The sequence below is a fragment of the Streptomyces sp. NPDC049970 genome (genome assembly GCF_040660235.1).
Classification (GTDB): Bacteria; Actinomycetota; Actinomycetes; order Streptomycetales; family Streptomycetaceae; genus Streptomyces.
Genome location: NZ_JBFALP010000015.1, coordinates 88,677 through 145,866 on the forward strand (window position 1 = coordinate 88,677; position 57,190 = coordinate 145,866).

Here is a 57,190-nt window from a genome sequence, read left to right on the forward strand (position 1 = left end):
CAGTAGCAGGGTCTTATAGCCGCGTCCGGCCACGATGGCTACTCCCCTCTCAGTTTCCGTCTCATTCAGCTCTGTACGTCGATGTATGAATCGCTGACCGGAGCTGCCCTGTAGATGCTGCGTCTCAGTCGAAGAGAGTTGGATTCTGGTCGTTATCAGGCTCTTCTTCGGAATCATCCCCCGCGCTACTGTCAGGATCGTCTCCTGTGCTTGCGTAATCTGCGGAGATCTCACTTTCGAAGCGGAGTGACCTTTCGGCAGAATCCAGCAAGTCGGCCCAGGTCAATACATCAATGCGATTGATGAGTGAGTCGTAGGTGCGAATTGTCTGGTCAATCATTGACCTTGTAACGGCGCCGAGCTGCCGTACGGGATCCTCTGGGATGTCCACAAAGTCTTGATTTCCGATGATGACCGTTGCTCGGCTGCGCCGGAGATCATAGTTGAGGCCACTATTCCTGTATAGGGTTTCCAGGGCTGCGCCGCCCTCGTCAAGCTGTCGGATATAGTTTGCGGCCTGCATGGTGGCCTTGTGTACTTCTTTTCCGGGGATCAGATGCTGCCTATGGCGCTCTACCAGGTCTGGAATATAAGACCCTTTGAGTTCAATGATGTGTAGCGAACCGTCGGCGCAGAACAAGGGGATATCGTACCTGTCCATCGGAACGATCGACCCGCGAGCCACTCCTGTATATCGTCCGCCAAAAATCCAGTAATTTCCTCTGATTTTGCGGTGAAGGTCAGTTTCGGTCGTGGCTGGATCGGCAATCATGCGCTTCAGTTCGGAAATCAGTGTGCGCCGTTGAGCGATTACCGCAGTTTCTGCTGCCGACAGACCAGCCGCACTTGAAGCGGCCGCAAATTGGACAATGCTGGAGATGTCTTGCCGTTGAGAAAGGGCAGCCCCGACCCCCGCGCCACTCAGTCCGACCCTGTCAAAAAAGTCAAGTACGCCGGAAACTGCCTCATCTGGGCTAACGTTGATCGGCTCAAATGGAATGGGGCCAAAGCTGTTAACGAGGTTGTCCACGATGCTTTGAGACTTGAGGTCGGCAGACATGAAATAGCCGCCCATGATGTTCCACTGCAGGCTATCCGGGGAGGCACGCTGCAGCAGCAGTAGGGTTTTACCGGTCCTTAGTGCAAGCTTGCGGGCCGCCCGATGTGTGGCTGCGTCTTCGTCTTCGCCCCTTAGCTTAATTAGAGCAACGACCACAGATGCCTGTACTGCGGCATCAGACTGCACTGCACGCACACTAAAGTTGGCAGCTTTGCTGATGTATGTGAAGTAAACGCGAGAAGATGGCAGTTTGAGTAGTTTGGCCGTAAAGTCGCGCGCGGCATGGTACTTATTGTTGACAGGCTTCTCGTGCTCCCTGACCAGCAGTTCGGACAGGTGTGCCAGGGTCTCCACAGGTGTCATGTGGTGATCCTATAGCTGCAGCCCGTAGGCGGTGCGTGAGTTTATTGAAGCGCTCGGATACGGGCCGGGTTAGGTTCCGTATCCGAGCGCTTGCATCACGGCTGACTTCGTCTGCCGGTAAGGCATGACTCCGCGTGTTCCCGAGGTGCGGCGTCTACAGAATTCAGCTAGGCGGCCGAAATTCTGCCAGCCATGTACTCGGAATGCTCCTTGAGGGCTTGCGAGAATTCTTCCCGGTAGCGGAGCCGACTCTTGAGGAGGCGGGTGTGGAACCCTGTGGTGGCGCGCAGGCTCAACGGGGCAGCATTACTAGCGTCCACGACGTCGAGCAAATTGCGATAGGGGTGCTTCTCGGGCCAGAGGCTAGCCGAGACCGACCATCGTTCGTCTGAATTGCCCCAGGCGGCTGTCGGCCACTTCATCCCCTTCGGAAGGATGAGTTGACCGGTCTCATCGACGTGTCCGGGGTTTTGAAGACGATTCCCTAGCCATGTCGATACACCTACTGTTACGGCGTTTCCAACGAGCTTCCATCGAACCCCGGGGCGGGCAACCTCAAGCGCTGCTTGGGTCCAGTCGCGGGGAAATCCTTGGAGTTCTTCTGCATCCTCGATGCGTGGTGTCACAATGGCGCGGCCCGGCTCTGCGTTGCACACCCACATGGCCGGTGAGGATGGGATACCGAGCCCGGATCCTCCCTTAAGGGTGGGAAGCGCGTCCTGCGCCCACCCCAATCCGGTATTGCCTTCAGTCCAGTAGAAGCCGAAAGCGTCTTCCCTGTAATCTGATTCGGGACGTTCTTGGGCTTCGTCGGCAAATAGAACCGAGCGAGGATCCTCAGTGCGCGATGCGACGAGGATTACCCGGTGCCGTCGTTGAGGAACGCCGGTGAAACGAGAGTCGACCAAGCGATAGGCCCATGTGTAGCCAAGTCGTTCAAATTCGCTGACCAGGTACTCCATGGCTGTGCCGCGGTCGAGGGCAAGCATGTTGCGTACGTTCTCGATGACTACCCATCGGGGAGAAGCGTCCTCCAAGAGCTCAAGCAGATGCTTGACCATCCCGGATGCTTTTCCGTGGATGCCTGCAGTCCGGCCGGCCTGGGACAGGTCGGTGCACGGAAAGCCTGCAGTTACCACGTCAACGTCAGGAAGGGCCTGCAAGGTCTGGATGTCGTCGTGGAGAGCGACATCCGGAAAGCGGTGATTGAGAACGGCTTGCGCAGGTTCCCACCACTCGCAGAGCAGCTTGGTCTGCATGCCTGCTGCCTGAAGCCCGAGCTCAACACCGCCGATGCCAGCAAACAGCCCGGCAACGGTCAGCGGTCGAGGGGTGACGTCAAGGTTCGGCATGGTCAAGATGATCCCACGTCCCTTTGGTTGTCTGATGCATGCGTTTGTTCTGCGCAGCTCGTACGCGATTGCTGTATGTAGTCAGATCTTTGCCACGTGTGAGCGACATGGCCCTGAGCATGTTGTCGTCGCCAACCCCCAGGTGCAGAGGCTGGGTCGGGTCCGATCACTCGGCCCCGCCTAGAAAGACGGGCCGCGGAGCGCCCAGCGCGCAGAATCGGGCTCCCTGTGGGCCACACTCGCGGACTGAACGCGGCGGTGAAGCCTCTGCGCAGGTCGCGGGGTGCGCCTGGTCCGACTCCCCGGCGGTCTTGAAAGCCGTTCCTGTCACTGTCAGAGCGACGGCCTACGCTGCGCTGCGTGGATGATCTCTTGGGCAGTGTGCTCGATCTGCAAGGTGCATGGACGGCCTCCAACACGGATGAGATGCGGAAGCGAGGCGTCCATATTCGGCAGGGCCTACCTGCGCTTCTCAGGGAGCATTCGGCTGCATTGGCGAACGTGCTTGGCGTGGCCGTGGACGAGCTTGGGGTCGAAGGGCGGGATGGCACCGGTCTGAAGACCGAGATCCCCTGGGTCCGCGTCTGCGCGCGCGAACAGTCCCCGAGCGCCACAACCGGCTGGTACGTCGTCTACCTGTTCAGCGCTGCCGGCGACCGGGTCTATCTGTCCCTGAATCAGGGAACGACCGTGTGGACCGGGGGCGACTTCAAAGCGCGCAAGGTCGAGGACCTCAGAGCCCGGGTCGGGTGGGCTCTTCCCCTGCTCGCTGAGCGGATGGCTACACGGAGCGACCTCCATCAGGCGATCTCGCTGGGTGCTCGCACCCAGCTCGGTCGTGGCTATGAGCCTGGCAATGTCGTCGCCGTCGAGTATTTTCGCGAGGCCCTGCCTTCGCAGGACGTTCTCATCATGGATCTGCTGTACATGCTGAGCCTGCTGCGGATCGTCTACGCAGCAGAGCTTTTGGCGCCACACATCCCGGGTGATCCGACCCCTGAAGTTCTGGAGGCAGAGCAAAGCGCGGCTGTGGTGGCAGGGCGCCGTAGCAGCCGCCGCGCCACGCGCCCGACACGATCCGGGCAGGGCTTCCGCCTCACGGCTGCGGAGCGACGTGCGATCGAACGACGAAGCGTTCACGTGGCCACCCACTTCTTCGAGGCACAGGGATGGTCGGTCAAAGACGTTGGTGATCGGGAGTCGTTTGACCTCCTGCTAAGGCGCGGCGAAGAGCGCCTGCACGCGGAGATCAAGGGGACCACCTCGGCCGGTAACGACGTCATTCTGACTCGGGCTGAAGTCGAGAAGCAGAGGAGGTACTACCCGGCCAACGCCTTGGTCGTTGTGCACTCCATCGTTCTGGACCGCACAGAAGAGGAACCCGTTGCCTCCGGCGGAGTGCTTCACTGCCTGTCGCCCTGGCTCATCGCTGATGAAGACCTCACAGTGATCTCTTACGCCTATCGAACCCAGGTCAGCGGAGGGACAACCGGTCAAACCGAAGAAACACCGTTGCCGGCTGTCGTCCCTCCGCAACGGCAGGTGGGTCGACTTCCGCGCGCATGATGGCCGGGGCGTGGTACACACTGAAGTGGGACCCCCGGAGCTCAATTCCGGGGGTCCCACTTCAGTAGCTAGGGCCAGCGGGCCAGCCCGCTGGCGTCAGTTCTGCCGCATTGCGGCAGCCAGCTTCTTCGCAGCTCCCTCCCAGGCGTCGCGGCCGGTCATGGCCTTCTCCTTGGCCTCCTGGTTGCCGTCCTCGTCGTACTTGGCCGGCTCGACGAGGGTGCCGTGGAAGGTGCTCCCGGCCCGGGTGAAGTCGATGGCGGCGGCCGCCTTCATGGCCTGCGCGATGGTCACGTCGGTGCCGTGGGTGACCTCACGCACTGCTGCAGCCAGCGCGTACAGGACATTCGCACTGGTCAGCCAGGTGGCTTCTCGCAGCTTGACCATCCCGCTGGGGACCGACAGAGCGGTGGCCACCTCGGGCAGAGCGCCGAATCCGGCCCAGAAGTCGACCATCCTCTGGAGCGCGTCGTCGTGTCCCGTGGTGGCAATCTCGACCGCGACGGCCTCGTCCCAGGCCCGGGACGAGCGGGGGCCGGTCCCGACCAGGAGCGTGCCCGTGGCGTATCGGAGCGTCTTGAAACCCGTCAGCTTCGGCGAGAGTTTACCGGGCGAGTCGGTGAGGAACTCGATCCGCTTCCCTCCCTCGAAAAGCGGTACCCGCCCACCCTTGAGCACCTCCTCCAGCAGCATCATGTTGATCGCCTGACGGCGGTCCATCGACTGTGCGATAGAGGCATTAAGCGGCTTGGCGTTCTGCTGCAGGTCGGTAAAGTCCTGCGCCCGACGCGCCTGGTCGTCGTCCAGCACCACGATCACGGGCTGGCCGTTGGCCTGCAGCCTATGCAGCACGTCATCGCCGTGCCGGTGGGCCTCGATGACATCACCGTAGGCGGAGGTACGGTGACCGCCATCGCCCACCTTGGCCTTCGCACCCGGCCGCACGTAGAGCGTGCCCATGCTGATCGGAGCTTCGGGGTCATCCGCCACGAACTCGGCGTCCTCGAGGCTGTAGTACACCAGAACCGAGTTGAGGACGTAGTCGTCGGTCTCCTCGATGTACTTGGCGATGGCCTGCCGGTGGTTCTTGTCCTCCTTGCGGTTGGTTCCGGTTCCCTGCAGCGGGTCCCAGTTCTCGCGGTCGCCGACCGTCCCGACGTAGGTGACCGGGCTCATCACAGTGGTCACCATCTGCCGGCTGCCCATCTTGTAGCCGATGGCCGGGTAGGCGACGCGTCCGTACGGGATCTTCGGCCGCGACGGCGTGACAGCGGGGCCGCTGTTGTCCGTGATCTCTTCCACTTGTCTTCCCTTGTTCGCGGACGCTCAGTACGTCCGACAGGAAGGATGCTACTCGGGATTTCTCACGTAGGCCAATATGAATGCTACGTACAGCTGGGTGCTACGCAACAACAGAAGTGCTTTGAGTGACCGAAAGGCTGTAGAGGCTCCCGTGACCTGCGCAATGGGAGCCCAGGGGCAGGGGGCTCACGCCACAGTTGGGGGTGCCGCCAGAGGACGCAGGGGACACATGCGCCTGCAGACTGCGCTGCGCATCCGCTGGGTCCGGCGACCGCGGAACCGATAGCCCTTCGTTCGGAGTCGCATCCTCTATCGCCTGGCAAGATCCGCCAGCACTTTCGAGCACGCCCGGAAGGAGGTTCTCGGTGTCGCCGGAGCACTTGAGGTCACGCCGGCGGACTTCGCCCCTCTTCCTCTGAGGGCTCGTTGTCCTGATCGTTGTCCAGTTCGCTAGCGGACACCATCGTTCGTACGCGTACGCGCACCCTGTCTGTACTGCCGCAAGGACACCTACGGACGATGGCGAACAGCCACTCGCACAGTTGGAAAGCGTGTTGGGGGCAACCCCTCACGAGTTCGAATCTCGTATCCTCCGCCATTGCTCTCACCGGGCAATACGTCGAAGGCCCCCGCAGCTTGCTGCGGGGGCCTTCGACGTAGATGGTTGCAGTTTTGGTTGCAGTTCCCGGCTACCGCCCGTTGAGGCCCGACAGACGTTGCAGTAAATGGCCGCGTTCTGCCCGTACCGCCGCATCATCTGGCTGCAGCCGGTGCACAGCCCGGGCTCCCACGGTGGGCAGCCCAGCGCTGCGGAGGCTGCTGCCCGCTCAACGGGAGTGATCCACGTCGGGTCGCTGGAGCGTTGGGCCGGCAGGCGGGGGAGGGTGAAGTCGCCCGCCGGTTGATCGAGATCGCGAAGAGGCCGGGCGTCACTGATGAACCAGCTGTCTTCGCCCGCCCGGCAGGTGCGGTCAACCTCAGCCGGGCGTCCGCCCCATCGCCGCCGCCCATCGTTCCTGGCACACCAGTCAGGGGAGCCCCCGAGCGGCACCGATCCACTGCGCGGCTCACAGAGTCCAGATCACCGGGACTGTCACTGCGGACGGCGAGCCCTCTCCACCGAGCGGGAAACTCACACCGAGATGACCTCGACGCCCTGATCCAGCCCCTTGAAGTCATCGGCGTTCCGCGTGAAGAGCGGGAGGCCCTGGGCGGCAGCGGTAGCGGCGATCATCAGATCCATGCGCCGGGGGCGAGGGTTGCGATTCTCCTTGACCGTGAGGGCGACCAGCGTCCCGAACCGGCGGGCAGCCTCCCGGTCGAAGGGAACGGCTGCGAATTCCGCTTCCACGTCGGCCAGGCGTTGCGCTCGCGCCATCATCTCCGCCGGGTCCTTCGTCATTGCCACGCCCTGCGCCAACTCCGCCAGGACGACCGAGGAGACAGCCGCCTCCACGGGCAGGAGGCTCGAGTCGATCAGGGGCAGATCGATGACGACGCACGTGTCCAAGAGTCCGCGCTGCACTCTGTCTGTCATGCGCGGTCCCACGGATTGCCGTCGCCATCGATATCGATGCGGTCCTCGGAGCCAAAAAATTCGTCCGCTTCCGTACGCATCCGGGCGGCGTCGCTCCGGGGCGCGTGGCGCCACTTCCGCTGGAGCTCCTCCACCGGGACGAAGCGACGCCTACTGCTGAGCGGGCGCACCTCCGCGATCTCGGCGCCGTTTCGGGTGATGTGGTACGTCTCACCCGCCTCCACGTCGTCGAGCACAGCCTTGGAGCGCGCGGCGAGCTCCCGCTGAGTGATGGTCTTCATGGAACCAGCGTATCGCGGCGTAATACATTGTGCTACAGGGTGGGCTCGCAGCGCTCTTGGCCATGCTCGTGGGAAGCGGTCCTTCGGTAATGCTTTGACCGGGTCGGGTAGTGAGCTGTCGGCTCCCTCGTCCGTACGGGGCATCCCCTCACGAGTTCGAATCTCGTATCCCCCGCCATTGCTCTCACCGGGCAATACGTCGAAGGGCCCCGCAGCTCGCTGTGGGGCCCTTCGACGTTCGTAGACTCATCTGCGGCCTCAACGAGACTCTTCGGAGCCCTCCGCACCGTTGTCGTCAGGATCGTTGGCAACTTCATCGCTCGGTGCAGCCGCCCTGCTCCTGCTCGTAGGCGCAGGCGGAGAGGAGCGCGGGTTCGGCGAGGATGTCCCGGCTTGACTCGCCCCTGCAGATCTCGTCGATGCTGCCGAACCGGGCTGGTGCGTAGTCAAGTTCGAGCAGATCTGGCGCCTGTCGGGCCGATGCCTCGCCGGGTGCTCCGATCTCGACAAGGATGGGGGAGGCGTCGATAGCAGATGGGGTGGGCAGGCGTGGGAGACGGAGACGGCGTGAGGGTCGCGAATCTTGTGGGCCTCGCCGCACAGGAACGTGCTGAAGACTGCCCCCGGCGCACGCTCGCCCAGCGCGTCACGCGGTACGCCCGCCCACGACGACAAGGAGTACCCGTGCAGAGCGACCGGGCCTCCGCATCCCACGCGCCCCTCTCGCGCCGACGGCTCTTCGGCCTTTCCGCCGGGGCCCTTCTGGCTGCCGGGTGCACCGGCAACGCGGACCGCGACGATCAAGGGAACGACACCTCGGGCGCACCGGAGAGCGCGGAGTCCCCGAAGCCTCGCGCCTCTGCCCCGGACGGCGCCCTCGGCGCGAACTTCAACGAGGACCCCACCTACGTGGACAAGGCGGCCCTGGACGGCCTGGGTACCAGCTGGGTGCGTGGCTTCACCGTGCTGGACCGCGTCAAGGAGGGCATGGCCGCAGAGCGCCTGCGGGCGATCGAAAGGCTTCTGGACCTGCACGAGCAGGGCTTCGGCACCATCCTGGCGCTGAAGTTCCAGTTCTGGAAGGAGGGCCGGACGGTACCGGCCCCGGGGAGCAGGGAGATGCGGGCCGAACTGGCGGCCGTGGACAAGGTGCTTGAGGCTGTCCTGGGCAAGGTGGAGATCCTCACCCTGGGCAACGAGCCCTTCCTGGAAACACGTCCGCAGGAGAGGCGGACCAAGCTCAACCCCTTCTACCAGGCCGTCGCGAAGCACGTCATCGACTACCGGGACGAGCGCTTCCCCGACGGGTGCCGTACCCGGCTGCACATGGGCGCCCTCAACCACCTGGACGACCCCGCGATGCTCTCGGACGCCACCGAGGAGTGGATCGACTTCGTCAACCGGACCTCGCAGCTCGACGGTCTGGACATGCACCCGCACGTCGCCTCGGCCGGGGCCGCCCAGAAGTACCTGGACTACGTCCTGCCCCGGCTCGACGGCGGCAAGAAGTTCCTCGTCACCGAGTTCTCCCTGGTCAATCACTACCAGCGGCAGATGCCGAAGCCCCTGTCCGCCCGATTCGTCACCGCCCACGGCAAGGAACTCGGCCACGGCCGCGACACCCGGGTGTGGCAGTTCCTCAAGGCCGCCGTCGAACGCCCGCTCACCGATGAGCAGTGGCGGGACTTCCTGCGGATGAGCCCCTGGTTCCAGGACCACAAGCACTTCATGCGGGACCAGGTGACCGCGTACCGGGAGTCGGGCCGCCTGGCTGTGGCCACCTATGGGGTGGTGCAGGGCAAGGCATCCGTGCGGGAGATCACCGAGGAGACGAAGCCCTGGATGCTCAACAGCCTCTACGTCCCCCGCACCGTCCGCCACGCACGAGACGCCCCGCTCCCGCGCACCTACACCGTCTCCGACGACTTCGCAGCCCTGCAACGCGAACAGGACCGCCTCCCGAAGAGCTGATCTGGCTTCTGTACGGCCTGTTGAGCGATGTCCCGCGTGAGCTTGCGCTTCTCGGCCGCCCCGACGGAGAGCTGACCAACGTGATCGCGGCCATCAAGCGCTCCGGATCCGACACCCGCGGTCTGCTCGCCTATCTCTACCGCCCCGGCCGGCACGACGAACACCTCGACCCGCGCCTGGTGACCGCCTACGCCATGCTCGGCACGCCGGAGACCCGGGCCGCGACGAGAGCGCCACTACGACGGCAGAACCACCGAGCAGCGCTGGGACGGGGTACACGAACCGAGGGCCCCTGAAGACAGCCGCCGCACGGGCACCCTCGCCCGCGGTCGGACAAGTAGCGCGCCCTGGTCGGGTCCGTCCCCCGCCGCACCCGGGCGCCGAAGATCCACGCGCGGTCAGAGTCTGCTCATGGAAGCCATCGCGTAGAGCAACTCGGTCAGCGCGACCCGGTCGCCCTGCTGGCCGACGACGACGTCCTGGGGCCTGAGGCGGCCTGCGGAGAGACGGCAGAACTCGACCTCTTCCAGGACCACTTCGCCGACGCAGTTGTCAGGACCCGCGGCCGACTCGGGGTCGTCGACCTGGAGGTACCACTCACCGCCGCTCTCCCCCTCGATGGTCAGGTGCAGCGAGCGCGGGCCCGCCGTGGGGTCCAGGGTGGGAAGCGGCGGGGAGGCCAGACCCGCCTGGCGCCGCGCGGCGAGGATCGACGGGAGCATCTGGACGGCGACGCCCACCAGGGTGCGCAGGTGCTCGGGCACCGGCGGCGGGTACGGGTAGGCGACGGCGTCCGCGATGTCCGTGGCATGGATCCACGTCTCGAAAGCCCGGTCGAGGAGGGCCAGGCGCAGCGGCAGCACGATGCCCTCGCCGTAGGGAACGGCGATGTCGGCGACGCCGTTCCCGCTGAACGAGCAGGTGCGGATCAGCTCGTAGGCGTGGTCGCGCCAGGTGTCGCGCAGCGTGTCCGGGCCGGACTCGGCGAAGGGCATCGCCTGCTTCCAGAGCGCCTCGGTCCGGTCCTTCGGATCGGTCGAGGCGGTGGTGCCCGGTTCGACCGGGTCCGGCAGGCCGAGCGACGCGGCGACCGCGCCGTCCACCGCCAGGAGGTGGCCGAGCACACCGGCGACCGAGGTCTTGCGGCTCGTGGAGTCCGCGCCGTCGAACCACTCCAGCTCGACCTGCGCCGCCCACTCCGAGGCGTCCAGGTCCGAGAGCAGGGCGTCCAGGCGCGCGGCCTCGGCGTCGTAGGGCTGCACGTAGTCCGGGACGGCGACCTGCGGCGGTCGCGCGCTCAGGCAGGCCCCGATGACCTCGGCACGCAGCGTGGAGGGCAGGTCGAGGTCCATGTGCGGGTGCAACAGGACGGTCGCCGAACGTAGTTGCCCGGCCTCACGGGAGCAGTCGACGCATCCGGCGAGATGCGCGTCCACCTCCGCCGCCTCTTCGGTCGAGCATGCGCCGAGGGCCCAGGCGCCGAGCAGGCTCTGCAGCCGGGCGTGCGCGTCGGAGTCGCTGTTCATCGCCGGTCCTCCCTGACCGCCTCGGTCCGGGCGGCGATCGCTTGAAGCCCCATACGCAGCCGGCTCAGGGTCTCCTCCTCGGAAACGCCCAGCATGTCCGCGGCCTGACGGTAGTTCAGCCGGGCGGAGTGGACGAGGTGCAGGGACCTGCGCACTCCGAGCCCCAGTTCTGTGATCGCCTCGTCCGCACGGGTGTGCTCCTCGATGCGGTCGGGGTCCCCATGTCCGTTCATCCGTACCCGCGGTACGCGCTCCGCGGCCATCTCGCAGGTCCTCATGGCCAGCCAGGTCGCGAGGCGACAGCGCGCCTGGTCGAAGGCGCCGGGGTTGAGCCAGAGGTCGGAGAAGACCCGTAGGACCAGTTCACGCGTGGCCTTCTCCTCGCCGGCCAGGCGGGCGGCGAGGCCGTGCACCAGGCGTCCGTGCCGGTCGTAGACCTCGCCCAGAGCCGCGGCTTCGCCACGAGTCAGCCGAATCTGCACCTGACGTTCCCACCGCGCCGTTTCCTCCGGCGTGTTGGCCATGACTCGGCACCTCCCGGCTCGAAAGTCCTCTCACACCCTCTCGCATGCGGCCCGGAGTACGCCAACTCGCTTGACAGGAGACAGAAATGGAGGTTTCGCACCTGCCTCCGCCCGGTGACTGCCGACGGAGATCCGAAAGCCCCGTACCGGTTCTGATTGATCCGATCCGCCGCCCCCTCACCGTTCCGACCGTCCCGGCCGGAACCCTTCCGGACGACAGTCCGAGCAGGTTGCGACCGGTCGGCCGGGCAGACCGCCGGGGCCGTCGAACCGGGCGGAGATCCAGTGGGCCCTACGCCTCGGACAGCAGCGGATCGTAGGGGGTCGAGCGCTGACGTCCGGACATGAAGGAGAGGAAGTCCCGCACGAACGCTCCCCGGGAGTAGCGTCCTTCGGCGTCCACGACGGTTCGTCCGAACCCCCTGCCGAACAGGAGCCGGTACTCCTCCGCGTCGATGAACTGGTCGCCGTCCGCGTCGGTGGCGGCGAAGAGGGCCTCGGCGACCCTGATCAACGCGGGTCCTGCCAGCGACGGAGCCGCGGCCGCGTACTCCTCCACGCTCACCCGGCCGTCCCCGTCGGTGTCGAGGGCCGTCTGGAGTTCCCTCCACCACGCGGCGAAGGCGTCGTACAGCCGGGTCTCCTCCGGCTCGTCCAGGTCCAGGCGGGAGCAGAGTTCCCGTGCCATGGCGGCGAGGTCGGGCCAGTCCAGGTGACCGTCCCCGGTCTGGTCCAGCACCTCGGTGAAGAACTCGCGGGCGCTGCGCCGGGTGTCGGTCCCAGCCGTACCGTCCTGTTGTGCGGGCACCGGCGCCTGGACCGGTGTGATCAGCCGGAGCAGTGCGCCGGCCCGTTTCGTCCGGGCGCGCAGTGCCGTGAGTGTCTCCGTGAAGGGGCCGTCGCCGTCCGGCGACTGCTGGAGCAGGCTGACGAGGTTCTCGGCCCGGAGCCAGCTGTCGGGCAGGGCGCGGGCCAGACGGGCGGCCATGTAGGCACTCTGCATCAGGGTCTGGGCGCCGGGTACCTCCGGCAGCCCCGCCCGACGGCGGAAGACCTCGGGCAGGGAGGCGACCGTGACGGTGCCGATGACCGGCCCGGCCAGCGCCCGGCCGGTCGCCCAGACCGTGGGAAGACCGGCGAACAACGGCGGCGCGGGGAGATGTTCGAAGAGCTTGAACAGGATGATGTTCAGCGCCTCCGTGTTCCGCAGTTCCTCCGCGACCATGCGGTCGTAGTACTGCCAGAACTCGGCCAGGGTGGGCGGGAGGTGGCCCGCCTGGTCCCCCAGGGCCGCGAGGAAGGCCTGGAACTCGGCGTAGAGCAGTTCCATGGTGACCTGGTCGAGGGGCTCCCCGCTCAGCCGGTACATGGTCACGGAGCTCTCGAAGAGCGTCGCGACCACCCACGCACGGACCTCGGGGTCCATCGCGTCGTAGGGCTGGTTCCGCACGTCCGTGCCGCTGAGCCGCTCGTGCAGGCGGTTGAGCCGTGCCGCCTCCCGCTGCCGTGTGTGCTCGTCGGCTCCGAACATGCGCTGGAGACTCACGAGGGTGTTGCGCAGCCGTCGCCACGGGTGCACGACGAAGGAGGAGTTGTCGGCCAGTGCCGCGCCGATCTGCGGGTGCGCGGCTTCCAGCACCGTGGCCCTGACGACGGCCAGGGCCCAGCGGGGGTCGTTGAAGAAGCGGTGGAACTGCGATCCCGGGCCGAACAGGGATTCGCCCGGTGCTTCGGGTGCCTCCCGGCCGGGGGCGTCGTACGGGCCCGTGCCGCCGGAGCCGGTCCATGTGGAGTGGCTGCTGTCCGTGTCCTTCACCTTCGAGGTTCTCCGTTCGCTTGCGACGTCACGCCGCCGAACCGGCGGTCGCGGTTGCGGTAGTCGTGCAGGCACTTCAGGAAGTCCGGCGCACGGAAATCGGGCCACAGCACCGGCGGGAAGATCCACTCGGCGTAGGCCACCTGCCAGAGCATGAAGTTGGAGATGCGCTGTTCGCCGGAGGTACGGATGACGAGGTCCACGTCCGGCATGTCCGGGACGGGCAGATGCGCGGCGAAGCTCGCCTGGTCGACGGCGTCGGCGGACACCCCGGCCCGGATGAGGGAGCGTGCCGCGGAGACGATGTCCTGCCGCCCGCCGTGGTCGAAGGCCACGGTCAGCGTCATACCGCGATTGGCCCCGGTCAGAGTCGTCAGATCGGCGAAGTCCTGGGCGAGGGGTGCGGGGATCCTCGGGTCCTCGGCGCCCAGGAACCGGCAGCGGATGCCGCGTGCGTGCAGCAGCGGCGCGTGTTTGCGCACCACGCGCCTCACCAGTCGCATCAGGAAGTCGATCTCCTCACCCGGGCGCCGCCAGTTCTCGGTGGAGAAGGCGTACAGGCTGAGCCACTCGACCCCCGCCGAGCGCGCCGCCTCGATGACGTCGATCACCGTCGTCTCCGCCGCCGTGTGCCCCGACGTACGCGGCAGGGAGCGCTGCTGCGCCCACCGGCCGTTCCCGTCCATCACGCACGCGACGTGGCGGGGCACCGCGCGCCGCCGGTCCTCGTCCGGCGGGCGGCGTGGTCGTACCGCGAGCGCCGGCAGGACGGAGACGGGAGCCTCCGGCGGCAGGTCGACGCCGCCGGCCGGCTCACTCGTCGCTTGCGCCCGACCGGATGCCCCTGTTCCAGCGGATGTCATGGAAACGCCCCCTCCGACTCGCGTCCACAGGCTCGGCCGGGACCGTGGTCCCGGTGGCGGAGGAGGCGGCGGGCCACCGGCCGGCGCATCCCCCGCTGTGCTCCCGACCTTCAGCAGAGTGCCGGTGCGGGGCCGTCGGCGTATCGCGATGCCCGGATACTTCACCCGTAGCACGTCTGTCGGAGGGCGCCGGTGCCCAGGCGGACAACCGTCGGTGGCGCCCGTCGGTGGCGCCCGGCCCGGACACCTCCGGCAGCCCGCCAGGGCCTGCCGGACAGCTCTCAGGTCCGGCCCCCTGGTGAGCGCTTCCCGGTTCCTGACCGGCCCTGCCGTTCGGCCGAAGGGTCGGGCACTCCGCCCGTGAGCTCGTCTCCCGCCCTTGCCATAGTCAAGAAATTGACTATTCTCCTTTATGACTACATCACTGTCTGCTGACGCACACACGCGAGGAGGTCCGGTGGCACTGCGGCACGCCGTTCTGGCGGCGCTCCTGGACGGCGAGTCCAGCGGGTACCAGTTGGCGAAGGCGTTCGACATCGGGGTCGCGAACTTCTGGCACGCCGTGCCCCAGCAGCTCTACGCCGAGCTGGCCGAACTGGAGCGGAAGGGACTGGTCGCCGGCCGCCAGGTGATCCAGGAGTCCCGCCCCAACAAGCGGCTCTTCCACGTCACCGAGGCCGGTGTCGCGGAGTTGGAGAGCTTCGCCGCCGGGGTCTCGAAGCCCTCCTCCATCCGGGACGACCTGCTCGTCAAGGTGCAGGCCGCCGACCACGTCGACACCGCGCCGGTCATCGAGCAGCTCCAGGAGCGCGCCACGGCCGCCGGGGCCAAGATCGAACTGCTCGGCAAGGTGCTCCACCGGCTGCGCGGCGGCGCCACCGAGGAGGAGTACCTGCGTACCGGTGACCGCGTCGGGCCGTACCTCACGTGTCTGCGCGGGCTGACCTTCGAACAGAGCCACCGGGACTGGTGCCTGCACACCGTGGGCGTACTCGAGGAAAGGCGGACGACCCGTGCCGAGCGGTGAGTACCTGCGTTACGTCGCACTGGGCGACAGCCAGACCGAGGGCGTCGGCGACGGGGACGACACGACCGGTCTGCGCGGCTGGGCGGACCGCCTCGCCGAGCGGATCGGTGCCGTCGAGCCAGGCCTGCGGTACGCCAACCTGGCGGTACGCGGACGGGTCGCCCGGCAGGTGCGCGCCGAGCAGCTGGCGCCCGCGCTGGCCCTGCGCCCCGGTCTGGCCACCGTCGTCGCGGGCGTCAACGACCTGCTCCGGCCCGGGTTCGACGCCGAGGAGGTGGCCGGACAGCTGGAGGAGATGTTCGCCGCGCTCACCGCCTCCGGGGCCCGTGTGCTGACCCTGACCTTCCCCGACGTCGCGAAGATCGCACCCATCGCCCGCCCGGTACGAGCCCGGGTGTTCGACATGAACGACCGCATCCGCGAGGCGGCGGCCCGGCACGGTGTCGTGGTCGCCGACGTCGCGCTGCTGCCCGTGGCCACCGATCCCCGGCTGTGGAGCGAGGACCGCCTGCACGCGAGCCCTCTCGGCCACGCGAGGATCGCCGCGGCGGCCGCCTCCGCCCTGGACCTGCCCGGCAGCGACGACAGCTGGGCGCGCCCGCTGCCGCCGCAGGAGCTCCCCTCCCGTCTGCACGCCGCCGGGGCCGAGCTCCGCTGGGCGGCCGGTTTCCTGGGCCCGTGGCTCGGCCGGCGGCTGCGCGGCAGGTCCTCGGGCGACGGCCGCGGCGCGAAGCGGCCCGAACTGCTGCCGCTGGACGGCCCGTCGACCGCACCGACGTCCTCCTGACGCCACTGCGGGACGCGGGAGCCCCGCCTCCTCACCGCCGCCGGATCGGAGCTTCCGCCACCCGGGCGAGCGGTGACGCGCCCCTGCCGGTCGGCCAGTTGCCGATGCCGACCACGGCCTGGGGTCCGTGGTCGGACCCGACGTCACGGGCGAGGTCCGCGATGGCGACCGCGGCCGGCGCCGCCCGCCAGGCGCCCTCCGCGGCCCCGCCGTGCGGGCGATGACGCCGTGCGTAGAGTGGTCATGAATGGACAGTTCTCTCATATCCCCCCTTTCACGCGCGGGAAGGTACGACATGAAGATCGCAGTGCTCGGCGGAACCGGGCTCATCGGTTCGCAGGTGGTACAGGACCTCGCGGCGGCCGGGCACGATGCGGTGCCGCATTCGCAGTCCACCGGTGTCGACCTGGTCACCGGGGAGGGCCTGTCGGCCGCCCTGGCAGGATGCGGCGCCGTCGTCAACGTGACCAACTCGCCCACCTTCGACGAGGCTTCGCTCGACTTCTTCCGAACGACGATGGACAACCTCCTCACCGCCGCCGGAGAACAAGGTGTCGGACACGTGGTGGTCCTGTCCATCGTCGGCGTGGAGCAGGTGCCCCGGCTCGACTACTACCGCGCCAAGGCGCTCCAGGAGGACCTGCTCAAGGCCGGGCCCGTCCCCTACTCGATCGTCCGCGCCACGCAGTTCTTCGAGTTCGTCGACGCGGTGCTGGCCTGGACCGCCGACGAGGAGACCGTGCGGCTGCCCGCCACCCCGATCCAGCCGATCGCCGCCGCGGACGTGGCGGCGACGGTGGCGGAGGTCGCCGCGGGCCGCCCGCTCCAGGGCACCCTCGACATCGCCGGCGCCGACGTCTTCACGCTCGACGAACTCGGCCGTGTCACCCTCGCCGCACACGACGACGAGCGCACCGTGGTCACCGACGACACCGCCGGCATGTTCGCGGCCGTCCGCGGCGACGCGATCATCGCCGGACCCGACGCCCGCATCGCCCCTACGCGCTACCGCGACTGGCTGACCGCCTGAAGGCACGGACCCGCGCCTCGACGCCCGACTCCACCCCGAGCCCGTACGTGCGGCGCGGGCGCACCCGATCGTGGCGCTCCGAGGGCGGTGGAACCGGACGGGGCCGCACCTGGGCGGCGGACAGCGGACGGTCAGGCGCCCGGGGTGTGGAAGTAGTGGCCCTTGTCGAGGTCATCGACGAGGCCGGGGTGGGCGGGCCGCCAGTCCAGCAGCTCGCTGGTGAGCGCGTGCGACGCCGGGGAGTCGAGGCCGAGGAAGCCCCCCAGCCAGGCGAAGTGGTCCGCCGCCGCCTCGGGGGCCACCGACGCGACCGGCACGTCGAGGTGACGGCCGATCACCTCGGCGATGTCCCGGATCGGCACGCCCTCCTCCGCCACACCGTGCAGCACCGACCCGGCAGGGGCCTGCTCGACCGCCAGCCTGAACAGCCTCGCCGCGTCGAGGCGGTGGACGGCCGGCCAGCGGTTGGTGCCGTCGCCGACGTAGCCGGAGACGCCCTTGGCGCGGGCGATCCCGACCAGGGCAGCCATGAAGCCGTTGTCCCCCTCACCGTGACAGGTGGGGGAGAGCCGCACCACGGACGAGCGGATGCCCCGCGGGGCGAGTGCGAGCGTCGCGAGGGCCGTGGCCGCCCGCACCGAGGTCGGCGAACCGTCGATGGCGGGCATGTCCCGCTCGGTCGCCGTCCGTCCCGGCGCGAGGCCGACCGCTCCGGAGGCCAGGACGAAGGGGCGGTCGGTGCCGGCCAGCGCGTCGCCGAAGGCGTCGACGGCCCGGCGGTCCGCCTCGGCCGCGCCACGGAAGTCACCGGTGAAGGCGGTGTCGTGCTTGAAGGCGAGGTGGATCACCCCGTCGGACGCGGCCGCCGCGGCGCGCAGCACGTCCAGGTCGTCCAAGGTGCCGCGGACCACCTCGGCCCCGGCCCCGGTGAGCGCGGCGGCGGAGGCGTCGGAGCGGGCGAGCCCGACCACCCCGTGCCCCGCGCCGATGAGCTCGGGTACGACGGCGGATCCGATCCAGCCGGATGCCCCGGTCACGAAGATGCGCATGGGAGAACCTCGAGACTCTTGATGTCAGTGTCTGACATCAAGGCTAGCATCTGATGTCAGACACTGTCATCACGTAGGATCGGCGCATGGGTAGATGGGAGCCGAACGCGCGCGGGCGCCTGGCACAGGCGGCGTTGGAGCTCTACAGCGAGCGCGGATTCGAGCAGACCACCGTTGCGGAGATCGCCAAGCGGGCCGGCCTCACGGAGCGGACCTTCTTCCGGCACTACGCGGACAAGCGGGAGGTGCTGTTCGACGGCGCCGGTCTGCAGGACCTGCTCGTGGGGGCGGTCGCCGGCGTACCGGGGACGGTGGCGCCGATCGACGCGCTGGCGGCGGGCCTGGACTCGGTCTCCGAGGCGTTCGCCGACCGCCGCGCGTACGCCCGCAAGCGACAGGCGGTGATCGTCGCGAACGCGGAACTCCAGGAGCGGGAGCTGATGAAACTCGCCTCACTGTCCGCCGCCCTCGCCGACACCCTGCGCCTACGGGGCGTCCCGGAGCCCGCAGCGAGCCTGACGGCCGAAACCGGTATCGCCGTCTTCAAGGTCGGCTTCGAACGCTGGATCGCGGTGTCCGAGGAACGCGACATGTCGCAGGTGATGCGCGAACTGCTGGACGAACTCAGGGACCTGACCGCGGGTGGACGCGGGGCGTAGGCGGGCGGACGCCGGGCGTAGGCGGCCCTGGCAGCTTCCCGCCCGCGCGACACCTGCCGCCCGCAGTACCGGCCGGGGCGCCTCGCCCGCGGTCGCGTTCGGCCGGGACCGCCGGCCGCCCGCCGCCGCTCTCGGACGCACAGCCGTTCCCGCATAGCGGACGGCAGGCCCGCTCAGCCATCCCCGGACGCCCGGAGGCTCAGGGGCTCAGGGGCTCAGACACCGAACGACAGGCCCCTGCTCACCCGTTCCGCCGAAGCAAGCAGGCTCTCCCTGACCTGTTTGGTCCGGTACATCCGGTCCGCCCGGAAGGAGATGCCGAGCGATCCGATCCTGGTACCGCTGTACACCGGCACCGCGATGCACACCGTGCCGAGGTCGTACTCCTCGCGGTCCATGATCATCGGCGCCGACCTCGACGACTCGAGCTGCCGGAGCAGTTCCTCCCGATGGGTGATCGTGCGGGGCGTGAGGTCGGCGAGGGCGTGCCGCGCGAGGTAGTCGCCGCGCGCTTCCGCGTCCAGTTCGCGCAGGACGCACTTGCCGAGGGCCGTGGCGTGGCCGGCGTCCTCGAAGCCCACCCAGAGGTCGACCTTGGGCGTCTGCGGGCCGTCCACGATCTCGGCGATCCGGATCTCGCCCTCCTCGTAGAAGGTGAGGTACGACGCGGCCGACAGCTCGTCCCGCAGGGAGGCCAGGGCGGGCCGGATCGGATCGGTCCGGCCCTGCCCCGCCCTGCCGCCGTGCGGTTGGTCGCTCAGGATCAGGCCCCCGTCGCCGAGGACACGGATGTAGCCGTCGTCGGTGAGTGCCCGCAGCGCCGCCGCCGCGACGTCGAGGGGCAGCCCCGCCTCGCGCGCGAGCTGCTTCGCGGGCGCGCCGCCCTCGTGTGCCGCCACGGCCTCCAGCAGGCGGAAGGCGTGCTGCACAGCGGTCATGGGCGTGTGGTCCGCAGGATCACCCATGCCCCAAGACTGAACCCTGGACCGGGAGGCGGCAAGGCAGGACCGCCGGGCCCGGGAGAGAGCGCCGGGGCAGGGCATCGGGGTCACCGGGAGGCCCCGGGGACGGGGGATCGGGGCCACCGGGAGAGGCCGCACGGCCGAGCCGCCGCGGATCCGACACCCGCAGGTCCGGCCCCGGCGCACCGGCCGGGAGCCCCCGGCCGGTGTCTCCCGTCAGTCCTCGCCCTCCAGGTCGCCTTCCGTCTCCAGGAAGACCTTCCGCAGCCCGTCGAGCACCGCCGGGTCGGGCTTCTCCCACATGCCACGGGACTCCGCCTCCAGGAGGCGCTCCGCGATGCCGTGGAGCGCCCAGGGGTTGGCCTGCTGGAGGAATTCGCGGTTCGTCGGGTCCAGGACGTACGTCTCGGTGAGCTTGTCGTACATCCAGTCGGCGACCACGCCGGTCGTCGCGTCGTACCCGAACAGGTAGTCGACCGTCGCGGCGAGCTCGAAGGCGCCCTTGTAGCCGTGGCGGCGCATCGCCTCGATCCACTTCGGGTTGACCACCCGGGCGCGGAAGACCCGGGAGGTCTCCTCGACGAGCGTGCGGGTGCGGACCGTCTCCGGGCGGGTCGAGTCCCCGATGTACGCCGCGGGGGCCGTGCCCTTGAGCGCGCGTACGGTCGCGACCATGCCGCCGTGGTACTGGAAGTAGTCGTCCGAGTCCGCGATGTCGTGCTCACGGGTGTCGGTGTTCTTGGCCGCCACCGCGATGCGCTTGTACGCGGTCTCCATCTCGTCCCGGGCCGGACGCCCGTCGAGCTCACGGCCGTAGGCGTAGCCGCCCCACACCGTGTACACCTCGGCGAGGTCGGCGTCCGTGCGCCAGTCACGCGAGTCGATCAGCTGGAGCAGTCCCGCGCCGTACGTACCGGGCCTGGAGCCGAAAATCCGGGTGGTGGCCCGTCGCTCGTCACCGTGTTCGGCCAGGTCGGCCTGGGTGTGGGCGCGTACGAAGTTCCGCTCGTCCGGCTCGTCGAGCGAGGCGGCCAGGCGTACGGCGTCGTCGAGGAGGCCGACGGTGTGCGGGAAGGCGTCCCGGAAGAAGCCGGAGATGCGCAGCGTGACGTCGATACGGGGGCGTCCCAGCTCCTCGTACGGGATCGCCTCCAGGCCGGTGACCCGGCGCGAGGCGTCGTCCCAGACGGGGCGCACCCCGAGCAGGGCGAACGCCTCGGCGATGTCGTCACCGGAGGTGCGCATCGCGCTGGTGCCCCAGAGGGACAGGCCGACCGAGGTGGGCCACTCGCCGTTGTCGGCGCGGTAGCGCTCCAGGAGCGAGTCCGCGAGGGCCTGGCCGGTCTCCCAGGCGAGGCGGGACGGGACGGCCTTCGGGTCCACGGAGTAGAAGTTGCGTCCGGTCGGGAGGACGTTGACCAGGCCGCGGAGCGGGGAGCCGGACGGTCCGGCGGGTACGAAGCCGCCGTTCAGCGCGTGCACCGCGTGGTCGAGCTCGTCCGTCGTCGCGGCCAGGCGCGGCACGACCTCGCGGGCGGCGAAGTCGAGGATGTCGGCGACGGCCCGCGGGTGTCCCTCGGCCACCTCGGCGACGGCCGCGGGCTTCCACTCCGCGTCGTCCATCGCCTGCACCAGCGCGCGGGCCCGCTCCTCGGTCTCGTCGGCGGCGGTCCGGGTGGCCGCCGACTCGTCCAGGCCGAGCGCCTCGCGCAGCCCGGGCAGGGATGCCGTACCGCCCCAGATCTGGCGGGCGCGCAGGACGGCGAGCACCAGGTTGACGCGGTCCTTGCCGGCCGGGGCGGTGCCCAGGACGTGCAGCCCGTCGCGGATCTGGACGTCCTTGATCTCACAGAGCCAGCCGTCGAGATGCATGATGAACTCGTCGAAGCCCTCGTCCTCGGGCCGGTCCTGGAGCCCCAGGTCGTGGTCGAGCTTGGCGGCCTGGATGAGGGTCCAGATCTGGGCGCGGACGGCCGGCAGCTTGGCCGGGTCCATCGCGGCGATCTGCGCGTGCTCGTCCAGGAGCTGTTCGAGCCGGGCGATGTCGCCGTAGCTGTCGGCGCGTGCCATCGGCGGCACGAGGTGGTCGACGAGCGTGGCGTGCACCCGGCGCTTGGCCTGGGTGCCCTCGCCCGGGTCGTTGACCAGGAACGGGTAGACCAGCGGCAGGTCGCCGAGCGCCGCGTCGGGCCCGCAGGCGGCGGACAGTCCGGCGTTCTTGCCGGGCAGCCACTCCAGGTTGCCGTGCTTGCCGAGGTGGATCATCGCGTCGGCGCCGAAGCCGTTGTCGTCGGCGGAGGCGGCGATCCAGCGGTACGCGGCCAGGTAGTGGTGCGAGGGCGGCAGATCGGGGTCGTGGTAGATCGCGATCGGGTTCTCGCCGAAGCCGCGCGGCGGCTGGATCAGTATCAGCAGGTTGCCGCGGCGCAGGGCGGCGAGCACGATGTCGCCCTCGGGGTTCCGGGACCGGTCGAGGAACATCTCACCGGGGGCGGGGCCCCAGTGCTCCTCGACGGAGGTGCGCAGCTCGGCGGGCAGCGTGGCGAACCAGCGGCGGTAGTCCGCGGCGGGGATGCGGACCGGGTTGCGGGCGAGCTGCTCCTCGGTGAGCCATTCCTGGTCGTGGCCGCCGGCCTCGATGAGCGCGTAGATCAGCTCGTCGCCGTCGCCGGAGACCAGCCCCGGGATCTCCTCCTCGGGACCGAAGTCGTAGCCCTCGGCCCGGAGCCTGCGCAGCAGCGCGACGGCGCTGGCGGGGGTGTCGAGGCCGACCGCGTTCCCGATGCGGGAGTGCTTGGTCGGGTACGCGGACAGGACGAGCGCGATCCGCTTCTCGGCGGCCGGGATGTGGCGGAGCCTGGCGTGCCGTACGGCGATGCCCGCGACCCGTGCCGCGCGCTCCGTGTCGGCGACGTACGCGGGCAGGCCGTCCTCGTCGATCTCCTTGAAGGAGAACGGCACCGTGATCAGGCGCCCGTCGAACTCCGGCACCGCGATCTGGGTGGCCGCGTCCAGCGGGGAGACGCCCTCGTCGTTCTCCTCCCAGGCGGCGCGCGCGCTGGTGAGGCAGAGCGCCTGGAGGATGGGGACGTCGAGGCCGGTGAGGGCGCCCGCGTCCCACGACTCGTCGTCGCCGCCGGCCGACGCGGTGGCGGGCTTGGTGCCGCCCGCCGCCAGGACCGTCGTCACGATGGCGTCGGCGGCGCGGAGTTCGTCGATGAGCTCGGGTTCGGGTGTTCGGAGCGAAGCGACGTACAGCGGGAGGGGGCGGGCGCCGGCGTCCTCGACCGCCGTGCAGAGCGCGTCGACGAACGCGGTGTTCCCGCTCATGTGGTGGGCGCGGTAGTAGAGCACCGCGACGGTCGGGCCGGCGACGTCCCGGGCGGTCCGCTCCAGCCGGCCCCACGCGGGGGCGGGCTCCGGCGGCTCGAAGCCGTGGCCGGTGAGCAGCACGGTGTCGGAGAGGAAGCGGGCCAGCTGCTCCAGGTTGGCGGGGCCGCCGTGCGCGAGGTAGGCGTGCGCCTCGGCGGCGATGCCGATGGGCACGGTCGACGCCGCCATCAGCTGGGCGTCCGGGGCCTGTTCACCGGTCAGGACCACGACGGGCCGTCCGGTCGCCAGCACCTGGTCGAGCCCGTCCTGCCAGGCACGCACCCCACCGAGGAGGCGTACGACGACGAGGTCCGTGCCGTCCAGGAGCGCCGGCAGTTCCTCGACGGAGAGCCGGGAGGGGTTGGCGTAGCGGAAGCCGACCGGGCCGCCGGATGCACGGGCGCTGAGCAGGTCGGTGTCGGACGTCGACAGGAGCAGGATCATGCGGCGTCAGGCCTTCCTCGGGGTGTCCACGCCCCGGGCAGTGTCGGTTGGGTCTCCGCTGCCCGGGCGAGGCCGGGCGTTCGGGGAAGGGAGTTCCTGACTCGCACGGCCGGTGGGCCGCGCTCACAGTGGCGGGACCGCGCCGGAATCTCACCGGGCTTCCTCCCCTGTCGCCGTATGGCGATGGCGGACCCAACGGACCGCCGCTAGGCATAGTAGGCGGCAGGTGGGGGGTCCTGACCAGACGGCCCCGCTCCCGGCCAGGACAGCGGCGGTGTCCCGTCGGTCACATCGGCCGCGGGGGTGCACCCCGGCCGCGCGCGTGTCCCGTAGGTCACAGTGACCGCAGGGGTCCGCCCCGGTCACGGTCGGTATGCTCGCCGCCATGTCCGCCTCCCCCCTGACGCCCCGGTCTCCGGGCGACGCGTGTGCCCGCAGCAGCGGTGACGCCTGCCCCGGGGCACTGCGTCTGCACCGCGCGGACGACGGCGCGCTGGCGCGGATCCGCATACCCGGCGGCATTCTGACGCCCCATCAGGCAGCAGCTCTGGGACGGGCGGCCGAGCACTTCGGCGACGGTGAGCTGCATCTCACCTCACGCGGGAACGTGCAGCTGCGGGGGCTCACCGAGGACTGCGGGGCGGAGCTTGCCGGGCTCCTGGACGAGGCCGGGCTGCTGCCCTCGGAACGCCATGAACGGGTACGCAACGTGGTCGCCTCCCCGCTCTCCGGGCTCGACGGCCTCGGGGCCGCGGACGTCGGGGAGTGGCTGGCCGGGCTGGACCGCCTCGTCTGCGGCAGCAACCGGGCGGCGGAACTCTCCGGACGCTTCCTGTTCGCTCTCGACGACGGCCGCGGCGACGTGGACGCGCTCGGCGCCGACCTCGCCCTCCTCGCCCGGGGCGACGGCGGCGCGCTGCTGCGGATCGGGGGCACGGACTCGGCTCTCCGCGTCCCGGCCGCCGACGGGCCCCGCGCCCTGCTCCTCGCCGCCGAGACCTTCCTGGACGCGGCGCGCGGCACCGGCGCCTGGCGGGTGAAGGACCTGCCGGACGAGGCGGCGGCCACCCTGCCCGACGACGTCCTACGGCGGCTTGGGCAGGCCGGCGTGACGGCCGCACCGGACCGTCACCCCCGGCCGGCCGAAGCCCGGCCCCCCGCCCCGGGCCAGGTGCCGGGCACCCGGCACGAGACGGCGCTGGCCGTCGGCGTACCGCTGGGGCGGCTGGATCCCGCGCAGTGGCGGCTGCTGTCGAGCGCCGGGGGGCTGCGCCTCACCCCGTGGCGCGGAGCCGTGGTCACCGGAGTCGCCCGCCACCGGGCGGACGCCCTGCTGAGCGCCTTTGCCGGGGCCGGTCTGATCACCGGGCCCGGGTCGCCGTGGGCGGGGGTGGGCGCCTGTATCGGGCAGCCCGGCTGCGCGAAGTCGCTGGCCGACGTACGCGCCCAGGCGGGGGCCGCCGTCGGACCACCCGGACGGCTCCCTGTGTACTGGTCCGGCTGCGAACGCCGGTGCGGCCATCCCCACGGGGAGTGGGTCGACGTGGTCGCCACCCCGGACGGACACCGGATCTCCCATGTCCGGGGGGACCGGACCGGCGTGACGGCGACGGTCCGGGACGGCCCCGTCGCGCTCGCCGCCGCCGTGGCCGCGGCCCGGGGCTCCGGCTCCTGACGACGTACCACCCCTTGTTCGGCCCCTGTCCGGCGTAGAAGACGAAGAAAGCGACAGCACTGTGCACCAGTACGAGAAGGACGGACCGGCGATCTACCGCCAGTCCTTCGCCACCATCCGCGCGGAGGCGGATCTGGCAGGGCTGCCCGCCGACGTGAGCCAGGTCGCCGTCCGCATGATCCACGCCTGCGGCATGGTCGACCTCGTACGCGATCTCGCCTTCTCGCCGAACGCCGTGGCCGACGCCCGCGCGGCCCTGCGCTCGGGCGCGCCCGTCCTGTGCGACGTGGCCATGGTCGCCAGCGGCGTCACCCGCAAGCGGCTGCCCGCGGACAACGACGTGGTCTGCACCCTGTCCGACCCGGCCGTCCCCGCGCTGGCCGCGAAGCTCGGCACCACGCGCAGCGCCGCCGCCCTGGAGCTGTGGCGGGACCGCATGGAAGGCGCGGTCGTCGTCGTCGGCAACGCCCCCACCGCGCTCTTCCGCCTGCTGGAGATGATCGAGGAGGGCGCCCCGCGCCCCGCCGCCGTCATCGGAGTGCCGGTGGGGTTCATCGGGGCCGCCGAGTCCAAGGAAGCCCTGGCCGCCCACCCGTCCGGGCTCGAACACATCGTCGTACGCGGCAGGCGCGGTGGCAGCGCCATCGCCGCCGCGGCCGTCAACGCGATCGCCAGCGAGGAGGAGTGAGCGTGCCCGAGCAGCAGCACACGGGGGCCAGGGGAAGGCTGTACGGGGTCGGGCTCGGCCCGGGCGACCCGGCGCTGATGACCGTGCGCGCGGTGCAGGTCATCGGCGAGGCAGACGTCGTGGCCTACCACTCGGCCCGGCACGGCCGCTCCATCGCCCGCTCCATCGCGGCGGGGCACATCCGTGCCGACCACATCGAGGAGGCCCTGGTCTACCCCGTCACGACGGAGACCACGGACCACCCGGGCGGCTACCGGGGCGCGCTGGACGATTTCTACACGGAGGCCGCGGCCCGCCTGGCCGTCCACCTCGACGCCGGACGCACCGTCGCCGTGCTCGCGGAGGGCGACCCGCTCTTCTACGGCTCGTACCAGCACATGCACAAGCGGCTCGCGGACCGCTACGACACCGAGGTCATCCCCGGCGTCACCTCGGTCAGCGCCGCCGCCGCCCGGCTCGGCACCCCGCTCGTCGAGGCCGAGGAGGTGCTGACGATCCTGCCCGGCACCCTGCCGGAGGAGGAGCTGACGGCACGTCTGGCGGCGACGGACTCGGCCGTGGTGATGAAGCTGGGCCGCACCTTCCCCGCCGTACGGCGCGCGTTCGAGGCGTCCGGGCGGCTGCCCGAGGCCCGTTACGTCGAGCGCGCCACGATGGCCGGCGAGCGCACCGGGGACCTGGCGGACACCGACCCGGACTCCGTGCCGTACTTCGCGGTCGCGGTGCTGCCCAGCCGGATCGACGCGCCCCGCCCCGAGCGGGAGCCGGGATCCGGCGAGGTCGTCGTGGTCGGCACCGGACCGGCGGGACCGCTGTGGCTGACACCCGAGACACGGGGGGCGCTCGCCGCCGCCGACGACGTCGTCGGCTACACGACGTACCTGGACAGGGTGCCGGTCCGTGCGGGCCAGCGGCGCCACGGTTCCGACAACAAGGTCGAGGCCGAGCGCGCGGAGTTCGCACTCGACCTGGCACGCCGCGGACACCGCGTGGCCGTGGTGTCCGGCGGCGACCCCGGGGTCTTCGCGATGGCCACGGCGGTCCTGGAGGCGGCCGCGCAGGACACCGGCTCGGACGTGCCGGTGCGGGTCCTGCCCGGAGTGACCGCGGCCAACGCCGCCGCGGCCCGGGCGGGCGCACCGCTCGGCCACGACTACGCCACCATCTCGCTCTCGGACCGGCTGAAGCCGTGGGAGGTCATCGCCGGCCGCCTGCGCGCGGCGGCCACGGCCGATCTGGTGATGGCGCTCTACAACCCCGGCTCCCGGAGCCGGACATGGCAGGTGGGCAAGGCCCGCGACCTGCTCCTGGAACACCGCTCCCCGGACACGCCGGTGGTGCTCGGCCGCGACGTCGGAGGGCCGTCGGAGAGCGTGCGCACGGTACGGCTCGCCGATCTGGACCCGATGGACGTGGACATGCGGACGATCCTGATCGTGGGTTCCTCGCAGACCCGTTGGGTACGCCGCGGCGACGGCAGCCAGATCGTCTGGACACCCCGCCGGTACCCGGAGGAGGAGACACCGCAGGGCCCGGTGGGCTGAGCAGTCCGCGCGGTCCGGACCCGAGCGGTCCCGGCGGACGGCGGCGTCGGGACCGGTGGGCCCATGGTCAGCGGTGGGCGGTGGGCCCACGGTCAGCGGTCGCCCGGCCGGTCGCGCTCCGCAGGGTCGGCCGTCCGGTCGCGCTACGTGAGGTGGTCCGTGGCGGCGACCGCTCGCAGCCAGGTCACAGCCTCCTCCGGAGTCCCTGCCACCGGTACGTCGCCCGGGACGGGCGGTCGCCGGACCACGACCACCGGGATTCCGGCCTCCCGGGCGGCCGTCAGCTTGGGGGCCGTCGCGTCGCCGCCGCTGTCCTTCGTGACGAGTACGTCGATGCGATGGCGGCGGATCAGTTCACGCTCGCCCTCCAGGGAGAACGGTCCCCGGTCCAGCAGGAGCTCCGTCCGAGGAGGGCAGGGGGCCTCGGGAGCGTCCACCGAACGCATCAGGAACCACAGCGAGTCCAGCTCCGCGAACGCGGCCAGACCCATGCGGCCCGTCGTGAGGAAGACCCGCCGCCCCAGCCCCGGCAACAGCTGAGCCGCTCCCGCGAGGGAGTCCGTGAGGTGCCACCGGTCGCCCGCCATGGGCACCCAGCCGGGCCGGCGCACGGCAAGCAGGGGAACATGTACAGCAGCGGCCGCCGCAGCCGCGTTGAAACTGATCGTTCCGGCGAAGGGATGGGTGGCGTCGATGACAGCAGCGACACGGTGTTCGCGGAGCCAGTCGGCCATGCCACCGGCCCCCCCGAAGCCGCCGACGCGGACCTCACCGGGCGGAAGGCTCGGCCGGGCCACCCGGCCGGCCAGTGAGCTGGTGACCCTGACCCGGTCCATGGCAACCAGCGACTCCGCGATCCGACGGGCCTCCGTCGTACCGCCGAGGACGAGCACGTGCAAAGGCATCGGATCGGTCCATCCATGAGCAGTGAGGCGCAGGGCGGGCGCGCGGCCCAACTCAAGCACACCGGTCTGCGGCCCGGATGGACGACCGGCGCCTGCGCGACGGCGGCGACCACGGCCGCGTACACGGCGCTGCTGACCGGCGAGTTCCCCGATCCGGTGACCATCACGCTACCCAAGGGCCATACCCCCGCCTTCGCCCTCGCGGTGGAGGAGCTCGCCGACGGGCGGGCCACTGCCGGGGTGGTGAAGGACGCGGGCGACGACCCGGACGTCACACACGGCGCACTGGTCCGCTCCACCGTACGACTGCTTCCGGCAGGCTCCGGCGTGGTCTTCCGAGCCGGCTCCGGCGTGGGGACCGTGACGCTCCCCGGACTCCCCCTCGAAGTCGGCGAACCCGCGATCAACCCCGTGCCCCGCCAGATGATGCGGGACCACATCGCCCGGGTGGCACAGGAGCACGGCGGCACCGGCGACGTCGAGATCACCATCTCGGTGGACGACGGCGAGGAGATCGCACGTTTCACGTGGAACATCCGCCTGGGCATCCTGGGCGGCATCTCGATCCTGGGGACGACGGGCATCGTGGTGCCCTACTCCTGCTCCGCCTGGATCGACTCGATCCGCCGAGGGGTGGACGTGGCGCTGGCCGCCGGGCGCCGCCACGTCGCCGGATGCACGGGCTCGACCTCGGAGAAGACGGTGGTGGCCGAGTACGGCCTGCCGGAGATCGCCCTGCTGGACATGGGTGACTTCGCGGGCGCGGTACTGAAGTACGTACGCCGCCATCCGGTCGAGCGGCTGACCGTCTGCGGCGGGTTCGCCAAGCTGTCCAAACTCGCAGCCGGCCACCTGGATCTGCACTCGGCCCGCTCCCAGGTCGACAAGCCGTTCCTGGCCCGGCTGGCCCGGCAGGGCGGCGCGAGTGAGGCCCTGGCGGCGGAGATCGAGGTGGCCAACACCGGTCTCGCCGCGTTGCAGCTGTGCGCCGCGGCCGGGGTGCCGCTGGGCGATCTGGTGGCGGTGGCGGCCCGGGACCAGGCGCTTTCGGTGCTGCGAGGGGCTCCGGTGGCGGTGGACGTGATCTGCATCGACCGGGCAGGTGCGGTCGTGGGCCGCAGCGACATCCGCTGAGGCGTCCGCGACCGGTCGCGCGCGGGTGACCTCAGCAGGTGTGGCGGTCCCGCGCCGGTGAGTACAGGTGGCTGTCGTGGAACTGCTCGGCGCCCAGTGTCCGGCCGACCATGATCACGGCGGTCCGGATCACCCCTGCCGACTTCACCTGGTCGGCGATGGAGTCCAGTGGGCCGCGCAGGACGATCTCGTCCGGACGCGAGGCCATGGCGACCACGGCGGCCGGGCAGTCCGCCCCGTAGTGCGGCAGCAGCTCGTCGACCACCCGGTCCACGTACCGCGCCGCGAGGTGCAGCACGATCAGCGCCCCGCTGCGGCCCAGGGTGGCCAGGTCCTCGCCCTCGGGCATGGCCGTGGCCCGCTGGGCGATCCGCGTGAGGATCACGGTCTGCCCGACCGTGGGCACCGTCAGCTCCCGCTTGAGGGCGGCCGCCGCCGCGGCGAACGCGGGCACGCCGGGCACGACCTCGTAGGGGACACCCGCCTCGTCGAGCCGGCGCATCTGCTCGTTCACCGCGCTGAACACCGAAGGGTCGCCGGAGTGCAGCCGGGCCACGTCGAGGCCGTCCTCGTGAGCCCGCACCAGCTCGGCGGTGATCTGCTCGATGTCGAGCAGGGCCGTGTCCACGAGCCTGGCGTCCTGCGGGCATTCGGCGAGCAGCTCGCGCGGCACCAGGCTGCCCGCGTACAGGCAGACCGGGCTCGCGGCGAGGACGCGGGCGCCGCGCACCGTGATCAGGTCGGCGGCGCCGGGGCCCGCGCCGATGAAGTACACGGTCATCTGTCGTCTCCTGAGGCGTACGAAGGGTCGGGAGCAGGCCGAGCGGCCGGGTCGGGCCGAAGCCGGGGAGCGGGCCCAGGATCCGGACCGGGCACGGGTTTCTGTACGGACCACTGGGTGACGGGCATCGCCTGGCGCCATCCCGTGAACCCGCCGACGGGCACCGCGTGGGCTACCGCGAGGCGGACCAGGTCCCCACCGTGCCGCCCGTACCACTCGGTGAGCAGCGCCTCGGACTCCAGGGTGACCGTGTTGGCGACCAGCCGTCCGCCCGGGGGCAGCGCGTCCCAGCAGGCGTCGAGCAGACCGGGCGCGGTGAGTCCGCCGCCGATGAACACGGCATCGGGCACCGGCAGTCCGGCCAGGGCGTCCGGCGCACGGCCGGTGACCACCCGCAGCCCCGGCACACCGAGCCGGTCGGCGTTACGGGTGATGCGGCCCGCCCGCACGGGGTCCCGTTCCACGGTGACGGCACGGCAGGACGGGTGGGTCCGCATCCACTCGGCCGCGACCGATCCGGAGCCCCCGCCGACGTCCCACAGGAGCTCACCGGGCGCGGGTGCGAGCACGCCGAGCGTGGCGGCCCGCACATGGCGCTTGGTGAGCTGCCCGTCGTGCTCGTACGCCTCGTCGGGGAGCCCGGGCACGGCTCCGAGGCGCAGGGCCTCCGGTGTGCGTGCGCAGTCGACCGCGACGACGTTGAGCGGGTCCCCCGGCGGGTGCTCCCAGGTGCCCGCGGTGCCGTCCAGGCAGTCCTCGGCCGTGCCGCCGAGCTGTTCGAGCACCCGCATCCGGCTGGGCCCGTAACCGTGCTCGCGCAGCAGGGCGGCCACCGCCGCGGGCGTGGCCGCGTCGGCGGACAGGACGAGCAGCCGGCGCCCGTCGTGCAGCGCGGCGGCCAGCCGGGCGGCCGGGCGGCCCACCAGGGTGACGGTCTCGGTGTCCTCCACCGGCCAGCCGAGCCGGGCACAGGCGTACGACACCGACGAGGGATGCGGCAGCACATGGAGCGCCCCGGCACCGAGCTCCTCGGTGAGGGCCCGGCCGATGCCGTAGAACATCGGGTCGCCGCTGGCCAGCACGGCGGTCGCGCCACCGGTGTGCTCCGCGAGCAGACCGCGTACTGCGGGTCGCAGGGGCGACGGCCAGGGCACCCGTCGGCCCGAGCACTCCGGCGGGAGCAGTCCCAGCTGGCGCTCCCCGCCGATCAGCACCTCGGCGTCCAGGAGCACCGCGCGGGCCGGCTCAGGCAGACCCGCCCAGCCGTCGGCACCGATGCCCACCACACTCACGGCAGACGCGTGCGCCGGGACGGGGGGCAGGGGGGATGCGGGGGACACGGCCGGCACCTCGGGGTTCGTCGGACAACGCAGCCGAACTCTACGGGGGCCGCTCACCGCCCCGCGCGGCGGAGTGACGTCGAGGAGCGGGGGCCGTCGGGAGAGGGCACCGACTCGCCGATCCCGGTCACTCTCGCGATCATCGAATACATGACGTGGAGCGACAGCGGCGAGGCCCGCACCGTGTGTATCGCCCAGCAGCCGGACGCGGACGCGCTGCTGGGCCGCAGTCCGCTGGCCGACCTCGTCGGCATGCTGCTGGACCAGCAGGTCCCGATGGAGTGGGCCTTCACCGGCCCGCTCACGCTCGCCCGGCGCATGGGCTCGGACGACCTGGACGCCCGCGCGATCGCCGGACACGACCCGGAGGCCTTCGTCGGGCTGTTCACCGAGAAGCCCGCCCTGCACCGCTATCCGGGCTCCATGGCGAAGAGGGTGCAGCAGCTCTGCCAGTACCTGGTGGCCGAGTACGACGGGCGGGCCGAAGCGGTGTGGGAGGACGCCGCCACCGGGGCCGAGCTGCTGGAACGGCTCAAGGCGCTGCCTGGTTTCGGCACCCAGAAGGCGCAGATCTTCCTGGCCCTGCTGGGCAAGCGGTTCGACGTGCGCCCGACGGGCTGGCGGGAGGCGGCGGGGGCGTACGGCGAGGAGGGCTCGCACCGGTCGGTGGCCGACATCACCGGGCCCGGCTCGCTCGCCGAGGTACGCGCGTACAAGCAGCGGGCGAAGGCGGCGGCCAAAGCGGCGAGGCGGTCCGCGTGACCGGCGGCGGACGAGGCGGACGAGGCGGACGACCAGGAAAGGCCCCCGTCCGATCCGTGACGGGCCAGGCGGACGATCAGGAACGGTCCCAGCTGTTCACAGACGGCGGTCGGCTCGCTAGCTTTCCTGCACATCCGTTCACACCGGAAGGACTCCTGTGCACGCAACACGTCGCAGAGCCATGGCTGTCGTGGCCGCCACCGCCCTGGCCACACCGCTCCTCCTCGCCGCGGCCCCCCACCACGGGCACGGACACTCGCCGCACGACCCGGCGAAGGATGCCGCCAAGCTCTCACGGAAGCTCGTCGAGCGCTCGTCCGCCAAGGACGCCTTCCGGCACCTCGAGCGCTTCCAGGCGATAGCCGACTCGGCGGACGGCCACCGCGCGGCCGGCTCCCTCGGCCACGACGCCTCCGCCGCCTACGTCTACCGGCTGCTCCAGAAGGCCGGTTACCGGGTCGGCTACCAGTCCTTCGACTTCGTCTACACCGAGACGCTCGCCGAGAAACTCGCCGTGGTCTCCCCCACGCCCCGTGACGTGGACATCAAGGCGATGACGTACACCCCGTCCACTGCGGAGGGCGGCATCAGGGCGGCACTCGTCGCCGTCCCCGCAGACGACACCACGGGCTGCGAGGCCGCCGACTACGCCTCGGCCGACTTCACCGGCAGGATCGCCCTCATCAAGCGGGGCGGCTGCTCCTTCGCCGAGAAGCAGGCGGCGGCCGCGGTGGCGGGAGCGGCCGGCGCGGTGGTCTACAACAACACCGAGGGGGTCCTCTCCGGCACCCTCGGCGACGCCGCGTCGGGAAAGATACCCACCGGCGGACTCACCCGGGCCGAGGGCGAGAAGCTCGTCGCGGACCTGGCCGGGGGCGAGGTCGAGGTGGCCTTCGAGATCCGCGAGCTCCAGGAGGAGCGCACGACCCGCAACGTCGTCGCCGAGACGCGCGGTGGGAACGCCGCGAAGACGGTGATGCTCGGCGCACACCTCGACTCGGTCACCGACGGCCCCGGCATCAACGACAACGGCTCCGGTTCCGCCGGCCTCCTCGAAGTCGCCCTGGAACTGGCCAAGTCGCACCGGGATCCCGCCAACAAGGTGCGTTTCGCCTGGTGGTCGGCCGAGGAGAACGGCCTGCTCGGCTCGGAGGCGTACGTCGCGAAGCTCTCCGAGGCACAGCGCGCGAAGGTCGCGCTCTACCTCAACTTCGACATGATCGCCTCCCCGAACGGCGCGCAGTTCGTCTTCGACGGCGACGACTCCGACGGCGTGGGCGAGGGACCGGGGCCCGAGGGCTCCGCCCAACTGGAGCGCGACATCAACGACTTCCTGGACCGGAAGGACAAGCCGCACACGGGCACGGACTTCACCGGGCGCTCCGACTACGGGCCCTTCATCGAGGCCGGCATCCCGTCCGGCGGCACGGACACGGGCGCCGAGGGCATCAAGACGGCAGCCCAGGCCGAGACGTTCGGAGGGACCGCGGGAGTCGCGTACGACCCCTGCTACCACGCGGCCTGCGACGACCTCGGCAACATCGACATGGGGCACTTCGACACCAACATCGACGTGATCGCGAACGCCGTGGGCACCTACGCCCACGACCTGCGCTCCCTGACCCGGCCCGTCCCGGCCGCCCCCACGACGGGCGAACCCGGCAGCGGCGGCGGACTGCGCGAGGGCCACGCGCACGGCGTCACCGAGTAGCGGCACCCGGACGCGCGCCGGGGGCGGCGAGCCACGCTCACCGCCCCCGGCGTGACACACCGGAGCGGCACCCGGGAACACGACCCGCCCACGGGCCGGGAACGCGGCGGACCACACTCCGCTATCACCGCAATGATCCACTTATGCCCGGCATCACAGTCCCGTCCTGCGGCTGCGCCCGGAGCCCCTTGCCCGGTAGGCTTTCCGTGTGATCTTCAAGCGCATCGGAAATGGGCGGCCATATCCCGACCACGGCCGGGAAAGCACCCGGCAGTGGGCGGATGTCGCGCCGCGCCCGGTCCGCCTGGACCAACTGGTGACCACCAAGGGCCAGCTGGACCTCGAAACCCTGCTCGCCGAGGACTCCACGTTCTACGGCGACCTGTTCGCCCACGTCGTGAAGTGGCAGGGCGACCTCTACCTCGAGGACGGACTGCACCGCGCCGTGCGCGCCGCGCTGCAGCAGCGCCAGGTGCTGCACGCCCGCGTCCTCGAAATGGGCTGACCACGCCACTCCCACCCGTGGAGCATTTCGGGCCTTTCGGGTGCTTTTATGCTCGTACGGGTGCCATAGGCTGATCGTTTAGTAGGCATCATCACCGGGTCGCACTACGCTGCGCCCATGAGCATGCTGACCCCTCCGGGCATGGGCGGAAAGTACCGCATCACGGGCAACACCTACCCGCGCATGCGCCGTCCCCGTCATCGCCGCAAGCTGGTCCTCTCCTCCGGCGCGGCCGTGGTGGCCCTCGGCCTGGCCGGTTGGGGGACTCTCCAGCTCATCGACGTCTTCACCGGCGGCGACGGGAAGGCGAACGCGGCTGCCGGTCCGAAGACCTGCCCCTCACCCAAGGCGTCCGCGCCGGCCAAGGTGCTCCCGAAGCCGGCCGCCGTCAAGGTCAACATCTACAACGCGACGCCCCGCAGCGGACTGGCCAAGGCCGCGGCCGACGAGCTGAAGAAGCGCGGGTTCGCCATCGGCAAGGTGGGCAACGCCCCGGCCACGTACGACAAGAAGGTGCCAGGCACCGGAATGCTGCTGGGCGGGCCCGCGGCCATGAACGGCTCGTTCCCGGTGCTCGGCACCCAGCTGCCCGGCGCGCTGCAGAAGACCGACACCCGCAGCACGGCGGACGTCGATCTGATCATCGGCACGAAGTTCAGGACGTTCAGCACCCCCGCGGCGGCCGCCACGGCGCTCACCGCCCTGGTGAAGCCCTCCCCGGCGCCGTCCTCCTGCGGGTAGGCCCGGGACCGGGCAGGCACTCCGCCCCGCCGTGGGCCCGGGCGGCCTGACGCATCGCGCCCGGGCACAGCCGGATCAGTCGACGGTGCCGTACATCCGGTCACCGGCGTCGCCGAGCCCCGGCACGATGTAGCCCTTGTCGTTGAGCCGCTCGTCGACCGAGGCGGTGACCACGGTGACCGGCGTGCCGGCCAGTTCGCGCTCCATCACCTCGACGCCCTCGGGCGCCGCGAGCAGCACGACCGCGGTGACGTCGTCCGCACCCCGCTTGATCAGCTCCCGGATGGCCGCGACGAGCGTCCCGCCGGTGGCCAGCATCGGGTCGAGGACGTAGACCTGACGGCCCGAGAGGTCCTCGGGCATCCGGGTGGCGTACGTCTCCGCCTGGAGCGTCTCCTCGTTACGGATCATGCCGAGGAAGCCGACCTCGGCGGTCGGGAGCAGCCGCACCATGCCGTCCAGCATGCCGAGACCGGCGCGCAGGATGGGCACGACCAGGGGCCGCGGGTAGGACAGCTTCACACCGGTCGTGGGCGTCACCGGGGTCTCGATGTCGACCTGCTCGGTCCGCACATCCCTGGTCGCCTCGTACGCGAGGAGGGTGACCAGCTCGTCGGCGAGCCGCCGGAAGGTCGGGGAGTCGGTGCGCTTGTCGCGCAGCGTGGTGAGTTTGTGTGCCACCAGCGGGTGGTCGACGACGTGGATCCGCATGCCGTCAACAGTAGCCGGGCCCCGGACCGGCTACTCGCAGGTCCGCACTGGCATCAACCACCTGTTCGGGGGGAAGGTGGGGGCATACGGACCCAGGCTTGGGGTGGTGTGTCGATTGCCCGACGGGGAGCAGTGGAACCAGCGGCAGACCGGACGCGACGCGCGCGACGTGCCCGACGCGCAGGCGAACGTGGCGGACGCGCAGGAGAGTGACGCGGCCCGCCGCAGGCGCCGGGCCCAGTTCCTGCGGGAGCTCCACGAGGCGAAGCAGTTGCGCGACCGGGTTCAGCCGCGCCGCGCCCGCGCGGCCCGTATGCGCCAACAGATGCGGATGCGTACGTTCCGCTGGTGACGCCTCCCGTCGGGGGCTCCTGGACCGCGCCGCGACCCTCCGACGGCAGGCGCCGGCCGGGACACCCTCCCGGAACTGATGGCCGACGCAACGGTCGAAGAGGTCTCGCATCGCGCTCGTTTCTGCCACGATGCCGATTGGGCGGGGTCCAGAGCAGCCGGACGTCCGGGTGCCCTCCCCGTCGGACCGATTCGCCTATGACCAATGGGAGAGTCCCGGTGTACTTCGCCGCACTGCTCGCGCGCACCGAAGACGGGTGGGAAGCGAGCGATACAGAGCTCGACGATGTGGAAACCCTGTCCGACCTGACGGATCTGGCCCGTGAGGCCTCGGTGGACGAGGACACCGTCCTCGTCTACATCGAGCAGGAGGACGCCTGGTTCGGCGTCGTCCGGGTGGACGGTGAGGAGGACCCCCGTATCTACGTCTCGGACGCGTCCGCCGCCGCCCGCTCCTCGTACGGCGAGATCCTGCTCACCGACGAACTGCTCGGCCGCGAACCGGGGGCCGAGGACGAGATCGCCGCACTCGAGGAGCTCGTGGACCTCGACGGTACGGAGGACGGCGAACCCGACGGGACCGAGGACGGCGCCGACGGCAAGGCCGGTGACGCCGCCACCGAATCCGACCTGGACCACGACCCCGACGCGGTACCCGCGGGGCCGCTCGGCGATCTCGGGGTGCTCGCCGACCTCGGGCTCTCCGAGAAGGGGCTGCTGACCCTGCGCACCGACGCGCTGGTGGAGATCGCGGACGCGCTCGGAGCGGCCGAGGTCCTGGAGGCCGTCCGTTAGGGTCCGCGGGTGAACGCACCACCACCCACCCCCTCCTCACCGCCTCCGACCGATCCCTTGCGGGACCCGTGGCAGGCACCCATGCGCGATGCCCTGGACGAGGCGGCGCAGGCGGCGTCGGCCGGCGATGTGCCGGTCGGCGCCGTCGTCCTCGGCCCGGACGGCACGCCGCTCGCCACCGGGCACAACGAGCGCGAGGCGACCGGCGACCCGACGGCGCACGCCGAGGTGCTGGCACTGCGCCGCGCCGCCGCCGCGCTCGGCTCGTGGCGGCTGACCGGCTGCACGCTGGTCGTCACCCTGGAGCCCTGCACCATGTGCGCGGGCGCGCTCGTGCAGTCCCGGATCGGCCGGGTGGTCTACGGCGCACGCGACGAGAAGGCCGGTGCCGCCGGTTCGCTCTGGGACGTCGTACGCGACCGCAGGCTCAACCACCGTCCCGAGGTGGTCCACGGCGTGCTCGAGGACGCCTGCGCGGACCTGTTGACGGAGTTCTTCCGCGAGCGCTGAGCCCGCCCCGCGGCACCTGCGGCCCGCCTCCGGACAACGGATTTCTGACCACGGCCCGGAATGGTCTAAGCTCTCTCTCGGTAGCGTGTCCGAGCGGCCGAAGGAGCTCGCCTCGAAAGCGAGTGTGGGGAAACTCACCGAGGGTTCAAATCCCTCCGCTACCGCAGATGAATGAAGGGATCGACCCGTTCGGGTCGGTCCCTTCTCTGCGTTCCGTCTCAGTTGCCGTCCCGGTCCGACCCCACACACCATCACCCACCCCCCGAACACACCGCACCGTGGGGTAAATAATTTTGCACGTTATGCATTTTTGCCTACTATGCACAACGTGCCGAGGAAGACGACGTCCGAACCCGGGCTCAGGGAACGCAAGAAGCAGGCCACACGCAACGCCATCGCCGAGGCCGCCGTGCGGCTCGCGGCCGAGCGCGGCGTGGAGAACGTCACGGTCGAGGCCATCAGCGAGGCCGCCGGCGTGTCACCCAGGACCTTCTTCAACTACTTCCCGAGCCACGACGACGCGTTCGTCCTGATCGACGACGCGATCGGTGAGCGGATCAGGGAGTACGTGCGGCGCGCCCCGGCGGACCGGGCGCCGCTCGACGTCGTACGCGAGGCCCTCGCCGCCGAACTCGACGGATTCGAGGACCGCCAGGAGCTGTGGGCCCTGCAGTCCAAGGTGCTCCAGCGGTCACCGCACCTCATCCACCGCGGCCTGAAGGCCCATGTGGCCGAGGAGCGGGCACTGGCCGTCGCCATCACCGACCGGCTCGACGGCTCGCGACCGGACGGACCGGACCTCTACGCCCGGCTGCTCGCAGCCGTCGCCCAGACCGCCCTGCGGGTCGCCCTCGAGCACTGGTGCGAGCACCCGGAGGGGACCGTGCTCACGGACTCCTTCCAGGAGGCCTTCGCCCATCTGGCGCAGGGCCTCCCACGGCCACCGGAGCAACCCGGTCCGCACCCCACCGACCCTGTTCAGCTCCCGCTTCGAAGAAGGACCCCTTGACCGCTACAGAGGCACCCGGACAGGTGCCCACCTCCATGTCCAACCGGCAGATACTGCAGGCGATGTCCGGCCTGATGGCGGGCATGTTCGTCGCCATCCTCGCGGGGACCGTCGTCGCGAACGCGCTGCCCCGGATCATCGCCGATCTGGGCGCGAGCCAGTCCTCGTACACCTGGGTGGTGACCTCCGAGCTGCTCGCCATGACGGCGACCGTGCCGCTCTGGGGCAAGCTCGCCGACCTCTTCAACCAGAAGCTGCTGCTCCAGCTCTCGCTCGGTCTGTTCGTGGTCGGATCGCTGGTGGCCGGCTTCTCCCAGGACGTCACCACGCTGATCGTCAGCCGGGTCATCCAGGGCATCGGAGCCGGTGGCCTGACCGCCCTGGCCCAGATCGTGATGGCGGCCATCATCCCGCCGCGCAGGCTCGGCAAGTACGCGGGCATCTTCGGCGCGGTCTTCGCGGTCGGCACGGTCGCGGGCCCGCTGATCGGCGGGGTCCTCGTCGACACCTCGTGGCTCGGCTGGCGCTGGTGCTTCTTCATCGGTGTGCCGTTCGCCCTGGCCGGGATCGTGCTGCTGCAGCGCACCCTGAAGCTGCCGACCGTACGCCGTGAGGTCCGGATCGACTGGCTCGGCGCCTTCCTGATCGTCGCCGGTGTGTCCGCGCTGCTGATCTGGACCTCGCTCGCGGGCAACAGCTTCGACTGGGCCTCCTGGCAGACGGCCGCCCTGGTGACCACCGGGGTGGTGCTGCTTTCGGCGGCGGTCTTCGTCGAGTCCAGGGCCACCGAGCCGGTCATCCCGCTGGACATCTTCCGCAACCGCACGGTGACGCTCACGACGCTGGCGAGCTTCTTCGTCGGTATCGCGATGTTCGCCGGGACCGTGTTCCTCTCCCAGTACTTCCAGATCTCGCTGGGCAAGTCCCCGACCGCCGCGGGGCTCATGAGCCTCCCGCTGATCGGCGGTCTGCTGGTGTCGTCGACCGTGGCCGGGCAGATCATCTCGGCGACCGGCAAGTGGAAGGTCTACCTGATCGCGGGCGCCGTGGTCATGACGGCGGGCCTCGGCCTGCTCTCGACCATCGACGCCGACACCCACTTCGGCCTGCTCAGCATGTACATGGCGTTCATGGGCATCGGCGTGGGCATGCTGATGCAGAACCTCGTGCTCGCCGCGCAGAACGACGTGCCCGCACACGAACTGGGCGCCGCGACCTCCGTGCTGTCGTTCTTCCGCAGCCTCGGCGGCACGATCGGGACCAGCGTCCTGGGTGCGATCCTCGCCAACCGGGTCGCGGACGAGATGGCCAAGGGCCTCGCGGAGAAGGGCATCCCGGTGACCGGCGGCGGCCACGGCAGCGCCGTGCCCGACATGACCAAGCTGCCGGAGCCGATGAAGGACATCGTCGAGCACGCCTACGGGGTCGCGACCGGCGACCTCTTCCTCGTCGCGACCCCCTTCGCCTTCCTCGGGCTCCTCGCGGTCCTCTTCATCAAGGAGAAGCCGCTCAAGACGACGAGCGGCATGGAACGCCTGGCGGCGGAGGACGCGGCCGCCGTCACCGTCCCGGCGCCCCGGAGCGGTGAGAACGCCGAACGCGTCGGCGGGGACCAGGGCGTACAGGACGGCACCACGGGCACGGTCGGACTCCGGAAGGACTGACCCGCACCCGGTGGGGTGGACGGCGAAGGGCCCGGCGGTCGCCGGGCCCTTCGCGCGTTCGCGTACGTGTTCGCAGGGGGAGCAGGGTCGGGGGAAGCGGCGTCGGGGGGACAAGCCGCTTCCCCCGATGAGAACGGGGACCAGGGGTCCTCGCCGCGGTCGGGGGGGGGAAGTCACGCGGTGCGGACCTCAAGGAGGTCCCGTTCCTCGGCCCGCACATTCCTGCTCATCGAGCGGGCCTGTTTCCCATACTCCCCCGAGCCGTAAACCACATCCGAGGGCAAAGGGCCCGAATCGACAGGTCCTTGGTCCTTAAAAGGCGCATCAGTGATCGGAAACAGCCAGCGGATACGGCCATACGTGCGGCTAGAATCGCCCGACTGAACTGGTGATCGACGGGGAGAGGCAGGACTGCGGTGCAAGTCAAGAAGATCGCGCTCTACTTGATTGTGGTCTTCGTGCTGTACACGATCATCACGTCCCCCGAACGCGCCGCCGACCTCGTCCAGGTGGGGTTCGAAGGCATCTCCAGTGCGGCCGAGGGCGTCGGGGACTTCATGTCCGAGCTCGTGAAGTAGGAGATCCGGCCCCACGATCCCCGCCCGGGCCGGACGGCGGCGTGGAGCGGAACCCCGTCCGGCACCGCGGCGCCGGTTCCCGGCGGACCGGCGGCGCACGTTCGCCACTCGGGTGATCACCGGCCACCCCTTCCGGGTGGGTTCCGGATTCCGGCCCGGCAGGCCCCTCCCTTCCAGGAGAGGGGCTTTTCAGCATGTTTAAACCAAAACACACCCAACACGACTCCATGCGGTGCTTGCACACAGTGGACATGTCTTGTGATGCTATGACCGCTTTTGACGGATGAGTTGACCGTAGTTGACCGCAAAGGGGTGGCGACACCGTGCCGGCCAGTACAGCGCCTCAAGTCCCGCCCCAGAACGTCCAGACGGACGACATCCAGACCGAGACCCCCGACCCCGCCGTCACGCCCGCCAGGACCCGGGGCGCGGACACCCGGGCGCTCACCCAGGTGCTGTTCGGGCGGCTCAAGGACCTCGAACCAGGTACCGCGGAGCACCACCGGGTGCGTACCGCGCTGATCGAGGCGAACCTGCCGCTCGTGCGGTACGCGGCGGCGCGGTTCCGCAGCAGGAACGAGCCGATGGAGGACGTCGTCCAGGTCGGCACCATCGGCCTGATCAACGCCATCGACCGCTTCGACCCGGAGCGGGGCGTGCAGTTCCCGACGTTCGCCATGCCCACCGTGGTCGGCGAGATCAAGCGCTACTTCCGCGACAACGTGCGGACCGTGCACGTACCGCGCCGGCTGCACGAGCTGTGGGTCCAGGTCACCGGCGCCACCGAGGACCTGACGACCGCTCACGGCAGATCGCCGACCACCGCGGAGATCGCCGAGCGCCTCAAGATCTCGGAGGAGGAGGTGCTCGCCTGCATCGAGGCGGGCCGGTCGTACCACGCGACCTCCCTGGAGGCGGCCCAGGAGGGCGACGGACTGCCCGGGATCCTGGACCGGCTGGGCTACGAGGACCCGGCACTGGCCGGGGTGGAACACCGCGACCTGGTACGGCATCTGCTGGTGCAGCTGCCCGAGCGCGAACAGCGGATCCTGCTGCTGCGCTACTACAGCAACCTGACGCAGTCGCAGATCAGTGCCGAACTCGGCGTCTCCCAGATGCATGTGTCAAGGCTTCTGGCCAGAAGTTTCGCCCGTCTGCGATCCGCAAACAGGATCGAGGCATAGCTTGAACGGGTAGACCGAAGAAAGATCGGTTCCCGAGGCGTAAAAGCCCCACACCCCCTGTTTCCTGCACGGTTCCAGCGCTGACTTGTCGACATGTCACTACAGCGTGTTGCCGACATGTGACATTCTGCTTGAACCGCGTTTGCCGCAGCCCTACCTCCGGTATTCAGGTGGAGGCTGCGTTCCTCCGATGGTCGTGGCCACCGCGACCGTCCGCGACCTCAAGGGGGTGGCATGTCCGCAGAACAGGGCAGCTCGAAGGTGCTCACGCTCACGAAGAGCGTGCCTGCACCCGTTGTGCTCACCAGCTCGTCGGAAGCCATCGACACCCGCACCCTCTCCCGCTCCCTGTTCCTGCGGCTCGCCGCGCTGGGTCCCGCCTCGGGCCCCGAAGGAACGGACAGCCCGGAGCGGACCTACGTGCGGGACACACTCATCGAGCTCAACCTCCCGCTCGTGCGGTACGCGGCGGCGCGGTTCCGCAGCCGCAACGAACCGATGGAGGACATCGTCCAGGTCGGGACGATCGGGCTGATCAAGGCGATCGACCGCTTCGACTGCGAACGGGGCGTGGAGTTCCCCACGTTCGCGATGCCGACCGTCGTGGGGGAGATCAAACGCTTCTTCCGCGACACCTCGTGGTCGGTGCGGGTGCCGCGCCGGCTCCAGGAGCTGCGGCTCGCCCTCACCAAGACCAGTGACGAGCTCGCCCAGAAGCTCGACCGCTCGCCGACCGTGCCGGAGCTCGCCAAGGCCCTCGGGGTCTCCGAGGAGGACGTGGTCGACGGCTTGGCCGTGGGCAACGCCTACACGGCCTCCTCGCTGGACTCCCCGTCCCCCGAGGACGACGGCGGCGAGGGCTCGCTCGCGGACCGCCTGGGCTACGAGGACGCGGCGCTGGAAGGCGTCGAGTACCGCGAGTCCCTGAAGCCGCTGCTGGCCAGACTCGCCCCGCGCGAGCGGCAGATCATCATGCTGCGCTTCTTCGCCAACATGACGCAGTCGCAGATCGGCGAGGAGGTCGGCATCTCGCAGATGCACGTCTCACGACTGCTGACCCGGACGCTCGCCCAGCTCAGGGAGGGGCTCGTCGCCGACTGACCCCGAGTGGGGTCGGCACGGCACAGCCGAACATCGCCGGGGCGCCGGACCGCCGCCCCGGCGGCCCAGCCATGCCCGGTCCGCCGTGCGCGCACGGCGGACCGGGCCGCCACCGGTGGGAGAAGAACACCGGCGCGGGAGAACGCGACACGGCCGCTCCCGCACCGGTGGGCGGTACGGGAGCGGCCGCGAACGATGGCGCGCACAGCGTGCGTGGACGCCGGGCGGGTCCGCGCGCCGCCCGCGTGACGGGCGGTGCGGAGAGCCCGCGGTGTCGGAGGAGGGGCAGGTCAGCCGAGCGCGAGCCAGGCGACCGCGCCGAGGACGAGGACGACCGCGACGACGACGGCGATCACCCCGGTCTTCGGGCCGGACGAGGTCGCGGCGGGCTGCTGCCTGCCCTGCGGCTCGCCGTCGTCGACAAACGCGCGGAACATCTGCGTGCTGCCCGCCGGGTCGTGAGTGCCCTCGGGGCCCGGCTGCGGGGCGTGGGGGTTATGTGCCATGGCCCAGGACCCTAGCGAACTCGGCACTTCCGCCCAACCCCCCAGGGCCCGGCGGGTGATGCCTCCTCTCCGCGCACACAGCCTGTCCGCCCGTCCACCAGGGCACTCCGCGCCACCTCCACAGGCCCGGGGCAGGGCTGCCTGTGACGAGGAACACACGCCCCGCACCCACCCCTGCCGTGCGCTGGGCGCTTGACCCGCCCGCTGCACAGGCTTTTGCGTTCCTTTACTTGTGCAAGCCCCTTTTCGTTTGCCTGCGGCAACCAACTGCTTCTATCGTTGCCCTAAGCAACAAGATGTCCCCGCGAGACGCATGGAGGGCCGGTGGCAGCACGGAGCCAGTACGAAGAACTGGCCCGGCAGCTCAGCGCCGTCGGAGCGGTCAAGCGGGGCCTCGCCCGCATCCTGCCCGCCGAGTGTCCCGGTGGCTCGGCCACCGTGCTGACGCTGCTGGCCAAGTACGGCGAGATGCGGATAACCCGGCTTGCCGAGCTCCTGGCCGTGAACATGTCGGTGACCAGCCGACATGTGACACACGCGGTCGAGAACGGCTGGATCGAGCGGTCTCCGGACCCGGCGGACAAGCGGTCCCGCATCCTGCGGCTGACCCCCGAGGGTGACGAGCTGCTCGACGAGCTGACACGGCGGACGACCGAGATGTTCGCCCACAACCTCATCGACTGGTCCGACGCAGAGGTCGGCCAGCTGAACACGTTGTTGTCCCGGCTGCGCGACAGTTTCTCCTGCCGCGGCCCCGGGGGCTGCGCCCCCGGCAGGCACAGCGGCGACTGCCGCACCGGGCACTCCGACGAGTCGCACACCCGTACACCCGTGTAACAGAAGCAAAGACAAGGAATTCAATGGCTACGACCACACCATCCGGTGTGCGGGGCGGCCACGCCAAGCACGGGGCCGTCGAAGCCCCCGCAGGCACGCCGATGACACACCGGCAGATCATGGAAGCGCTGGCAGGCCTGCTGCTCGGCATGTTCGTCGCGATCCTGTCGTCGACGGTCGTCTCCAACGCCCTGCCCGAGATCATCTCCGACCTCGGTGGCGGCCAGAGCGCCTACACCTGGGTCGTGACGGCCTCCCTGCTGGCCATGACGGCCACCACACCGCTGTGGGGCAAGCTCGCCGACCTGTTCAGCAAGAAGCTGCTGGTCCAGATAGCCCTGATCATCTACGTGGCCGGCTCGATAGTCGCCGGTCTGTCGACGAGCAGCGGCATGCTCATCGTCTGCCGTGTCGTGCAGGGGATCGGCGTCGGCGGTCTCTCCGCCCTCGCCCAGATCGTGATGGCCGCGATGATCTCCCCGCGCGAGCGCGGGCGCTACAGCGGCTACCTCGGCGCGGTGTTCGCCGTCGCCACCGTGGGCGGCCCGCTGCTCGGCGGTGTCATCACCGACACCAGCTGGATGGGCTGGCGCTGGTGCTTCTACGTGGGTGTGCCCTTCGCGGTGATCGCCCTGATCGTGCTCCAGAAGACCCTGAAGCTCCCCGTGGTCAAGCGCGAGGGAGTCAAGATCGACTGGTCCGGCGCGTTCTTCATCAGCGCGGCGGTCTCGCTGCTGCTGCTGTGGGTCACCTTCGCGGGCGACAAGTACGACTGGATCTCCTGGCAGACCTGGACGATGCTCGCGGGCACCGTCGTCCTCGCCGCGCTGTTCCTGCTGATCGAGTCCAAGGCTCGCGAGCCGATCATCCCGCTGCGCCTCTTCCGCAACCGCACGATCACACTGGCCTCCGCGGCCTCGCTGTTCGTCGGTATCGGCATGTTCGCGGGCACCGTCTTCTTCAGCCAGTACTTCCAGCTGGCACGGGACAAGTCGCCGACGATGTCGGGCGTCATGACGATCCCGATGATCGCCGGGCTCTTCCTGTCCTCGACCGTGTCGGGCCAGATCATCACCAAGACGGGCCGCTGGAAGGTCTGGCTGGTCAGCGGTGGCTTCCTGCTCACCGCGGGGCTCGGGCTGCTGGGCACCATCCGGTACGACACCGAGTACTGGCACATCGCGATCTTCATGTTCGTCATGGGTCTCGGTATCGGCATGATGATGCAGAACCTGGTGCTCGCCACGCAGAACCAGGTGGCGCCCTCCGACCTGGGTGCGGCCAGCTCCGTCGTGACGTTCTTCCGTTCCCTCGGCGGTGCGATCGGCGTCTCGGCGCTGGGTGCCGTCCTGGGCAACCGCGTCACCCAGTACGTCAAGGACGGCCTCGCCGACCTCGGACCCGAGGGCGCCGCGCTCGGCCACGGCGGAACCGGCGGCGGAGGCATCCCCGACCTGGACAAGCTCCCCGCGCCGTTCCGTACGGTCATGGAGGTCGCCTACGGCCACGGTGTCGCCGACGTCTTCCTGTACGCCGCACCCGCCGCGCTCGTCGCGTTCGTGCTGACGATCTTCATCAAGGAGGTCGCGCTGAAGACGAGGGCGGGCAACGACACCCCGGCCGAGGTGAGTGCGGCCGAGCCGGCCATGGCCATGGCCGACACCGCGCAGGTCTCCGAGGGAACGGCAGGGTTCGCCTCGCTCGGGACCTCCGCCGACGTGGCCCCCGCCGCCGAGACGACCGTCCAGGGCACGCCCGTACGCGGTGTGGTGCGCGGAGCCGAGGGCGCACCCGTCGCCCGGGCCGCCGTCACGCTGATCTCGCTGGGCGGCCGGCAGCTGGGGCGCTCCGTCGCCCAGGCCGACGGCGGCTACGTCCTGGACGCGCCGGGCTCCGGCAGCTACGTCCTGATCGCGTCCGCCGACGGCTTCCAGCCCCAGGCGTCCACCGTGGTCGTCGGCGACGAGGCCGTCGCGTTCGACATCCTGCTCGCCGGGACGAGCGGTCTCTCCGGGACCGTACGGACCTCCGAGGGCGGCGTGCCCGTCCAGGGCGCCATGGTGGTCGTGACCGATGTGCGCGGCGACGTGCTGGCCACGGGCGTCTCGGGTGAGACCGGTGAGTTCACCTTCGGTGAGCTGATCCCCGGCTCGGTCACCGTCGCCGTCACGGCCGCGGGCTACCGTCCGCTGGCCCTGCCGGTGGACGTCGGCGGCCAGGGTGTCACCCGGGTCGACGCGGCCCTGCGGTCCGGTGCGCTGGTGCGCGGTGTCGTCAGGGCCGGCTCCGGCCGGGCACCTCTGAACGACGCCCGGGTCACTCTCATCGACGCGGCGGGCAACGTCGTCGCCACCTCGACGACCGGGGAGGACGGCGCGTACGCCTTCACCGACCTGGACGCCGGTGAGTACTCCGTGATCGCAACCGGCTACCCGCCGGCCGCGGGCGCGCTGACCGTGACCGGCGGCGGCGTCGACGGCCACGACATCGAGCTCGCCCACCCGGGCGAGTAACACACGGAAGATCCACAAAGACCTCTGGCGGAACAGCACTTCGAGCGGAGAGGCTGAACCGCCGGCGGAAAAGGGCCTCGTGGCGGGACCGGCAGGCAGGGGACGGCCTGCCGGTCCCGCCCGAGGCCCGACTCATCTGAGTCGCTGCGTCACGAGTGATTCGAGCAAGGAGAGAAAACGGGATGGGACTTCGCGCACAGGTACGCACGCGGGACGGCTGGGCGGTCCAGCACGCGATCGTGACGGTGACCGACATGACGGGCACCCAGGTGCTCCGCGCGGCCGCCGACGAGAACGGGGCCGTCCGCACCGAAGACCTCCTGCAGGCCGGCGCGTACACGGTGATCGTCACGGCGGTCGGTTACGCCCCCGCGGCGTCCACCGCACTCGTCACGGCCAGCGGCCGCGTCGAGGCCGGCACCGTGGTGCTGGCCAGGCAGGGCGGCGTGGAACTGCCGCCTCCGGGCACCTGGTCGCTGGACCCGGTGCACTCGTCGGTGGCCGCGGTCGCGCAGCACCTGGGGATCTCCAGCGTGCACGGCAGGTTCACCGAGTTCGGCGGGCGCATCGAGATCGCCGAGGACGTCCAGCGGTCCCGGGTCGACGCCTTCATCGCCTCCACCAGCATCGACACGGGCAACTCCATGCGCGACAAGCACCTGCGCTCGGCGGACTTCCTGGACGTGGAGGCGTTCCCCGAGATCACCTACAGGTCCCGAGCGCTGACCCCGGCGGGGCCCGACCGCTGGACGGTGAGCGGCGTACTCACGATGCACGGCGTCGCCCGTGACGTCGAGCTGGACCTCAGCTACCTGGGCACCGGACCGGACCCGTGGGGCGGTATCCGGGCGGCCTTCCACGCCACGGCGGAGCTGCGCCGCGACGACTTCGCCATGAACTACAACCAGGTGCTGCAGGCCGGGATCTCCGCGATCGGCACGACCCTGCGCGTGGAACTCGACATCCAGGCGGTCCAGGGCGAGTCGGTCCCGGCATAGGCACGACGGCCGCGAGGGCTGCTTGGGCGACCCGGGGGCTGTCCCGAAAGCCCTTAGGGTTGGCCGTATGGCACCGAACATCGCGACCAACACCGCCGTGGAACTCGCGGAACTGCTGGACTTCGTGCGGCCCAGGCACCGGGCGATCCTGCTGACCACCCGGTCCGACGGCCGCCCCCAGGGGTCCCCTCTCACCTGCGGCGTCGACGGCGAGGGCCGGATCGTCGTGTCGACCTACCCCGAACGGGCCAAGACCCGTAACGCCAAGCGGGACGAGCGGGTGAGCGTCATCGTCCTGTCGGACGAGTGGGACGGCCCGTGGGTCCAGATCGACGGCTCGGCCGAGGTGATCGACTCCCCGGAATCCGTCGAGCCCCTCGTCGAGTACTTCCGCAGCATCTCCGGGGAGCACCCGGACTGGGACGAGTACCGCGCGGCGATGGTCAAGCAGGGGAAGTCCATCATCCGGATCACCCCCGAGCGCTGGAGCCCGGTCGCCACCGGGGGCTTCCCCGCCCACCTGGCCGGCGGCGGCTGACCGCAGGCATGAGGGTGCCCGCTCCCGGCCCGCTGTCCCGGGCCCGCCTGCTGACCTCGCCGTCCCTCGGCCCTTCGGTGGTCCGCGAGCTGGAGCGGATCACCGGCCGCCCGGCCGGGGCGGCGGACGCCGTCGCACCGGACGGCCCCTTCGTGTACGTCGGGGACGTCCTGCCCGAGGCGCTGCGGTCCCCGCGCCTGCTGTGGTTCCACAGCGTCAACGCGGGGACGGACGCCTTGCTGGCCGCCGGGCCCTGGCCCGAACACGCCCTGCTGACCAGGACGGTCGGCCGGATGGGCGAGCGGATCGCGCAGTACACGCTGGGCTGGATCCTCGCCGAGTGCCAGTCCGTGGCGGAACACGTCGGCCAGCACGCCCGCGCGCGGTGGCAGCGCCTCCCGTCCGAGCTCCTCGCCGGGCGGACGGCCGTCGTCCACGGCACCGGGCACATCGGCTCCGCCGTCGCGGGGCTCCTCGGGGCCTGCGGGCTGCGCACGGTGGGCGTCGGGCGCACCCCGCGTGCCGTACCGGCGGGCTTCGACCGGGTGGTCCTGGCCGGATCCGACGAGGAGGCCGCCGCCCTGGCGGACGCCCGCTGGGTGGTGTCCACCCTGCCCCTGACCGGCGCCACGGAGCGCTTCTTCGGCGCCGCGAGGTTCACCGCGATGCGGGGCGCGGGTTTCGTCAACGTGGGCCGGGGCGCGACCGTGGACATGGCGGCCCTGGAGGACGCGCTGCGCAGCGGGGCGGTGAGCCGGGCCGTGCTCGACGTGCTGCCCGACGAGCCCGCCGGGCCGGGCGACCCCGCCTGGCGGCTGCCGCGCACGGTGATCACGTCGCACTCGTCCGGCATCACCGCAGACGAGGACGTCGTCAACGACTTCGCGGCCTGCTGGGAGGCCGTCGCCGAAGGGCGCGCGCCCGCGCTGACCGTGGACATCCGGCGGGGCTACTGAGGCCCGGAGGCACTACGGGCGGCGCACTCCTCGCTCGCACATCACGTCGATGCCCGCGATCAGGAGGTCCAGCGCGAACGCGAAGTCCCGCTCGCGCTTCTCCTCCACCGTGCCCCCGCCGCGCGCGTCCATCATGCTCTCGGAGTACCGCATCGCCCGGTCGAGCTCCGGATCGGCGCGGATCGTGCCCATCGCCCGCTCGACGTACTCGTCCTGGCTGAGCCCGGCCTCCACGGTGCGCTGCACGAAGTGGCCCTCGGTGCTGCCGAATCCGTAGACGAACTGGAAGACGGCCGCCATCGCGCCCGGCTGCCGCCCGAGGGGGAGCCCGGTGGCCCGGACGACGTCCTGGACGGCGTACGAGAACAGCATCGAGTGCGGGCCGATGTTCAGGAAGCTGCCGATGAGTGCCGACACCCAGGGGTGGCGGACCAGCAACTTGCGGTAGCTGGTGGCCAGTTCGCGCAGCCGGGCGCGCCAGTCGGTGTCCTCCCGGGTGGCCGGGATCTCGCCGAAGACCGTGTCCAGGGCGAGCTCCAGCAGGTCGTCCTTGGTGTCGACGTACCAGTAGAGGGACATCGCCGTGACGTCGAGCTCGGCCGCGAGACGCCGCATGGAGAACTTCGCGAGGCCGTCCGCGTCGAGCAGCCGGACGCTCGTCGCCGTGATCCTGTCCCGGTCCAGGCCGGCCGGCTGATCCGCCCTCCGGGTGCGCGAAGGCGTCCGCCGGTCCAGCCAGACACTGACCCGCGACGGGTTCTTCTCACGGTCTGCCGCGGACCCCATGACGCACGCTCCCTCGTCTTCCGGTGACGCTCCCCGCCTGCCGGCACCCCCGTCCGATGCTATGCCCGTCACCTGGGATGTTCAGCCCCTCCCGGTACGCTCCGCCCTCCGGAGCAGGGCCGCGGCGAGCAGCCCGCCCGCCAGGACCGCCGCGGCGCCCGCCAGTTGGCTGGTCTCCAGGCCCGAGGCGAAGGCGTCCGTGACGCGCTGCCGGTCCGCCGTGCCGTCCGCCGCCGCCAGCGCCGCGGGGAGCGAGGCCGCCCCGGCCGCGGCCGGCACGAGCGCGGCGAACCGGGAGTTGAGTACGGCGCCGAGCACCGCGACCCCGAGGCCGTTGCCGAACTCGGCGAGCATGCCGTTGACGCCGGCACCCACGCCCGCCCTCTCCGGCGGGATGGCGCTCATGATCGCGTTGGCCATGGCGGGCATGGCGAGCGCGATGCCCGCGCCCATGACGACCAGCCCGAGCAGCATCCCGCCGTATCCGCGGCCCGCCAGCAGCGCGATGGCCCCGAGTCCCGCGGACAGCAGGAACATCCCGGTGGCGATGGTCGCGGGCGTCCCCATCCTCGGGACCAGCCGGGCACCGAGGCCGGTGAGGTTGAGCAGGACGACGGTGAGGGCGAGCGGGGCCGTGCGCAGCCCGGCCTCCAACGGCTCGTAGCCGAGCACGAACTGCAGGTGCTGGGTCAGCAGGAAGAGCGATCCGGTCATCCCGAAGGCGACGAGCACGGCACCGGCCACCGCCCCGGTGAACCTCCTGTCCCGGAAGAAGCGCATGTCCAGCATCGGGTACGGGACGTGCAGCTCCCAGAGCACGAACCCGGTGAGGACGGCGGCCCCGGTGAAGGCGGTCAGCAGGACCTGCCCGGAGCCCCAGCCGTGCTCCGGGCCGGAGATGATCGCGTAGACGACGGCGGTCATACCGAGGGTGGAGAGCAGCGCACCGACCAGGTCGGGACGGTCGCCCCGGGGGTTCTTCGACTCCGGGACGAGCCTGAGGACCGCGACCAGGCCGATCACCGCCACCGGGATGTTGACCAGGAAGATCGCGCCCCACCAGAAGTGGTTCAGCATCGCCCCGCCGATCAGCGGACCCGCGGCGAATCCCAGGGAACTGACGGTGGACCAGATACCGATCGCCTTGACGCGCTCGGTGTCGTCGAAGATCTGGACCACGACCGCGAGGGTGGTCGTGATCAGCAGCGCCCCTCCGACGCCCATGCCGGCGCGGGCGGCGATGAGCTGCCCGGAGGTCTGCGCGAGCCCTGCCACGAGTGACCCGACCCCGAACAGCGCCAGCCCCGCGACCAGCATCTTCCTGCGCCCGTAACGGTCGGAGGCGCTGCCCGCGGTGAGCAGCAGGCCGGACTGGACGAGCGAGTAGGCGTTGATCATCCACTGCACGTCGGCGGTGGAGGCGTGGAGTTCGGCGGTGAGCGAGGGGATCGCGACGTTCAGGACGGTGTTGTCGAGGAGCACGGTGAGCTGGGCGAGGCAGATGACGCCGAGGATCAGCCAGCGCTGCGCGTGGGGGCCCCGGGGGGCGAGGTCGTTCTGCTCGGCGGCGGTCGCCGTCATGCGGACTCCTGGTTCCGGTGTGCACGGTTCCTTGTACGGTGTACAGGGAGGGGTGTTGTACACCGTAAGGGAGTCCCTGTACGCCGTACAAGTCCTTTGCGTGCGAGCGGGGCCGCGCCGACGGGTACGAGGAACGGGCGGTGGCCCGGGGCGCTCGCCCCGGGCCACCGCCCGTCTCTCCACTTCTCCGGGCAGCAGCCCTCAGCTGTCGCTCTTCGGCCGGGTCAGGTCGTAGAAGGTCGCGCTGCCGGCCGTGACCTCCGTGAAGTTCTCCTCCACCCACGCCGAGATCCGGGACGAGGTGCCGTCGCCGCCCATGCCCCCTCCGGAGCCGCCGGAGACGAGGTAGTGGATCCTGCCGTCCGCCACGTACTCCTTGAACCGGGCGAGCGTGGGGGACGGGTCGCTGCCGTTGAATCCGCCGATCGCCATCACCGGGTCCCCGGTGGCGAGCTGGTAACTCGCGGCGTTCTGCGAACCGATGGCCGCGGCCGTCCAGGTGTAGGCGTCGGCGTTCTGCTTCAGGAGGGCCTCGGCCTCGCTGTCGACGGACGCGCCGTTGAGCAGACCGCCCATCCCGCCGCCGCCCATGCCGCCTTCGCCCGCGCCGCCACCGGGCATACCGCCCGTACCGCCGCCGGGGCCCTGGCCCTGCCCGCCCTGCTGACCGCCCTGGCCCTGACCCGGCATCCCGCCGCCCGGGAAGCCTCCACCCCGCTGGTTGCCCTGGCCGTCGCCCTGCGCCGGACCGCCCTGCGCGTTGCCCTGCCCGGGGGGCCGCATCCCACCGTCGCCACCGGGCCCGCCGCCCCGGCCGCCCCCGGGACCGCCCATGCCCGCGCCCGACGGTCCCGCCGTGACGATCGAACCCTGGTGCCCGGTGTTCAGCGTGCTGATCGTGTACGCCGCCGGCCCGGCGAGCGAGGCCGCGAGGCCCAGGCCCGCCACGCCGAGGACCAGTGCCCGCCCCAGTCGTGCGGCGAGCAGCAGCCCGGCCGCGGCCGACAGGCCGCCGATCAGGACGGCCCAGCGCAGCCACGGGAGGTAGTCCGGCGTACGGCCCAGCAGGACGTACGACCAGACGGCCGTCACGGCGACGGTCGCGCCGAGTGCTGCGCCCGCCCACCACCGGCCCCGCTCCTCCCAGAGGAGCGCCGCGCCCATGCCGGTCAGCGCCGCGATGGAGGGCGCCAGGGCGACGGTGTAGTACTGGTGGAAGATCCCGGCCATGAAGCTGAAGACCAGGGCGGTCATCAGCAGCGACCCGCCCCAGGCGAGGAACGCCGCGCGGGCCGTGTCGGTCCGCTTCGCCCGCCAGGTCAGCCAGACACCGGCTGCCAGCAGGATCAGAGCGGCGGGCAGCAGCCACGAGACCTGGCCGCCGATCTCGGAGTCGAACATCCTGCCGATGCCGGTCTCACCCCAGCCGCCGCCCTGGCCTCCGCCGCCACCGACGCTGCCGGTCTCCTCGCCGTTGATCCGGCCGAGCCCGTTGTACCCGAAGGTGAGTTCCAGGAAGGAGTTGTTCTGCGAACCCCCGATGTACGGGCGCGAGGAGGCGGGCCACAGCTCGACGATCGCCACCCACCAGCCGCCGGAGACGGCCGTCGCCAGTGCGGCCAGGCCCAGCTGACCGAACCGCTTCCGTACGGACACCGGCGCGGACACCGCGTACAGCACGGCCAGTGGCGGGAGGACCAGGAACGCCTGCAGGGTCTTCGACAGGAACGCGAGACCCACCGCGACACCGGCCCACACCAGCCACTTCGTCCGGCCGCCCTCCATCGCGCGCAGCACGCAGTAGACGGTGACGGTCATCAGGAGCGCGAGCAGCGCGTCCGGGTTGTTGAAGCGGAACATCAGGGCGGCGACCGGGGTGAGCGCGAAGACCGCCATCGTGACCAGCCCGGCGGCCGCGCTGAAACGGCGGCGTACGGCCGCGTACAGGACACCGGCCGTGGCGACGCCCATCAGCACCTGGGGCGCGAGGATCGCCCAGGAGCTCAGACCGAAGACGCGCACCGACAGGGCCATCGGCCAGAGGGTGGCCGGGGGCTTGTCGACCGTGATGGCGTTCGCGGAGTCCAGCGATCCGAAGAAGAAGGCCTTCCAGCTCTGGCTGCCGGCCTGAACGGCCGCCGAGTAGAAGGAGTTGGCGTAGCCCAAGGCGCCGAGGTCCCACAGGTAGGCGAGCCCGATGACCACCAGCAGGCCGAGGAAGGCCGGCCGCGCCCAGCGCGGGTCCTCGGGCCTGCCCCGGTGGACGCGCCGCCACAGCGGCTCCGCCCGGTGCGCGGCCTGAGCGGTCGGCGTCGGTGTACCGGGCGGGGCCGGTACGTGGCCGGAGTGCGTGGCGGCGGTCATCGTGCGTTCCTCAGTTCGTGTGCGGACCCCTCGACGGCGTCCTGGGTGTCGGTGCGCCGGTCGGGGAAGACCCAGGCGCGGAAGAGCAGGAACCGCAGCACCGTCGCCGCGAGGTTGGCCGCGACCAGCACGGCGAGTTCCGTGCCGTGCGACGCGGAACCGGACGCGGTGCCCAGCGCGGCGAGCGAACCGCTGGTGAGCGCCAGCCCGATCGCGAAGACGACGAGTCCCTGCGCCTGGTGACGCACCGCGCCGCGCCGTCCGCGGACCCCGAAGGTGAGCCTCCGGTTGGCCGCCGTGTTGGCGACGGCGGACACCAGCAGAGCCGCTCCGTTGGCGAGTTGCGGGCCGACGCCCAACCGGAAGAGGGAGTACAGGGCGAGGTAGACCAGCGTGGAGAGCGCGCCGACGACGCAGAAGCCGACCAGTTGCCCGGCCAGTCCGCGCGGCACACCGGCCACGGCCCGGTCGCGCGGGTCGTCCCCGAAGGGCCGTGCCAACCGGTCCAGCGGAAGCGCTCCGGTCGCCAGCGCACGGCCCACCCGCCAGACCCCCTTGAGGTCCTCGGTCGCGGTCCGCACGATGTGCACGGTGGACTCGGGGTCGTCGACCCAGTCGACCGGCACCTCGTGGATGCGCAGCCCGGCCCGCTCGGCGAGCACCAGCATCTCCGTGTCGAAGAACCAGCCGGTGTCCTCGACCATCGGCAGCAGCCGCTGCGCGACCTCGCGGCGTATGGCCTTGAAGCCGCACTGCGCGTCACTGAACCCGGCGGCCAGGGAGGAGCGCAGGATGAGGTTGTACGCCCGCGAGATGAACTCCCGCTTCGAGCCCCGCACGACCCGCGAGCTACGGGCCAGCCGCGAGCCGATGGCCAGGTCGGAGTGGCCGGAGATCAGCGGGGCGACGAGCGGGAGCAGGGCGTTGAGGTCCGTCGAGAGGTCGACGTCCATGTAGGCGAGGACCGGGGAGTCCGAGTGGGACCACACGGTCCGCAGCGCCCGGCCCCGGCCCTTCTCCTCCAGCCGGTACGACCGCACCTCCGGGATCAGGGCCGCGAGCTCGGCCGCGACCTGTGGCGTCCGGTCGGTGCTCGCGTTGTCCGCGACCGTGATCCGGAAGCCGTAGGGGAAGGTACGCGCCAGATGGTCGTGCAGGCGCAGCACACACGTTTCGAGGTCCTTCTCCTCGTTGTACACGGGGATCACTACGTCGAGTACGGGGGCGCCGACCGCCGCGGCCAGGAGGTGTTCCCGGGTCGGCAGGGTGCTCCAGGGAGTGTCGGTTCGCATGACACAGACACTCGCCAACCCCGCTGTCACGTAGGTGTGCTGAGCCTGTGGTCCGGCTGTGAGTGCGTCACGGGGGCGTACGGGAAGTGGCCGGCGCCCTCGCGGAGCGCTGCTCCGGAGCCGTTCACCGGGTCTCCCCCGTCCTCCCCGACTCCCCGGTCCTCCGCGCCGGCCGGCAGGTGGACGGCGAACACCGTGTTCCCCGGCACCGAGCGCACCTCGGCGACCCCGCTGTGCGCGGCGACGACCGCCTGCACGATGGCGAGGCCGAGCCCCGTCGACCCGGCGTGGCGTGAGCGCGAGGCGTCACCGCGCGCGAAGCGTTCGAAGACCCGTGGCCGCAGCTCGGCGGGGATCCCCGGCCCGTCGTCCTGGACCTCCAGGGTCACCCAGGGCACCTGCCGGCGCGCTTGGCGCACGCGCACCGTGACAGTGGTCCCGGGCGGCGTGTGCGTGCGCGCGTTCGCCAGCAGGTTGACCAGCACCTGCTGGATCCTGGTCGGATCGGCGAGCACCGTCGCGGGCGCCTCGGGCAGCTCCAACCGCCAGTGGTGGGTGGCCGCCGAAGCACCGTCGGACGTCCGGTCCGCGACGCGTGCGTCGCTCACGGCGTCGATGACCAGGGGTGAGAGATCGGTGCTCTCGTACGTGAGCGGCCGTCCGGCGTCGAGACGGGCCAGCAGCAGCAGGTCCTCGACCATGCCCGTCATCCGTTCCGCCTCGGACTCGATGCGCCCAAGGGCGTGCCGGGTGTCGGGCCCGACGTCCTCGCGTCCGCGCCGCGTCAGCTCGGCGTACCCCCGGATCGAGGCGAGCGGCGTACGCAACTCGTGGCTGGCGTCCGCGACGAACTGCCGGACCCGTGTCTCGCTCTTCTGCCGCGCGTCCAGGGCCGAACCGACGTGTCCGAGCATCCGGTTGAGAGCCGCGCCGACCTGGCCGACCTCGGTACGCGGATCGGCCTCGGCACCCGGGACCCGCTCGAACAGGGCGACCTCACCGCTGTGCAGCGGGAGTTCGGACACCCGCGTCGCGGTGGCGGCAACCCTGCGCAGCGGGCGCAGGGCGACACCGACCACGGCGGCGCCGGCGATCCCCGCGGCGATGAGACCGGCCCCGGTGACGCAGACCTCGACGAGGATCAGGGTCGTGACGGCCTTGTCCACCTCGGCCGTCGGGATGCCGACGAGGAAGGAGGTACCGCCGCTCGACGGGACGCCCTGGACGCGGTAGCTGCCGAGCCCGGGGAGGTCGACGTCATGGGCGCCGCCGCCCGTGGACACCCCGGCGGCCTCCAGCGCCCGCTCCTGCGCGTCGGTCAGCTCCTCGGTGCCCTGTCGGGCGTCCGGGCCCTTCGACACCTTCGAGGCGGTGACGGAACCGTCGGCGACCACGGCACCGAACGTGTTGAACGGGCCGCCCCTGCCGACGAAGTCCAGCGGGTCCGGGTTCTCCGGGCCGCCCGGAGTGATCTTGTCGCTGCCCGGCGGACGCGCCTGGGCCACTCTGGTGATGTCGTGCAGCTGGTCGTCCAGCTTCCCGTACATGTAGCTCCGGAAGGCGATCGCGGTGACCGAACCGATCACCGCGGCGACGACCGCGATGAGCGCCACCGCGTACACGACGAGCCGGGTCCGCA

The 57,190-nt window shown here is 70.8% G+C and carries 50 protein-coding genes, 1 tRNA gene and 1 riboswitch (1 of these 52 running past the window's edge); of the genes, 29 read left to right on the forward strand and 22 right to left on the reverse strand.

The genetic code is table 11. From position 1 onward, the window contains the following. Nucleotides 1-124: 124 nt before the first annotated feature. On the reverse strand, nt 125-1,423 hold the full coding sequence (locus AB0I83_RS23770) for a Shedu anti-phage system protein SduA domain-containing protein (RefSeq protein ID WP_363306037.1): 1,299 nt from the start codon (nt 1,421-1,423) through the stop codon (nt 125-127). A 167-nt stretch (nt 1,424-1,590) separates the two neighbouring features. Continuing rightward, a complete protein-coding gene (gene dcm / locus AB0I83_RS23775) occupies nt 1,591-2,775 on the reverse strand; it encodes a DNA (cytosine-5-)-methyltransferase (RefSeq protein WP_363306038.1) in 1,185 nt (394 codons plus the stop codon). Nucleotides 2,776-3,135: 360 nt separating this feature from the next. Here dcm and AB0I83_RS23780 point away from each other — a divergent pair, with 360 nt between their 5' ends. After that, nucleotides 3,136-4,341: a DUF3578 domain-containing protein gene (locus AB0I83_RS23780; RefSeq protein WP_363306039.1), complete on the forward strand. Its 1,206-nt coding sequence runs from the start codon at nt 3,136-3,138 to the stop codon at nt 4,339-4,341. 96 nt (nt 4,342-4,437) lie between these two features. Here AB0I83_RS23780 and AB0I83_RS23785 read toward each other — a convergent pair whose 3' ends face one another. The 3 genes from AB0I83_RS23785 to AB0I83_RS23795 all read right to left on the reverse strand — a co-directional run bounded on the left by AB0I83_RS23785 (nt 4,438) and on the right by AB0I83_RS23795 (nt 7,461). Beyond that, nucleotides 4,438-5,643 carry a DNA sulfur modification protein DndB gene (locus AB0I83_RS23785; RefSeq protein ID WP_363306040.1) on the reverse strand — a complete coding sequence of 402 codons (1,206 nt, stop codon included), beginning with the start codon at nt 5,641-5,643 and terminating at the stop codon, nt 4,438-4,440. Nucleotides 5,644-6,775: 1,132 nt separating this feature from the next. Beyond that, nucleotides 6,776-7,180 carry a type II toxin-antitoxin system VapC family toxin gene (locus tag AB0I83_RS23790; RefSeq protein WP_363306041.1) on the reverse strand — a complete coding sequence of 135 codons (405 nt, stop codon included), beginning with the start codon at nt 7,178-7,180 and terminating at the stop codon, nt 6,776-6,778. After that, entirely contained in the window at nt 7,177-7,461 is a 285-nt protein-coding gene (locus AB0I83_RS23795; protein WP_363306042.1) for a PhdYeFM domain-containing protein, read from the reverse strand. Before AB0I83_RS23795 ends, AB0I83_RS23790 begins: the two co-directional genes overlap by 4 nt. A 684-nt stretch (nt 7,462-8,145) precedes the next feature. Here AB0I83_RS23795 and AB0I83_RS23800 point away from each other — a divergent pair. Together AB0I83_RS23800 and AB0I83_RS23805 are read left to right on the forward strand one after the other, a co-directional pair. Beyond that, nucleotides 8,146-9,432, forward strand: a complete 1,287-nt coding sequence (locus AB0I83_RS23800) for a hypothetical protein (protein ID WP_363306043.1) — start codon at nt 8,146-8,148, stop codon at nt 9,430-9,432. Nucleotides 9,433-9,452: 20 nt separating this feature from the next. Then, nucleotides 9,453-9,728: a hypothetical protein gene (locus AB0I83_RS23805; protein WP_363306092.1), complete on the forward strand. Its 276-nt coding sequence runs from the start codon at nt 9,453-9,455 to the stop codon at nt 9,726-9,728. Nucleotides 9,729-9,830: 102 nt separating this feature from the next. On the opposite strand, the gene AB0I83_RS23810 is transcribed toward AB0I83_RS23805, so the two are convergent. The 4 genes from AB0I83_RS23810 to uppS form a co-directional block, all read right to left on the reverse strand. Continuing rightward, a complete protein-coding gene (locus AB0I83_RS23810; RefSeq protein ID WP_363306044.1) occupies nt 9,831-10,958 on the reverse strand; it encodes a zf-HC2 domain-containing protein in 1,128 nt (375 codons plus the stop codon). Beyond that, a complete protein-coding gene (locus AB0I83_RS23815) occupies nt 10,955-11,482 on the reverse strand; it encodes an RNA polymerase subunit sigma-70 (protein WP_363306045.1) in 528 nt (175 codons plus the stop codon). Before AB0I83_RS23815 ends, AB0I83_RS23810 begins: the two co-directional genes overlap by 4 nt. Before the next feature lie 292 nt (nt 11,483-11,774). Continuing rightward, nucleotides 11,775-13,196: an oxygenase MpaB family protein gene (locus AB0I83_RS23820; RefSeq protein WP_363306086.1), complete on the reverse strand. Its 1,422-nt coding sequence runs from the start codon at nt 13,194-13,196 to the stop codon at nt 11,775-11,777. A gap of 98 nt (nt 13,197-13,294) precedes the next feature. Continuing rightward, nucleotides 13,295-13,984 carry a polyprenyl diphosphate synthase gene (gene uppS / locus AB0I83_RS23825; RefSeq protein ID WP_356534981.1) on the reverse strand — a complete coding sequence of 230 codons (690 nt, stop codon included), beginning with the start codon at nt 13,982-13,984 and terminating at the stop codon, nt 13,295-13,297. A gap of 634 nt (nt 13,985-14,618) precedes the next feature. Here uppS and AB0I83_RS23830 point away from each other — a divergent pair. From AB0I83_RS23830 to AB0I83_RS23840, 3 genes are all read left to right on the forward strand, one after another. Then, entirely contained in the window at nt 14,619-15,188 is a 570-nt protein-coding gene (locus AB0I83_RS23830) for a PadR family transcriptional regulator (protein WP_363306046.1), read from the forward strand. After that, complete coding sequence (locus tag AB0I83_RS23835) at nt 15,175-15,975, forward strand: SGNH/GDSL hydrolase family protein (protein WP_363306047.1); 801 nt, start codon at nt 15,175-15,177, stop codon at nt 15,973-15,975. The genes AB0I83_RS23830 and AB0I83_RS23835 overlap by 14 nt, the downstream gene beginning before the upstream one ends. Nucleotides 15,976-16,270: 295 nt before the next feature. Then, nucleotides 16,271-17,005 (forward strand): NAD(P)H-binding protein, encoded by a 735-nt coding sequence (locus AB0I83_RS23840; RefSeq protein ID WP_363306048.1) that lies wholly within the window; start codon nt 16,271-16,273, stop codon nt 17,003-17,005. A 131-nt stretch (nt 17,006-17,136) separates the two neighbouring features. On the opposite strand, the gene AB0I83_RS23845 is transcribed toward AB0I83_RS23840, so the two are convergent. Further along, nucleotides 17,137-18,054, reverse strand: coding sequence for an SDR family oxidoreductase (locus AB0I83_RS23845; RefSeq protein WP_363306049.1), 918 nt, complete (start codon nt 18,052-18,054; stop codon nt 17,137-17,139). Between the two features lie 86 nt (nt 18,055-18,140). Between AB0I83_RS23845 and AB0I83_RS23850 the strand changes: the two genes are divergently transcribed. Continuing rightward, nucleotides 18,141-18,713, forward strand: coding sequence for a TetR family transcriptional regulator (locus AB0I83_RS23850; RefSeq protein ID WP_356534844.1), 573 nt, complete (start codon nt 18,141-18,143; stop codon nt 18,711-18,713). Between the two features lie 215 nt (nt 18,714-18,928). Here AB0I83_RS23850 and AB0I83_RS23855 read toward each other — a convergent pair whose 3' ends face one another. Then, on the reverse strand, nt 18,929-19,651 hold the full coding sequence (locus tag AB0I83_RS23855) for an IclR family transcriptional regulator C-terminal domain-containing protein (RefSeq protein WP_363306050.1): 723 nt from the start codon (nt 19,649-19,651) through the stop codon (nt 18,929-18,931). A gap of 240 nt (nt 19,652-19,891) precedes the next feature. Next, nucleotides 19,892-23,491, reverse strand: a complete 3,600-nt coding sequence (gene cobN / locus AB0I83_RS23860) for a cobaltochelatase subunit CobN (RefSeq protein ID WP_363306051.1) — start codon at nt 23,489-23,491, stop codon at nt 19,892-19,894. Nucleotides 23,492-23,581: 90 nt separating this feature from the next. Beyond that, a riboswitch (cobalamin riboswitch) is annotated at nt 23,582-23,656 on the reverse strand. Nucleotides 23,657-23,864: 208 nt separating this feature from the next. Here cobN and cobG point away from each other — a divergent pair. From cobG to AB0I83_RS23875, 3 genes are all read left to right on the forward strand, one after another. Further along, nucleotides 23,865-25,166, forward strand: a complete 1,302-nt coding sequence (gene cobG, locus AB0I83_RS23865) for a precorrin-3B synthase (protein ID WP_363306052.1) — start codon at nt 23,865-23,867, stop codon at nt 25,164-25,166. A gap of 61 nt (nt 25,167-25,227) precedes the next feature. After that, entirely contained in the window at nt 25,228-25,854 is a 627-nt protein-coding gene (locus tag AB0I83_RS23870; RefSeq protein WP_356534836.1) for a precorrin-8X methylmutase, read from the forward strand. Next, nucleotides 25,851-27,398 carry a precorrin-2 C(20)-methyltransferase gene (locus AB0I83_RS23875; RefSeq protein WP_363306053.1) on the forward strand — a complete coding sequence of 516 codons (1,548 nt, stop codon included), beginning with the start codon at nt 25,851-25,853 and terminating at the stop codon, nt 27,396-27,398. The genes AB0I83_RS23870 and AB0I83_RS23875 overlap by 4 nt, the downstream gene beginning before the upstream one ends. 143 nt (nt 27,399-27,541) lie before the next feature. Here AB0I83_RS23875 and AB0I83_RS23880 read toward each other — a convergent pair whose 3' ends face one another. Beyond that, on the reverse strand, nt 27,542-28,303 hold the full coding sequence (locus AB0I83_RS23880) for a cobalt-precorrin-6A reductase (RefSeq protein WP_363306054.1): 762 nt from the start codon (nt 28,301-28,303) through the stop codon (nt 27,542-27,544). Nucleotides 28,304-28,318: 15 nt separating this feature from the next. Between AB0I83_RS23880 and AB0I83_RS23885 the strand changes: the two genes are divergently transcribed. After that, nucleotides 28,319-29,437 (forward strand): cobalt-precorrin-5B (C(1))-methyltransferase, encoded by a 1,119-nt coding sequence (locus tag AB0I83_RS23885; RefSeq protein WP_363306055.1) that lies wholly within the window; start codon nt 28,319-28,321, stop codon nt 29,435-29,437. A gap of 31 nt (nt 29,438-29,468) precedes the next feature. On the opposite strand, the gene cobM is transcribed toward AB0I83_RS23885, so the two are convergent. Further along, complete coding sequence (gene cobM, locus AB0I83_RS23890) at nt 29,469-30,218, reverse strand: precorrin-4 C(11)-methyltransferase (RefSeq protein ID WP_363306056.1); 750 nt, start codon at nt 30,216-30,218, stop codon at nt 29,469-29,471. Then, nucleotides 30,215-31,558: a precorrin-6y C5,15-methyltransferase (decarboxylating) subunit CbiE gene (gene cbiE / locus AB0I83_RS23895; RefSeq protein WP_363306058.1), complete on the reverse strand. Its 1,344-nt coding sequence runs from the start codon at nt 31,556-31,558 to the stop codon at nt 30,215-30,217. Before cbiE ends, cobM begins: the two co-directional genes overlap by 4 nt. Before the next feature lie 150 nt (nt 31,559-31,708). Here cbiE and AB0I83_RS23900 point away from each other — a divergent pair, with 150 nt between their 5' ends. The 4 genes from AB0I83_RS23900 (at nt 31,709) to AB0I83_RS23915 (ending at nt 35,277) form a co-directional block, all read left to right on the forward strand. Then, a complete protein-coding gene (locus AB0I83_RS23900) occupies nt 31,709-32,320 on the forward strand; it encodes an HhH-GPD-type base excision DNA repair protein (RefSeq protein ID WP_363306059.1) in 612 nt (203 codons plus the stop codon). Nucleotides 32,321-32,501: 181 nt separating this feature from the next. Next, nucleotides 32,502-34,031: a M20/M25/M40 family metallo-hydrolase gene (locus AB0I83_RS23905; RefSeq protein ID WP_363306087.1), complete on the forward strand. Its 1,530-nt coding sequence runs from the start codon at nt 32,502-32,504 to the stop codon at nt 34,029-34,031. A 208-nt stretch (nt 34,032-34,239) separates the two neighbouring features. Beyond that, nucleotides 34,240-34,536 carry a type II toxin-antitoxin system VapB family antitoxin gene (locus tag AB0I83_RS23910; RefSeq protein WP_014155093.1) on the forward strand — a complete coding sequence of 99 codons (297 nt, stop codon included), beginning with the start codon at nt 34,240-34,242 and terminating at the stop codon, nt 34,534-34,536. A gap of 141 nt (nt 34,537-34,677) precedes the next feature. After that, nucleotides 34,678-35,277 carry a LytR C-terminal domain-containing protein gene (locus AB0I83_RS23915; protein WP_356534977.1) on the forward strand — a complete coding sequence of 200 codons (600 nt, stop codon included), beginning with the start codon at nt 34,678-34,680 and terminating at the stop codon, nt 35,275-35,277. A gap of 75 nt (nt 35,278-35,352) precedes the next feature. Here AB0I83_RS23915 and upp read toward each other — a convergent pair whose 3' ends face one another. Then, nucleotides 35,353-35,988, reverse strand: coding sequence for a uracil phosphoribosyltransferase (upp, locus tag AB0I83_RS23920; RefSeq protein ID WP_356534823.1), 636 nt, complete (start codon nt 35,986-35,988; stop codon nt 35,353-35,355). A 103-nt stretch (nt 35,989-36,091) separates the two neighbouring features. Between upp and AB0I83_RS23925 the strand changes: the two genes are divergently transcribed. The 9 genes from AB0I83_RS23925 to AB0I83_RS23965 all read left to right on the forward strand — a co-directional run bounded on the left by AB0I83_RS23925 (nt 36,092) and on the right by AB0I83_RS23965 (nt 43,180). Continuing rightward, on the forward strand, nt 36,092-36,340 hold the full coding sequence (locus AB0I83_RS23925) for a hypothetical protein (protein ID WP_363306061.1): 249 nt from the start codon (nt 36,092-36,094) through the stop codon (nt 36,338-36,340). A 218-nt stretch (nt 36,341-36,558) separates the two neighbouring features. Then, the gene (locus tag AB0I83_RS23930) at nt 36,559-37,134 is read left to right on the forward strand and encodes a hypothetical protein (protein WP_363306088.1); all 576 of its coding nucleotides are present in this window, start codon (nt 36,559-36,561) and stop codon (nt 37,132-37,134) included. A gap of 81 nt (nt 37,135-37,215) precedes the next feature. After that, entirely contained in the window at nt 37,216-37,644 is a 429-nt protein-coding gene (tadA, locus tag AB0I83_RS23935; RefSeq protein ID WP_356534819.1) for a tRNA adenosine(34) deaminase TadA, read from the forward strand. A 79-nt stretch (nt 37,645-37,723) separates the two neighbouring features. After that, nucleotides 37,724-37,808: transfer RNA gene (locus tag AB0I83_RS23940), tRNA-Ser, on the forward strand. Between the two features lie 155 nt (nt 37,809-37,963). After that, on the forward strand, nt 37,964-38,653 hold the full coding sequence (locus AB0I83_RS23945; protein WP_363306062.1) for a TetR family transcriptional regulator: 690 nt from the start codon (nt 37,964-37,966) through the stop codon (nt 38,651-38,653). 35 nt (nt 38,654-38,688) lie between these two features. Next, nucleotides 38,689-40,317, forward strand: coding sequence for an MDR family MFS transporter (locus tag AB0I83_RS23950; RefSeq protein WP_363306089.1), 1,629 nt, complete (start codon nt 38,689-38,691; stop codon nt 40,315-40,317). Nucleotides 40,318-40,733: 416 nt separating this feature from the next. Further along, complete coding sequence (locus AB0I83_RS23955; RefSeq protein WP_356534815.1) at nt 40,734-40,895, forward strand: hypothetical protein; 162 nt, start codon at nt 40,734-40,736, stop codon at nt 40,893-40,895. Between the two features lie 323 nt (nt 40,896-41,218). Beyond that, the gene (locus AB0I83_RS23960; RefSeq protein WP_356534814.1) at nt 41,219-42,079 is read left to right on the forward strand and encodes an RNA polymerase sigma factor SigF; all 861 of its coding nucleotides are present in this window, start codon (nt 41,219-41,221) and stop codon (nt 42,077-42,079) included. 234 nt (nt 42,080-42,313) lie between these two features. After that, nucleotides 42,314-43,180, forward strand: a complete 867-nt coding sequence (locus AB0I83_RS23965; protein ID WP_356534812.1) for an RNA polymerase sigma factor SigF — start codon at nt 42,314-42,316, stop codon at nt 43,178-43,180. Nucleotides 43,181-43,470: 290 nt separating this feature from the next. Here the strand turns inward: AB0I83_RS23965 and AB0I83_RS23970 are convergent, their stop codons facing one another. After that, complete coding sequence (locus tag AB0I83_RS23970) at nt 43,471-43,686, reverse strand: hypothetical protein (protein WP_356534810.1); 216 nt, start codon at nt 43,684-43,686, stop codon at nt 43,471-43,473. A gap of 324 nt (nt 43,687-44,010) precedes the next feature. On the opposite strand from AB0I83_RS23970, the gene AB0I83_RS23975 reads away from it, so the two are divergent. The 5 genes from AB0I83_RS23975 to AB0I83_RS23995 all read left to right on the forward strand — a co-directional run bounded on the left by AB0I83_RS23975 (nt 44,011) and on the right by AB0I83_RS23995 (nt 49,528). After that, nucleotides 44,011-44,523 (forward strand): MarR family winged helix-turn-helix transcriptional regulator, encoded by a 513-nt coding sequence (locus AB0I83_RS23975; RefSeq protein ID WP_356534808.1) that lies wholly within the window; start codon nt 44,011-44,013, stop codon nt 44,521-44,523. A 23-nt stretch (nt 44,524-44,546) separates the two neighbouring features. Further along, the gene (locus tag AB0I83_RS23980; protein WP_363306063.1) at nt 44,547-47,036 is read left to right on the forward strand and encodes an MFS transporter; all 2,490 of its coding nucleotides are present in this window, start codon (nt 44,547-44,549) and stop codon (nt 47,034-47,036) included. A 182-nt stretch (nt 47,037-47,218) separates the two neighbouring features. Next, a complete protein-coding gene (locus tag AB0I83_RS23985; protein ID WP_356534805.1) occupies nt 47,219-48,034 on the forward strand; it encodes a YceI family protein in 816 nt (271 codons plus the stop codon). A 67-nt stretch (nt 48,035-48,101) separates the two neighbouring features. Then, complete coding sequence (locus tag AB0I83_RS23990; protein WP_363306064.1) at nt 48,102-48,572, forward strand: PPOX class F420-dependent oxidoreductase; 471 nt, start codon at nt 48,102-48,104, stop codon at nt 48,570-48,572. Between the two features lie 8 nt (nt 48,573-48,580). After that, nucleotides 48,581-49,528 (forward strand): NAD(P)-dependent oxidoreductase, encoded by a 948-nt coding sequence (locus tag AB0I83_RS23995; protein ID WP_363306065.1) that lies wholly within the window; start codon nt 48,581-48,583, stop codon nt 49,526-49,528. Nucleotides 49,529-49,540: 12 nt separating this feature from the next. Here AB0I83_RS23995 and AB0I83_RS24000 read toward each other — a convergent pair whose 3' ends face one another. The 5 genes from AB0I83_RS24000 to AB0I83_RS24020 form a co-directional block, all read right to left on the reverse strand. Continuing rightward, on the reverse strand, nt 49,541-50,314 hold the full coding sequence (locus tag AB0I83_RS24000; protein WP_363306066.1) for a TetR/AcrR family transcriptional regulator: 774 nt from the start codon (nt 50,312-50,314) through the stop codon (nt 49,541-49,543). Between the two features lie 81 nt (nt 50,315-50,395). Then, complete coding sequence (locus AB0I83_RS24005) at nt 50,396-51,895, reverse strand: MFS transporter (protein ID WP_363306067.1); 1,500 nt, start codon at nt 51,893-51,895, stop codon at nt 50,396-50,398. 201 nt (nt 51,896-52,096) lie between these two features. Then, nucleotides 52,097-54,259: a glycosyltransferase family 39 protein gene (locus AB0I83_RS24010; RefSeq protein WP_363306068.1), complete on the reverse strand. Its 2,163-nt coding sequence runs from the start codon at nt 54,257-54,259 to the stop codon at nt 52,097-52,099. Then, complete coding sequence (locus AB0I83_RS24015; RefSeq protein WP_363306070.1) at nt 54,256-55,551, reverse strand: bifunctional glycosyltransferase family 2/GtrA family protein; 1,296 nt, start codon at nt 55,549-55,551, stop codon at nt 54,256-54,258. Before AB0I83_RS24015 ends, AB0I83_RS24010 begins: the two co-directional genes overlap by 4 nt. Nucleotides 55,552-55,577: 26 nt before the next feature. Next, on the reverse strand, nt 55,578-57,190 hold the 3' portion of the coding sequence (locus AB0I83_RS24020) for a HAMP domain-containing sensor histidine kinase (protein ID WP_363306071.1). It continues 40 nt past the right edge of the window; the window shows 1,613 of its 1,653 coding nt (coding positions 41-1,653); its start codon lies beyond the right edge, outside the window; it ends in the stop codon at nt 55,578-55,580.

Coding starts and splice junctions, on each gene's coding strand:
- AB0I83_RS23970 (WP_356534810.1), bottom strand. CDS start 43,686: ATGGCACATAACCCCCACGCCCCGCAGCCGGGCCCCGAGGGCACTCAC.
- AB0I83_RS23770 (WP_363306037.1), bottom strand. CDS start 1,423: ATGACACCTGTGGAGACCCTGGCACACCTGTCCGAACTGCTGGTCAGG.
- AB0I83_RS23880 (WP_363306054.1), bottom strand. CDS start 28,303: ATGCCTTTGCACGTGCTCGTCCTCGGCGGTACGACGGAGGCCCGTCGG.
- AB0I83_RS23905 (WP_363306087.1), top strand. CDS start 32,502: ATGGCTGTCGTGGCCGCCACCGCCCTGGCCACACCGCTCCTCCTCGCC.
- AB0I83_RS23985 (WP_356534805.1), top strand. CDS start 47,219: ATGGGACTTCGCGCACAGGTACGCACGCGGGACGGCTGGGCGGTCCAG.
- AB0I83_RS23995 (WP_363306065.1), top strand. CDS start 48,581: ATGAGGGTGCCCGCTCCCGGCCCGCTGTCCCGGGCCCGCCTGCTGACC.
- tadA (WP_356534819.1), top strand. CDS start 37,216: ATGCGCGATGCCCTGGACGAGGCGGCGCAGGCGGCGTCGGCCGGCGAT.
- AB0I83_RS23850 (WP_356534844.1), top strand. CDS start 18,141: ATGGGTAGATGGGAGCCGAACGCGCGCGGGCGCCTGGCACAGGCGGCG.
- AB0I83_RS24015 (WP_363306070.1), bottom strand. CDS start 55,551: ATGCGAACCGACACTCCCTGGAGCACCCTGCCGACCCGGGAACACCTC.
- AB0I83_RS23885 (WP_363306055.1), top strand. CDS start 28,319: ATGAGCAGTGAGGCGCAGGGCGGGCGCGCGGCCCAACTCAAGCACACC.
- AB0I83_RS23810 (WP_363306044.1), bottom strand. CDS start 10,958: ATGAACAGCGACTCCGACGCGCACGCCCGGCTGCAGAGCCTGCTCGGC.
- cobN (WP_363306051.1), bottom strand. CDS start 23,491: ATGATCCTGCTCCTGTCGACGTCCGACACCGACCTGCTCAGCGCCCGT.
- cobG (WP_363306052.1), top strand. CDS start 23,865: ATGCTCGCCGCCATGTCCGCCTCCCCCCTGACGCCCCGGTCTCCGGGC.
- AB0I83_RS23965 (WP_356534812.1), top strand. CDS start 42,314: ATGTCCGCAGAACAGGGCAGCTCGAAGGTGCTCACGCTCACGAAGAGC.
- AB0I83_RS23815 (WP_363306045.1), bottom strand. CDS start 11,482: ATGGCCAACACGCCGGAGGAAACGGCGCGGTGGGAACGTCAGGTGCAG.
- AB0I83_RS23795 (WP_363306042.1), bottom strand. CDS start 7,461: ATGAAGACCATCACTCAGCGGGAGCTCGCCGCGCGCTCCAAGGCTGTG.
- cobM (WP_363306056.1), bottom strand. CDS start 30,218: ATGACCGTGTACTTCATCGGCGCGGGCCCCGGCGCCGCCGACCTGATC.
- AB0I83_RS24000 (WP_363306066.1), bottom strand. CDS start 50,314: ATGGGGTCCGCGGCAGACCGTGAGAAGAACCCGTCGCGGGTCAGTGTC.
- AB0I83_RS23945 (WP_363306062.1), top strand. CDS start 37,964: ATGCACAACGTGCCGAGGAAGACGACGTCCGAACCCGGGCTCAGGGAA.
- AB0I83_RS23990 (WP_363306064.1), top strand. CDS start 48,102: ATGGCACCGAACATCGCGACCAACACCGCCGTGGAACTCGCGGAACTG.
- AB0I83_RS23950 (WP_363306089.1), top strand. CDS start 38,689: ATGTCCAACCGGCAGATACTGCAGGCGATGTCCGGCCTGATGGCGGGC.
- AB0I83_RS24005 (WP_363306067.1), bottom strand. CDS start 51,895: ATGACGGCGACCGCCGCCGAGCAGAACGACCTCGCCCCCCGGGGCCCC.
- AB0I83_RS23790 (WP_363306041.1), bottom strand. CDS start 7,180: ATGACAGACAGAGTGCAGCGCGGACTCTTGGACACGTGCGTCGTCATC.
- AB0I83_RS24010 (WP_363306068.1), bottom strand. CDS start 54,259: ATGACCGCCGCCACGCACTCCGGCCACGTACCGGCCCCGCCCGGTACA.
- AB0I83_RS23855 (WP_363306050.1), bottom strand. CDS start 19,651: ATGACCGCTGTGCAGCACGCCTTCCGCCTGCTGGAGGCCGTGGCGGCA.
- uppS (WP_356534981.1), bottom strand. CDS start 13,984: ATGGACGGGAACGGCCGGTGGGCGCAGCAGCGCTCCCTGCCGCGTACG.
- AB0I83_RS23840 (WP_363306048.1), top strand. CDS start 16,271: ATGAAGATCGCAGTGCTCGGCGGAACCGGGCTCATCGGTTCGCAGGTG.
- upp (WP_356534823.1), bottom strand. CDS start 35,988: ATGCGGATCCACGTCGTCGACCACCCGCTGGTGGCACACAAACTCACC.
- dcm (WP_363306038.1), bottom strand. CDS start 2,775: ATGCCGAACCTTGACGTCACCCCTCGACCGCTGACCGTTGCCGGGCTG.
- AB0I83_RS23915 (WP_356534977.1), top strand. CDS start 34,678: ATGGGCGGAAAGTACCGCATCACGGGCAACACCTACCCGCGCATGCGC.
- AB0I83_RS23900 (WP_363306059.1), top strand. CDS start 31,709: ATGACGTGGAGCGACAGCGGCGAGGCCCGCACCGTGTGTATCGCCCAG.
- AB0I83_RS23980 (WP_363306063.1), top strand. CDS start 44,547: ATGGCTACGACCACACCATCCGGTGTGCGGGGCGGCCACGCCAAGCAC.
- AB0I83_RS23845 (WP_363306049.1), bottom strand. CDS start 18,054: ATGCGCATCTTCGTGACCGGGGCATCCGGCTGGATCGGATCCGCCGTC.